Source organism: Bacteroides sp. AM23-12 (assembly GCF_003434395.1).
GTDB lineage: Bacteria > Bacteroidota > Bacteroidia > Bacteroidales > Bacteroidaceae > Bacteroides > Bacteroides thetaiotaomicron.
The window spans coordinates 109,603-167,273 of sequence record NZ_QTLF01000002.1; the positions used below are offsets into that span (position 1 = coordinate 109,603).

Genomic DNA, 57,671 nt, shown 5'->3' on the forward strand with positions numbered 1-57,671 from the left:
AATCAATACATCAATCGATTTCCATTCTTCCGGCAACGCTTCCAGTGCGGCGGCAGCCTGTTTCCGGTCGCGAACATCAAAAGGCAACACACAGACCTGTATTCCATACTCTTTTTCCAGTTCAGCCTTCAGTTCTTCCAGCTTCGACACTGTACGGGCATTCAAAATCAGGTTCCATCCTTCCTTAGCAAATTTACGGGCGCATCCTTCGCCGATTCCGCTGCTCGCTCCGGTTATAAAAACAATCTTCGCTTTCATTATGTTTTGAATTACAATATTGAATGACAAAAGTACGCCTTAAGTCTCATTTGTTAGTCCAAAAGTCTAGTTAAATAAGATTAAACCATAAAAGAAATCAAGAATGATAAAAAGGAAGTACTTTTTTTCTGTTTTTGCGAACAACCTTTGGAGAAAAATGTTATATTTGTTGTATCATAATCATTTTAAACAGTATAAATTATGAAAGGATTAAATGTATTAGCAGCTTTTCTGGGTGGTGCAGCCGTAGGTGCAGCCCTTGGTATTTTGTTTGCTCCTGAAAAGGGAGAAGATACCCGTAATAAGATCGCAGAAATTCTTCGTAAAAAAGGAATCAAGCTGAACCGCAACGAAATGGAAAATCTCGTTGACGAAATCGCAGCTGAAATTAAAGGAGAAATAGGAGAATAAGTAAGTAAAGGACTAAAACAGAGCGACCATGTTTGCAGACGATAAAAGTATTGAGAACTTTCAACAGTTGTTTTTTGAGTTCAAAAAGTATCTGGAACTTCAAAAAGAATACACCAAGTTAGAGTTGACGGAGAAGCTGACCATACTTCTTTCAACGTTAATCATGATTGTAATACTTATCATCCTTGGCATGGTAGCCCTGTTTTATCTGTTATTTGCCTTGGCTTATGTATTGGAACCTCTGGTAGGCGGACTTATGGCAAGCTTCGCTATCATTGCCGGCATCAATATACTGATTATGGCTTTAGTCATTATTTTCCGCAAACAGCTTATCATCTCCCCGATGGTAAACTTCCTCGCTAACTTGTTTTTAACCGATTCAAAATAAATGAAGTTATGAGTGCGCAAACACCTGCCAAAATTACATTAGAAGAGATCACCCAACGCAAAAAGAAGCTCTTGAATGAAATTCAGGCTCAAAAACGAGCTATGACGGCCACCACCCGCGAAATATTCTCGCCTCTTGCACCCGCCGCCAACAAAGCGGATTCGCTCATGCGTTCGTTCAATACCGGCATGGCCATCTTTGACGGAGTAGTTTTGGGTATCAAGATCATGAAAAAAATGCGGACGTACTTTAGAAGACTAAGATAGCAATCCGGGTATGACAAGAAGGATCAGACCCCTACCCCGTCCCATCTCATCACTACCACCCATTCTGCCGGCTGTCCGTTTCCGTAAAGCCGATGTGGAATCGTACCGATCACCAAATCACAATGGGTTGCAAATACATTCTTCAACTCCTTCAGCAGTGCATTCAACAGAATTTCCAGATGTATCTCATCCATGATACAGCTGATGACACGCACGTACTGATAAACGTGTAAATCCTTCCCCTGCCGCATGGCACTCACATCCCTTCTGGAGATATGCAACTCATCTTCCAGAAAAGAATACGAAATCGATTTGTCGATATTCATCAGGTTCACTACCATACTTCCCAAAAATTCATAAGGTCCATGATTTTCTTTTGTCATGTTTACTCTTTGTTTAAAATTTAATAAAAAATAGATATATATTTGGTTATTCAATCTGTTTCAACCTATGAAACAAGTTCTAACTCCCCCTCCTTTACCTTTGCACCCGCTACCCCGATAGTGGGATAGAGAATCATAAAACATCAAAATCAAATGCAAGTACTCGAAGAAATTAAAGTTTCCGTTTACGAAAATGTGTATTCCAAAAAGCCTAAAATCATGTCTTTCCTCGAAGTCATCTTTATGTGTATTCATCCGGTTTATGCTTCCATCATCCAATCCATCCGGCGGTACCATCAGGAAGGCGACCATGAAGCCGCCCAAAAACTAAAAAGTCAGCTCCCCTGCTTCACTCCTGCCGGCACCTTCGACGGAGCGCATGCCATCCGAAATTTCCGGTTGCCCAGTCACATTATCGGACTCGACTACGACCACGTTCCCAATCGGCTGGAGATCATCCGTCTTTGCGCTGCCGACCCTCATACCGTAGCTGCTCTGGAAAGCCCTACGGACGGCGTGAAAATCTTCGCCTATGTGGAAGGCATCGAAGGCCGTCACCGGGAAGGGCAGCTACTGGTCAGCCGTTACTACGACCAGCTGACCGGGCTCACCAGCGATCCCGCCTGTAAAGACGAAAGCCGCCTGTGCTATTTCACCTATTCACCGGACGGATACGTAGCCAGTCTCTATCAGTCATTCGTTCTGGAAGCAGCTGTGGAAACACAACCGTTCCAGCCGACAGCAGAAAACCTCCCCTCTCCTCCGCTACCTGCAAAAGCAAACGAAACCTCCGAGAACTTCTCGGAAGAGGAAGTCAACTTGTTCCTTTCGTCCTACATTTTCTTAAATCCATTGACCGCCGGGCAACGACACACCAATCTGTTTAAACTCGCCTGCGAAGCTTGCCGGAGAAGATATTCGCAAGAAAGCATATTACGCGGGATTACGGTTTATTTTGAGCACTCCGACTTTCCCGCACAGGAAATCAGGAGCATCCTACAATCTGGTTACCAAAAAGTTACCTCTACTCCATCCGTCTCCGCCTCTCCGCTTTGCTCTTCTCTTCATAAGGACAAAATGACAAAAGTGACATATAGCCCATCCGAAAACGTCTATGAAGCAGATGAAGCGTATTGGCAAGGCGAAGAATTCAGAAAAGAAACGCCCTGTTTTCCCAAAAGCGTGTACAAATATCTGCCCGATCTGCTGAACGAATGTATCCTCGAAGAGGAAGGTGATCGTGAACAGGATCTTTCCTTTCTCTCCAACCTCACCGCATTGAGTTCCGTACTGCCTGGCACATTCGGCATCTATAATCACAAAAAGTATTCTCCCCATTTCTACAGTTTCGGCATTGCCCCCGCCGGGAGCAACAAGAGCATTGCGCAAACAGGACGTTATCTGCTGGAAGAGGTCCACGACTGGATACTTTCCAATAGCGAACTTCAGCAGAAAATTTATAACCATAAGTACACCCAATGGAAGCTGGACTGTACTTATAAGAAAAAGGCACATGAAGAGTGTCCCGAAGAACCGGAAAAACCAGCTTACAAAATGCTTTTTCTCCCTGCCACTACCAGCTACAGCCGTATGCAGATCCAAATGCGGGACAACGGTCCGCAAGGAAGCATCATATTCGATACCGAGGCGCAGACGCTGGCTACAGCCAATCATCTGGATTGCGGTAACTTTGACGATATGCTCCGCAAGGCATTCGAGCATGAGAATATCGATTCCGCTTTCAAGATCAATGGTTTAACCCCCATTTATATCCGTTTTCCCATGCTTGCCATGTTCCTCACCGGCACCCCGAGTCAGATGGCTTCACTGATAGAGACTTCGGAAAAAGGACTTCCGAGCCGTATCATGCTCTACACTTTCCGCAGCATTCCGAAGTGGAAGCCCATGGGAGATGACAGTATCTCGCTTGAAGAGTCTTTCAAGCCGCTGGCACATCGTGTCTTCGAGCTTTATCATTTCTGCAAGAATCATCCTGTATTGTTTCACTTCAGCCGTTCTCAATGGGATTATCTGAATCATACGTTTTCTAAGCTGCTTGCCGAAGTGGTTCTGGAAGGTAACGATGACCTTCAGGCCGTTGTCAAACGGTATGCCTGTCTTGTGATGCGCATCAGCATGATCCAAGCACGCATCCGCCAGTTCGAGGCGAATGATGGCGCACCGGATATCTATTGTGAGGATGTAGATTTCGAGCGTTCTCTCCAGATCGTTCTCTGCTGTTATGAGCATAGCAGGCTATTATTGTCTTCCATGCCGTCTTCCCAGCTCCATCCGTTGAAAGATCCGAACAGTACACGGAAGTTCATCGGCGAGTTGCCAGAAACATTCACTACCGAAGATGCAATGCAGATCGGCGTAAAATACGATTTCAGCCACCGCAAGATCAGCAGGCTGATAAAATCGTTCATTGGCGTCAAAATCAATAAGATATCTCATGGAAAGTATCAGAAGATCTCATAAAATAGTCCTATCTGTCATTTTTGTCCTTTTGTCCTTTTGAAGACTCTCTGAAAACATTGGGAAGTTTGAAAAAACCTTCTCAATGATCGGATGCAAACATTGGGAAGATTCAATACAATCTTCTCAATGTTTTTTCCTTTTATCAGTGCGTCTGTGTGCGTCACTGCACATCACGGGCACTTGCCCATGTAGTATCTTTGTTGTGTAATCGGTTACAGGTAATAAGTATTAAGTAATAAGTATTAAGTAATAAGTATTAAGTATTAAAAATTATGGCACAGAATTATGTTGTTATGGCTCGCAAGAACCTGTTGAAACCTAGTGAAGCTCCCAAGTATTATGCAGTGGCACGTAGCGGACGGAAAGTGACCGTCAAGGAGGTCTGCAAACGTATTACCGAACGTTCGTCTTATTCAAAAGGCGAGTTGGAAGGTTGTATCGGAGAGTTTCTACTCGAAATCGTCAATGTACTGAATGAAGGGAATATCGTTCAGATGGGCGATCTGGGGAATTTCCGCATGAGTCTTAAGACGGCAACGGCTACCGCAACGGAGAAGGAATTCAAGGCATCGTGTATCGAGAAAGGTAAAGTGCTTTTCTATCCGGGAAGTGATCTCCGCAAGTTGTGTAAAACGCTGGACTTTGCACTGTATAAGAGTGACGGTAAGCCCGATTCGGGAGACGAACCGTTGCCGGACGATGGTAAGGGCGATCAGCCCGGCGGTGGTTCAGGTGACGATGGCGATGAAGCTCCGGACCCGACTGTTTAATCAATCATTATTTACTATTAAAGATTAAAATTGTATGAAAAAGCAAGTTTGGAAGAATATTCTTCAGTTCATTGTGACAATTGCAACGTCTATCATTTCTGCTATCGGGGTAACGTCCTGTACGGCTCATCTGTAATACATCCGCATGGAAAGTTCTAAAGATGAGTATCTCCCGAGAGAGATTAAGTTGTTGGTGATTCATTGCAGCGCTACGCGCTGCAATGTTTCCTTCCCTGTAGAACGGCTTCGAGAATGTCATTTGCAACGGGGTTTTCGTGATATTGGCTATCATTTTTATATCACCCGGGACGGAGTTCTTCATCATTGTCGTCCCGTCTCCGAAATCGGTGCCCATGTGCGTGGATTTAACAGGCATAGTATCGGGATTTGTTATGAAGGCGGGCTGGATGAAAATGGCAGACCGGCGGATACGAGAACTACGGCACAACGCTTTGCTCTGCTCGATCTGTTGACGATTCTCAAGCATCAGTATCCGGAGGCGCAGATAGCGGGACATTATCAGCTGAGTGCTACGATTCACAAGGCATGTCCTTGCTACGATCCGAGAAAAGAATATTCAGGATTATAAAAAAACTACGGGAGATGGCGAAAGTGCTGCCTCCCGTAGTTTTTTTGTTGAATGAATAAAAAAGATTTGAGGTTACAAATCTCCCGGCTTACCCAAATAGTAGGTGATTAACCTTACTTCCCGCACAGAAAAAGCTTTCGTTTTCGGATGAAAATCCGTAGAAAGTATCTCATCCATTAATGGTTGACATCTACGCATCCAGCGACGAAGTTTATTTACTGAAGCGCGAACAGTTATATCAGGGAAATACATTTGGGCTAAGTCTTGTTTATTGTAGCATTTCACTACAAAATCCGGTTGATTCATTGTCTCTTTATGCTTGGTTTATAAGCAATAAAGATACAAAATAATTCACCCATTTCCTACGTTTTTTTCATATTTTATTTCAAATTTACTAGTCTTTTCTTTCACTTTTGGTCTGACCATATCCATAGCCGTAACCATAACGTTTGCCATAACCATAATGCTTGCCATACTTGCCGTAGCCATAGTAATAACCATATTTTCTCTTCTTCAGGTCTACACCGTTAATGACGGTACAAAGATTAGGCAGCTTCTTCTCAAAAGACAGTTCATTGATCAATGTATATTCCGCCTTATGAGTATAATCAGCACGGCATACGTAAACTGACAAGTCTGCTACACGACCTATTAATAAGGTATCCGTTACCATGCCGATAGGAGCAGTATCAAGGATGACATAATCAAAGTTCTTCTTCAAGGTTTCTATTGCTCTGTCCAGACCGTTACGAGCTAACAGTTCTGTCGGATTAGGAGGAACAGTACCACCCGGAAGAATAAACAGATTCTTATTCACATCAGAAGGTTGAACAAGTTCCATCAGGTCCGTTTCAGGATTGGAAAGATATTGAGTAATACCTTTCTCCTTATTGGAGAGATGGAATACTTTATTCAGTCCCGGCTTACGAATATCGAGTCCGACAATTACCACTTTCTTTCCCAAAAGAGAAAGACTGATTGCCAAATTCGACGAAACGAATGATTTACCTTCACCACTGACAGTTGAGGTCACAAGGATAACCTTCTGATCATTATCGAGCATAAACTGAAGATTGGTACGAATATTACGGAAGGTTTCACTCATCAGATTATTCTTGTTCTCGAAGACAGCAATAGAACCATTCTTATCATTCTTCTCATCAGTCAATGGAATATCACCGACAACAGGAACACTTGTTAGTTTCTCCACATCGGCACGTCCTTCAATCTTGAATTTCGTCAGTTCAATCAAGTAGATGATACCCACCGGAATCCCAACACCAAGTACCAATGCGATCAAATAGATCATAGGACGTTTGGGAGATACCGGAATATCGTCAGCTATCGCTTCATCGATAATCTTCGCATTATTCGCAGTAGCAGCAAGAGCAATAGCATTCTCTTCACGCTTCTGTAACAACATCAGATACAACCCGGCTTTGATCTCCTGCTGACGGGCAATACTGACATAAGCACGTTCCTGTCCCGGAGCGTTGCTGATACGACGGGAATAACGACTCGCTTCACGGTCAAGGCTCTCTTTAGTAATCATCAACCCCTGCAAGGTTCCTTCAAGAGTAGCCTGTACATTGGCTTTCATGGCACGGATACTTGTATCTAGATTCACAATCGTAGGGTTATTCTCTGTTGATGTACGCAGCAGGCGTTTACGCTCAACAAGCATCTCGTTGTAGCGTTCAATAGCTCCGATCAAGGCAGCATCCTGCAAACCTACATTACTTGGTAATACTTCATATTCATTACCTCTCAAGTATTTACGCAAGTCATTTACCAAGCTGATTTGAGTACGGTTCTCCACACTTTTCTTTTCATACTCAGCATTACCGGCCAAAGCTATCTGAGCTTCACTCGTCAAATCCGTGATACCGGCATCACGCTTGAAAGTCTCCAAATTAGCTTCTGTACTACCCAATTCTTTTGAGATAATGCCAATACGTTCATCGATAAATTCTGCCGTCTTCTGAGCGATCTCGTTTTTATCATTGTTCGTATTGCGATTATACATCTCAAGTAACTGGTTGATAAAGTCCTGTCCACGCTGCAGACTGGAGTTCTTCAAGGAAATCACAGCGACAGAAGTCGTTTTAGAAGTAGGAGCAATAGACAGACTGTTACAATAGCTTTTTGCCACTCTCATCGGTTTGTTTATTGTCGCAGTTATATGGCGTACGTCCTTCTCTATCCGAGGAACTTTCGTTCCATCTTGCAAAGTTACCGAATCAACAGCCTGAAAGAAAGCCAATGTACCTTCATCAGTCGGAAAAATAGCAGGCAGCTTCTCAAAATGCTTCTGATAACCCTTCTCACCTACAGTCACATTCACATCCATACTACCTTCAGGCTGCAAAGTCATTTCCACCATCATCGGTGCATTCAATTTTTCAGCCTCTTGAGGTGTCAAGCTTACCTGCACCGGAGATGTCTTATATAAACCTTTAGCAGGAAACTCATCCTCATCTTTATAAGTTATATATAGCCCCAACTGATTAACCACCTCTTTTACAAGTGTTTTCGAACGCAGCACCTCCAGCTCGTTATCAATGTTTTTAGAAGATGTCATCAGACCACTTAACCCCATATCCTCCAGTTCCGAAGAAAGTCCTGCACCTCCACCCTTCTTCTCGTCTTTTATCAGAACTGTAGCGGAAATATTATAAATGGGTGTAGCCCAGTGCAAATAAAACCATGCACCAACAAAACATAGCAACACAGCACCCACAAACCAGGGCCAGTGAATAATATATTTAAAAAGCAGTGCCCGGAAATCAATCTGTTCCTCAGTTATTTCACGTCCCTTCACGTTTTGATTTTCTTCTTTCATGCCTCTTTCTTTTTATTTCAAGATGTTAAACAACAAACTGGCAATAGAAACAAGGATCGAAGTAGCAGAGAACCACAAGCTTGTACTAGTTCCGATATCCGAATTTCGTGCTTTTGCCTTATTGGGAGTTACGTAAATAATATCATTCTGCTGCAGATAATAGTAAGGAGAAAGAATAGTCTCCGCCTTATTCAGATCCAAAGGAATAATTTCCTGCTTACCATTGGCATTCTCACGTATCAGCTTAACATCATCACGCAGACCATATACAGTCATATCACCTGCCATAGCCAAAGCTTCCAAGATATTCACTTTTTCATTGGAAATAGTAAATGTACCGGGACGGGCAACTTCACCAATCACGGAAATCTTATAATTCACCATTCGTACCGTTACAATAGGAGTTTCCGTAATATAAGGTTTCAGTTTTTCTACAATCATCTGTTCAGTTGCCTTCTTTGTCAATCCACCCACATGAAGTTCGCCCAATACCGGAAAGTTGATATTACCTTCATTATCCACCAAATATTGCTGCAGAACCGGTTGGGTAGTTGTATAACTCAAAGCAGCATTATTCTGCGTAGCCACCGTCAAATTGAAAGGCGCTGCCAATTCAGGACTGGTACATGACACTACAATCGTCAGCAAGTCTTTGGGCATGATCTTTGCATCATACAACTGTTCGTTCTGGTTACTATACAGTACCACTTCCGCATCCTGCAGGTAAGGTACTTTCTTATAAGACTGGCAAGCTGTTAACAGAAAAGCTGCCAATACGCAATAGCCTAATTGTTTTATTCTTTTCATATATTTATTTAATTGTTCTTATGTTATTTTACTAAATTCTCCAGGATCAGGTTATCTTAACTAATCATCAAATATTTCTTTATAGAACCGTTTTTGTCAACCTTTAAATACTGTACGATTCGTCGGTCAAGACTATTTTGCATCTCTATTAGTGAGACTTCTAATTTTTCAAAAACAGCTTCTTGCTCCTCTTTCATCTTTTGTATTTTTTTAGATTCAAACCATGAATCCTTTGCTGATAATTCAAGATAAGTGATAACATCATATTTCAACCTCATAAATTGATCTTGATAATTTTTCCAGTAGTCAAATTTCAATCTCTTCATAAAAATTTCAGCATCTTCTGTAGCATTCATACTTTTTGCGATTTTCAAAGAGACCACATTCGCAATATAAGATAACACTTCAGATTGCATAGCCATTTCCAAATAGTCCAAATAGTGGGAACCCTTCAAACGTGCGATTTTACTTTTAGCCTCTTCTATATCTTTATACTTAGATTCTATATTTAAATTCTTTATGTCATTCAGAAGACTTCTGTATTTAACTTTAGCTTTTTCTACAGATTTAGAAAAGTCTGATACAATATTTTTATCTGCAATATCAAATGACGTTTTCGAATTAAGCTCTAATAAACGGTCGTATGCAATACGTAGTTCAGCTTTATCATCAACTGAAAGGAAGTTGAAAATTTCATCCAGCTTTTGGTCTATCGCACATAATCTCTCCGTTATCACCTGCAAATAATACTGGGAGGTTATTACCGCCATACACTGATAAATCATTAATGGTGCAACAGAAGCACTCCCAGCTTTTTCAAATTTAGCCTGCTTTGAAACTTTTCCGTATTCAATAGAATATCCTCTCATTAAAGAAGGATTGTCTTTAACTCTGCACAACTCTGACACAGAAAGATCACATTTTAGCAAACCATCAAAAGAATAAGCTGTCAATCTACCCCGTATGGTTTCACCTCCCAATAAAGAAAATAAAGATTTCCATTCCATTTCTTCTGTTTCACTCAAAGGAATAGTTGTATATTTATCTGACGGAAATTCCATATCAGATTCAACATCCAACTCCAGATATTTTCTTTCAACCGGGCTATTGCATTGAGCCTTTCTCAACCAGCCATCATCTACTTTTTGCTGACGTTTTTTCTGAATATAATTTCTTAAATGCCGACGTCCTGTTTCTACAGTAATAATTGCTATTACTGATATTATAGTCATCACAGCATTAATCGCCAGACCAATAGGTTCGTTTTTTTTATTATCAGTACTCATACTTTCGCCTTTAAATCATTGAATGTTATAATAATATCATTCTACAATAGCTTCTTTAATTGATTCTACAATATAACGTACATCATCATCCGTTACATAAGGTCCTGCAGGCAAACAGAAACCTATCTTAAAGATAGCCTCCTCCACGCCATTGGTATAAAATGGCGCATCCGTATACACAGGTTGCTTGTGCATAGGCTTCCAGACAGGACGTACCTCAATCTTCTTCGAGAGCATAAACACACGCAAGGCTTCTACGTTCTCATTCGGCTGGCAGTCGGTCACAGCACTATCCACAGCCTTAATCACACCGGCTGCACCTCCTACAGCAGTCTTTATAATTTCCTTGTAAGCATTTTCTTGTCCCACAATTTTGACCGAAGGATCTATGGTCGCAGTACACAGCCAAAAATTAGAGTCGTAACGTTCATCCACAGGTTGTTTATGGATAGACACGCCTTTCACCTCCTTGAACAACTCCTCATACAATGCTTGTACATGCTTATGATGATCAATGTGTGCCTGCGCCACAGTCATTTGACCACGACCTATACCGGCACAGATATTCGACATACGGTAGTTATAACCAATAGCAGTATGCTGATAGTAAGGATAAGCATCGCGTGCCTGCGTAGCATACCACATGATAGTATTTTTATCTTCTGCATTTTGGCATATCAACGCACCACCACCCGAAGTCGTAATCATTTTATTTCCATTGAAACTCAGTACACCGAAACGGCCGAAAGTACCCAGTACCTTACCAGCAAACTTCGAGCCAAAACCCTCAGCAGCATCCTCTATCACGGGGATCTCGTAACGGTTAGCAATCTCCATAATTCGTTCGCAATCATAAGGCATTCCATAGAGTGCCACAGGAACAATCGCTTTCGGTTTCTTACCGGTCTTTGCAATGCGATCCTTGATCGCTTCTTCAAGAAGAATGGGATCCATATTCCATGTTTCGGATTCAGATCCTAGAAACACAGGTTTGGCACCAAGATAAGTGATAGGATGCGATGATGCGCAAAAGGTGAAACTTTGCACCAATACCTCGTCACCCGGTTTCACACCGCAAGCGATAAGGGCAAGATGCACAGCAGCCGTACCGGCACTCAGTGCCACTACTTCACTCTGTCCCCCCACAAACTCCTTCAGATCCGCTTCCAATCCGTTTACATTAGGGCCCAAAGGCACCACCCAGTTGGTATCAAAAGCCTCTTTTACATATTTTTGCTCAATACCACCCTCACTCATATGCGCAAGGCAAAGGTATATTATCTTTTCTGGAACGTAACTCATTTTGATTTTCTATTTAAATTAGTTCACCATTAAATTTTACTTTGAATCCAAGTACTGTAGCAAAAATCATTTCTATGTCCTTTATAAATGAATAATGCTCGTAGTAATACTTATTAAGCCTTACTTTATCTGGATAAATCACATTATCGTTGTACCATACAGCTAACTCTTGATCAGACAGCTGTTGATAGGATGAAGGCAATACCATGTCTTGAGAAACCAATCCTTTGCGTACATTATCCACAAAAGAGGCTATCATTTCATCTTCCAATCGATACTTCAAGGTAGCAGGACCTGTTATACCTGGACGGAGTTTGAGAACTACACGGTCATCACCCTGCAGTTGGTCAGCATATCCAGGTACGTCAGGACGAGGACCAACGAAGCTCATGGTTCCGATGAGAACATCCCACAACTCTGGGAGTTCATCAATCTTGTAATGACGCAGTTTGGCGCCAAACGGAGTGATGCGACTGTCGCCTGCCACCGATACCGAAGAACCGCTGTGCTTCACTGTCATCGAGCGGAACTTGTGGCAAGTAAAGAGCTTACCATCCTTTCCCACACGTTTCTGGCAAAAGAATGCAGAACCACCTGGCATTTTTACTTTTATCAACAAAACGACAATAGGATAAACCCACCATATTAACAACAAGCCAAACAAACTTGCAAATATATCAAATAGTCTTTTTTTTAACATATTGATAATTAATCATGTTTTCAAAAAAAATGAGCTCTACATATAATAACATAAATGAACATAAACTTATGTTTATTAGTTTTTCTATGAATCTGAAACTAAAGAACAAGAAAATAGACCGCAAGCTACACTTTTCTCCTAATAAATGGCAATTTTAATAAAGCCACTAAAGATCCACACCCATATGATACGTGCAGAACAGCGAATGTGCAAAGGAGAAAGAAAAAGTTTAACTTTTTAGCAACAACTAATTTAACACTCACAATGCCTAATGTTATTAAATACAATAATAACACTAATACGGTCATCGCAACTGCTGGACGCCAAAAAATTCCAACAATCAGTGGAATGAATAAACCTATAATAAAACCTAATGGCACAAAATGCCGAAGAGAGAGAGAGCGAATCTCGCCTGTATAGAAAACCGTCAAAATATTCCACTTACCATTACCAAAGTTATTCTGCGCTAACTTTGAAAACGTTTCACGAGCCAGATAGGTGCTGTAAGTATCTGGGATTATCACAATCTTACCACCACCATGGATTATACGCTTATTCAACTCTATATCCTGATTACGAACAAGACGCACATCATAATAGCCATACTTCTTGAACACCACACGCCTCCAACATCCGAATGGAACGGTCTCCACCTCCTGCACACCGTCAATGCCGGTGCGGAATGTAGAGTTGCCTACACCAAACTTGTTACTCAACACCTCACGAATGGCAAGTGCCTTAGGCGTCTTATTCAACACGTCCGTCTTACATACAGCACCAATATTATCAGCACCATACTTGCTAAGTCCATAAGCCAAGGATGAGAAATAATTGTTCTGATAGGTTGCATGAGCATCCAGTCGCATTATAACATCACCCTTTGCCTCCTTGATGCCGATGTTCATCGCCCAAGGTGCAATACGGTTAGGATTGTCAATCAAACGGATAAACGGATACTTTGCCGTATAGGTGGAAACTATCTCACGCGTCTTATCCTTACTCATACCGTCCACAAGGATTATCTCCAAGTCATCCTTTGGATAATCCTGCTCCAGCATTGAATTAATACACTTTGCTATGTACTTCTCTTCATTGTAAATAGGTACTATTACTGATAACATATTATTATCTACATTTTTAATTTCGACATTGCGTATTCTGGCATAAACTCGTATGCCTTGCGCAAGCAATTCTCTTTTAAGTTATTCAACATTTCAGGAGTGTCCTTCGCTTCATTCAAGACATTATAAAGATCGTCTACATTTTCAAACTCGTAGCCAATGCCGGTAACGCCATCATCCACAACATCAGCAAAACTCTCCCATTTGGCAGATACCACAGGTACACCAGCTGCATACGCATCAATGATAGTCCCGGGAATGCCTTCGGTGAAGAATTTTGTGGGGAACAGCAATGCGAAATATGATTTGATTATCTCGACACTATCCTGAGGATTAGCAACACCCCTATATTTTATGTATTCAGGTAGAGATGCTTTTATTTCATCAAACCATTCCGTTTCGTTAGGATCTACCGAACCATAAATATCAAGGTGGTATATAGCTTGACTACACTCATTGTTAATGCGTCTGACTACATTTATCGCATCCTCAATTCCTTTCTTCTTCATGACTCGGGAAAACGTAATCAGCTTAAGAGGTTTCGCTTCTGATATAATAAGATCAGACTTTTCAAGAACATGAAGATTCTTAAAGTTTGGCATCACAGTGATATTAGTAAAGCCCAATGCCTCAAGCTTTGTCTTCATGGTATTCGTTTCCACTAATATCAAATTAAACGACATCAGTTTACTTTTGAGACCTTCTGCTGTTTCAAGCATGCTTGGGAGCCATCCACCAATAACTGAATACATAAGGTTACGTTTAGCTACCTTATTAAAAAAATAAAGCAGTGGCGTGAACACCTTCAAACCATTCTGCGCAGGTAACATGATGATTGAGTCACACCTGAAATATAAAGCTATGACCTGTAGCATAACCTTTAGTTTGCCTGCTTGAGTGTCGATACTGATTACATTGTCAGTTCCCATTTTTTTTTGCAGTTCAGCAGAAAGGTTTCGAGTCTTTACAGACTGCCCATCAGATGTATTAACGCCATTCGTAAAGGCGCCTACGATACAGAGTTTATTCATTATTTTCTATACTTGAGGATTCTAGCAGGTACTCCACCTACAACGGCATAGTCTGGGACATCCTTTGTAATCACAGCACCAGCACCAATTATACAGCCGTTGCCAATTGTAACACCAGCCATTATGATTACACGAGCTCCTATCCACACGTCATTCCCAATCCTAACAGGCTTTTTCTCAACATCCCCTTGTTTGCACATTGGAACGTCTGTTGATGATGTATTGTGGGCACTCGTGAATATTATAACGTCAGGCCCCATCATGACATAATCTCCTACGGACAAAGGTCCTCGTACTTTGCAGTTAATACCAAATCCGGAATCATTACCTATTGTGAAACTTTCTCCAGAACCAAAATCGGCACCTTTCTCAATATTGGCATTTTTACCACATGAATCAAACAGGTGTGATGCTACTCCAGAACGGAACTTTCGTATCCATCTGCTGTAAAGCCTTCCATCTGTTGCAGGTAAGTGAGCACAAAATATCTTATAAATGAACAGCCAAAAATATCTCATATAATTGCTTTGTTATAATAAATTTATGAGTCCACTAAAAAAATCATAAGCCTTTCAATTTAGAAGTAGATATGTAGTTTTCTCCCATTTTTTTTATGGTAATGCTTGCAATTTTCATCTTATAAACAAAGATTCTACAGTGCATGTTTTATAGATTGAAATCAAAATTTATTAATCGAAATTTTAGAGAGACTTTTTGGAGCGGACTCATTTATTAATTCAATATACTTTTCAACAAAAGCATCTTCAGTATTATTTCGAAGAATCTTTGCCCTGTTTGTTTTGCTCATATCAGCAAGCTCAATCTCGCTGGTATTTAGCAGACGAGCGATTGCATCTGCTATACTCTCCGGATTGTATGGATCAAACAAGTAACCATTCTCAGCATCCTTTACAATACGAGGCAGTTCTACAACATTACTACAGATAACAGGAAGCCCGCAACTCATCGCCTCACATAGTACATTCGGATACCCTTCATATATTGAGGGCAGACATAGTGCATCCGCATTATGGTATTCCTTGACAATTTGCGAAGATGGAGCATGTACGGTCACATAATCCTCAATACATAACTCTTTTATCTTAGCAAGCAATGACTCAAAATATCCCGTATGATAATTGTTACCAAACCAGTTACAATGGAATTTGTATCCTTTGCTCTTAGCTATCGCTATACCTTCAGCATAGTTAAGATAATTCTTTTGAGTAGTATATCTTGCGACCGTTACAATATTGAATACATCATTCGAGGATTTCTCAAAAGCAGGTTGGAATTTCTCTACATCCACAAAGTTCACAATGGGATAAACTTTCTTTGCGAGTCCTGGATAATGCTTTGTAATAAACTCGCCTTGTGAGAAAGAGTTTGGAACAATAGCGTTAGCTAAACGATAAATATTGAATCTAATTCTATCAGTTCGTTCAAGAGTGAGATTGGTATTTCGTTCTCCAACAATGAGCTTATACCCGCACAATAATTTTGCAGCACATGCCGTTAAATTTGGAGAGGGCAAGAATGAGATCATAACATCAGGATTGAATGCTTTTGCAATCTTTGAGAAACGCCATATACGAGTCTTTGAAGGAGTTAACTCAATATGTAGCTCATAATCAACTCCTGCATTACGTAAAAATGGCTCATAAAATTGTGTAAAGTCTGCCTTAAAATATGTTACAACCTTCACGCAATATCCCCGTTGGTGAAGAAGAATTGCCAAACCACATAGTTGGCGTTCTGCTCCACCTGGGCCGAGGTTTTCTGTAAATAAGAGTATCTTTTTCATTATAGTTCATTGTTATAATACAGAATTGTAAAGATCAACATGCGCTTTTACTACAGTTCCTATATCAAAGTCTTCTATACTATGATTCTTAGTTCTATCAGTATTGTTATCAAGGATAACTTTTGCCCAATCCTTAGCGCTATCAGATAAAGATAGAGCAAACGTGTTAGGATTCCGAAGGACTTCTGAAGGTATGGCATCCGATGCCACTACTCTTATGTTAAACACTTGAGCCTCCACAGCGACCAGTGAAAAAGACTCTGAACGAGACGGAACCAGACACACATTAGAAACACTTAATATAGCGGTTGCATCTTTTCTTAATCCCAGGATTTTGACTTTGTCTATCGGGATGTTATATTTTAAAATTCGCTCGTCTATTATTTTTCTAACACTCTTTTCTTCTTGGCCAACATATAAAAGATAAGCATTCGACTTGTTTTTTAAAACCTCATCAAGAACATCTATTGCCCACTCTTGGTTTTTTACCGGATGGAAACGTCCTACCATGGTGATTATAAAAGAATCCTCTGGCAGGCCTATAGAGGATACGAATTCTTCCTTTACATACCTTTTCGAACGAATATCTCCTATAGATAACCCATTGGGAATTCTATGGATTTTGCTGTTTTGAAAGAGTTCTTGTGCATCTTGATACATTGTTTCATTGAGGACAATAGTAGTCAACCCTAATCCTACGCTTTGTCTATATACTAATCTTTCTTCTTCTGTAAAGAGTTTCCATATTCGCTTAAAATCTGCGTGAAAAGTAAAGAACTGTTGGCCTAACGGGAGTGTTATGAATTTGTTATAACAGATGGTTGTATGCCAATGTATTATCTCAGGTTTTTTGCGTCCTACTATCTTGGAAAGTCTTTTGTCAAAATAAGAAGAATACTTATTCAGTTTTTGAAGAAATATTCTAATGAATAATGAAACATCATTATTAATGACATAAGGGGTCAAATGGTAGATTGGGATATTCTGCTTCTCTAGTTGCTCCGACAAGTAAAATTTTCTTGCATCAATTGAAATAGCAAGAACATCATGACCCTGTCTCTTTAATTCACAAAGATAATTGGCTACAATGTTTTCTGCGCCACCCATCTGGAATCCATGTACTATATAACAAATCTTCATTTTATTATAATATGATATATCTTTGATACGATTGGCTTAATCCCGTACTGCCAAAACAAGTAAGCTTGCTCGTCTATTTTCTGAAAGAACGGCGATCCTGATTCGATGCTCGAAAACACGTCAAATGACACTATGTCATTCGAATAATTAATCAGCAACTTCACAAACTCCTTAAGGCAATACTTTTTATCTTCTCTTTCCCACTCGTGGGCATGAAAAACAGCCGTATATATCCCTTCTTTTGACACATTAGGACAACCGCTCGCTCTACACGGTAACAATTTTAAACCATCAATTTCATAGGGTCGAGAACTTTTCGCATCCGACATATACTTGAAGCCATTCGCTGCAAGTGCCTTTATTGTGTTTTCGTCATAAGAATGTGCTGGTGCAAAAAAGACATCAGTATATATACCATGTTCATTTAAAATTTTTTTGCCCTTCTTTATCTTCTCTATCTGAATTTCTAATGAGTGCCCCGCAAACTCTGAACCATATCTATTATTTACAATACCCTTGTTATGAGAGTCAAATACATGCTGATAACCATGCATAGCAATGGTGTAGCCCTTCTCCTGCAAAGTCTTAATATTATTCCAAAAGTCAAGATGCTCAGCCTCTATCTGTAAATCAGGATCCTTACAATCTGGTATAACCCCTATCAGTGGTTTTATGTTATATTTATCCAATAAATCGACAGCATATTTCCATTGAACGTAATTCATTGTTGGACATATATCATCGAAACGCACCAAAATTCTTCTCATAGTTTATCTGCAATTCTATTAATTATGTACTATTTTCTTCAAATGATTCTCAGATATACGAATTAAATCATCAACTTTTGGCGAGACTACACCGTAATCTATCCGTTCAAGTTTAGTCGGTTTTATATCGTCTTTACAGAATCTATCAGTCAAGCAAAATTCATTGAGTACTTCTGAAATACGGTCGTTGTCATTATTAACCTCGTTATCTGACAATTTTGTAAAGACATAGAATGGTTTCTGCAGTTTTACAGATAACATTATGCCATGAAACGAATCAGTAACAAGACACTCACAGTTATCGATTAGGCTTATAAACTCTTGTGGCCCAACATCCATAATACAATTTTTCTTGGAAGCATAATATGGGTGTGTTAGAATATAGTGTACAGGAAGACCCGTTTTTGACCCCAGCATTTCTGCATATGCCGACACGCAAGGTTTTGTTCCTAATATGTAACAAAGAATATACTTACCTATTGGATGATTATTGTCGCGCCTAGATACCTCTCTCCACTGTTCTGCAGTTAATAGCATTGTAGGATCTAGTACAAATTCAACTTCACGCTTCAACTTTTTTGCAAGCAATTCTGAATTTGATCTCTCCCGACATGAAATCAAATTGAATTCATTAACTCGAGGAACAAATGCTTCCAAAAACTCTATTGAGAGGTGTGTAGTTCCAAAGCTAGGAGCATAGGAGTATTTCTTACGATAATCTGTAACAAAGTCTAACAAACGCATAGGATCTCCTCCTCGCAATATTGCATCCGGAAACCACATTTGGTCGCTACCTACGATAAACTTATCATATACATTATTTGCAGAGTTTAGGGTAGAAGGAATAAAAATTTTCCTTCTTATCTCTCGCAAGCGGAAATCTTCTGTACGCTTTGCCGTCCCTTTAAACATGCGAGTTTCCCAGTGATTTGTATTGAGGTCGGCTAATTTAAGCGCACGAAGTAAACTTAAAAATGACTGCTTTATTGCCGATGCAATAATACGACTTTCTGATCTTGGTATTGTATAGTCGATATATTCATTATCGTAGCCAAGGTCAAGCAGTTTTTTATGTAGTGCATAAGCTTGTAGTGCTGTTCCAAGGTTATTCCAATGTAGTTGTGATATAAGCGCAATCATAAACTATTTCTTGCGTATTGGTTTTAAAATCCATCTTATTACATCCTTCATCGTTCTGATAGGGTGCTTTATCCATTCTCTATAGATGTGCTTTCTGCGTTGTCTCAAAAGAACAGCCAACATATCGTCAAATGAGATATTGGGATCAGTAACTGCACAATGGATTACATCATCATGCAATTTGATTTTTGGTGATTTTCTGTGTTGCCCCTCTGCTGCTATCTTGAAAGGATATTCTTTAAGCTCACAGTTAGTTTGTTTCACCAACTCAAGACCCTTCTCTGTGAATGTGATAATGCAGTTAACACCATCTTTATTCTCACGATACTCCTCACCCCACATATCGCCAATACGAATATCTGCAGACGAATTATCATATCGGTACTTACAATGAGTATAACAAGCCTTTCCCAAACAATCTTCGGCCATAAAGAATTTAAAGAAAGGATTGCCTTGAGAATGTCTTTTCTGGTACTTACCATTCTCGCCTCTAGCAATTATGTTGTACGAGTCATGCCAACCAGTATATACCTCGTTGGCTTTTTCGTCATAATCGTTTTCTGCAAAACCATCTTTCCAGACTACTTTATTTCTCCATGAGGCATAATATACTTTCCCTATATGTTGCTCAAGGCAGGATACATATTTCTGCCAGATAAACATCGATGCTACACCATGACAATATACGTCAACTAATATGAAATTATCTCCAATGCGCTTTAGTCTTATAAATCTTCTAAAAGAATCGATTTGACATGGTGTACCGACAACAAGATATTTATCATTTTTATTAATACTTCTGAATCCGTCAACAGTATAGCTTTGAATATATTTGCTGCCTTTAGATTGAAGCAGTTCTTCTAAACTTGACGCAACATAATGCTCTGCAACATTACGTTCTCCATTATACCTCACTCCACATACTTTATAGCCCAAAGTGAGTGCAGTTTTAGCCAACTCATATGCCGCACCGCCTGAGGTGCATTCTTTCCTAGTTTGAGTATCATTACTCCATGCTGCAAATGACTTCAAAACTGGGGCTTCTAACGCTCTTTTTGCGAAGTTGTATGCACATGTTTTTGAACAAAGCCCACAATCAACACATTTTTTTTCGTCCAAATGAGGCTCATAAAATCCATTGGGACTTAATTCTATTTTGATTGCATCTTTATTACAGATAACGGCACATAAGCCACATCCATAGCAATCTTCATTATCCTTGACTGTCATTTATCTATGAAGAATTTTCTTTAATAATCTCACAGGTAGCAACCATCTTACCGACATATAGCAAGTGGATATGATATGATTCTTTCTGTTTTGCTTCAACTCTGTCTGTAGACATGTTTTAGCAGCCTTCCCAAAATTTTTCTGCACCTTGTAGTTTTCCAAGAACAGCTTTCGATTAGGATGTCCTTTCGCTGGAGCTTTGAGTTGTCGCTGTGGCTTTACAGCTTCTTCCAGCGATCGCTCTTCTAAAAAGAGTTTGTCTGATACTGCAGAAAGATACTTGTCTCCCTTTTCTGTATTTACCAAGCATAATGAAACTTGTCGGTTCCAATGGTTAAATGGCTTTGATTTCCCAAGTCCATCAAAATCACCAAATGTCAAATCAGAGACTCTTTCGGTCCTTGCATAATGGCATTGATAACAATTCTCTCTGTATTGGAGTTCATGCATATACCCGATATAGTAGAGATTCTTGTCATAATGATTTTGGTTATAGAATGGTTTGCTTTCACTATTTGACTTTAGAGTGAACTTGAATGTCTCGGTACCCAAAACCGGATCTCGGAAAGAAATATGATCGCCTTTCTTGCCGTATCTTTTTTCTATATCATTCAAATATTGAAAGAAATAATCCTCGTTGACTACACCATGACATAGTATATCAGCCGTGAGTAGATTATCTGAATCTGCTATTTTCCCCAAGTATGTTTTCAGAGCTGCGACATGACAGGGTAAGCCAACAAAGAAAACAAATTTATTATCTTTTAATGCTAATCTAATTTTTTTGAATATATCATCCATATGTGCATAGAGATACTTCGAGTTCTTTACTCTCTGAATATCTTCGCATGATTTGAGTTCAATAAAACGGGCTCCTCTTTCACGTGTAAGTTCAACACCAGCCGTGAATCCCCCGTTCTCTATGGTATACTGATAGAATACAGATGTGATTCCTCCCGAGGCTGAAGTTCTACGGTCTTCTTTATCAAAGCTCCAGGCTGCGTAAGTCTTAATAGGCGTATTGAACTGCAGATTCTTTGAGTTGTTATGGCAAGCTCTTACACATGCATTGCATTGAACACAGATACTGTCATCTACCTGAGGAAGTAGCGTATCATACTCATCCTTATACCACGATATGCAACCTTTGGGACAAGTATTTATACATGCTCCACAAGCAGTACATTCTTTCAGATCACAAATTGTCATATTACGAGTTTATGGCATTTGCTAATTGATTAATAGAATAATCTCGGTAAGCCTTAAGATTCTGGTCAACAAGAGTGTAGTCTATATCCTTCATATTGAAAATATCGACCTTTGTTGCATCTCTTTCTTCTACGCCTAATCTATTAGCAGCAGTAAGCATTCTACTTTCGGGATGTCTTAAATAATAGTAGAGTTCTTTGTGGAAATAGAGAGAGAACAACATTCCATGGTATGACGCTGTGAAAACTGCTTCTGCATGATATATGAGAGATAAAAAAATTTCAATAGAATACGCAGGAAGACATTTGTATCCATCTTTTGCTATCTCAATGCCAATCATGTAAACCTTGCATTTATTCGTTTGAGCGTAAAGTTTTGCATCTTCAATAGTTTTGTTATCCTTGCTATTGAAGTACACAACCACATATTTTTCTTTTATCTGACGTGGAGCGACAAAGGGCATCCATTCTTTGCTGGTAAGAAGCATAGTCGGATCACTCACAACATCTGGTCTTTTGCCTATCATACGTTCAAGTTGATCTGCTGTTTCAGTTTCACGAACAGACAAATACTCAAAATCTTCTAGTAGATTAGCGATTTTCTTCCTCTCATCCTCAGTCCAATCTTTTCCGATAGAAGAACCATACGTCAGTTTCTTTGTAGTTTTTTGAACAAAATCCAGAAAATATGTATAGTCATGGTCAGTCACATCAAGCCCCCATACCATATCACTTCCCACTATGTAAGCATCAAAGTTTTCCGAAATTGATTTTATCGAATCAATATCGTATTGCTTCGTTTTATTTGTTACATATTTGTCTTGGAACTCAAGTAACTTTTTATATTTCTTTCTTTTCTGAGACCCATAAATTACGTCAATAATGAAGTTCTTTAGGTTCCATGTAAACTTAAGGGGATGAGGAGCACCAACTCTAAACACACGCTCGCAGCGATAATTGAGAAGGTGACAATCATAGCCTATATCATTGAGCTTTCGGTACAGACCATACATCTGCAGGTGTGCGCCAAAATTATTGTTCTCATGGAATGTGATTATTGCTATTCTTTTCATTCTTATTTTTATTGTTTTTTGAAGACTATCCTTAAAACATATGATTTTATGAAGTCACAATCATACTTACTGAGAACAATATAGTAGTACGCTATGGAAGTTAATAGCACTGCAACCATTGAGGATGTTATAAATATAGTAAGTTGGTTTTCAAATAATGTTGAGACAAAATTCGATAAACAATATGAACTCACCGTTACAACGATTATCTTTATCAATAACAAAAGATGTGTACTGCTGTTAAACAATGGGATGATTTCTTTCAAAAGATAAAGCCTAATGAATACAAGAGCAAGAGAAATCACGATTGATACAATCACGGTTGTCTCAGGGGTTGCACCCATTCGCAATGCCAAATATGCAATAGGAATATTCATAGCTATCATAACGGATGATATAATCTGGCATTTTTTTATTTTACCAGTAGCAGCAACGGAGACAATTACTCCATTACTCATACTATCCACAAATCCATTAATCAAAGCGAGAACCATAAAAAGTTCTGTGTGTACAGGAACCTCTTTCAACCATAGCCCTAAAATGTAACCACCGTTCAGTATTAATGGTAACATGATCACAGCAAGCATATAGGTACACATAATAGTGCTCCTATCAATTAGACGGAACAATGGCTCAATCTCCTTATTTGAGTAAGCTTTGTAAAGTTGAGGTCTTACTGCACTAAAAAAGTTCTCTGAAAAACGAATAGAAGTGCTTTCTACCTGATATGCAATGGCTCTTGCCGCATTAACAGCAGGATTAAAGAATGCGTTTATTAATAGGTTTATACCTTGACCTCTTAATACAACTGCAAACTGCCCCATGAAGTTCCATCCTGTATAACTGAGAATTTCTTTAAACTTCGACTTTTCCCACACAAACTTATAGTGGCTCTCCCTGAAATTGACTCTACAATATGAATAATAGAAGACCAATAAGAGTATATCAGTAATTGTCATTAAGATTGCATACAGAATAAATTTGTCTATAGGACTATTCTTGATGGCAAATGCAAGAAATAATTTCAGTACAACTTCAGCAATACCTATGTACGCATAGATATTCATGCGTTCATGTGCAATTATCATTGCATTATAAGAAACGGTCAAGAGTTGAGCAATAAAACTCAATAATGAAAGTTGAAATACGATTTGTACAGCTATGGCGCGCGCTGGAGGATAGTTCAGCTTGTTTATCACATACCATAAACCAAGGGTTTCTGCTATAACAAGAATAACAAGCGCAATAATCACATAAATATTGAGACTTATACTAAAGGTCTTTCGTAAATCCTCAATATTCTTGTTAACCATCTCTACGGAGAAGAAACGGTTAGATGCAGAAACCATTGTACCTCTAAGAAATGCCAACATTGCGACAACGCTACCCACAACATTATAAATACCATAATCTTCAATTCCTAAAGCATCCAGTATTACCCTAACCGTATATAAGCTAACTATCATTATCAACATCATACGGATGTATAGGTATATTGTATTTACTGCAATCTTCTTATTATTAATTACACTATCTGCCATTATTCAATTATTATAGAGTAACAATTATTTTGAGAACACTTGCTTGCACACTTTATCTGTTTGTTTCTTATAACATGATGTGCCAAATATTAACTGTTCAATACGCATGTCTGGATTAGGGTTAAATTCAATTATTATTACATTACCTACACTATCGACACCTATATCCCATCCGCATAGATCAAACATCGGCAGGTTCATATGAGCTTTGATAGCCGTTTCCTTAATCTTTTTGAAATCTTCAATAATATAACCATCCAAAAATACATCCGAATCAGTTTTATCATAAATGCGATAAGGGTAGCATGATATACCCTTTTGAAGAGAACCATCAGCGAACACTTCAACACCCATACCCCCTTGAGCCATATTATCTCTAATTGAGCCTTTTTTGCCTATTCTCATGTACGAAGATAGGAATTCTACTTGATTCTCTTTTCTGTTCCTCCAAGTATGTACACGCATAGTATTGCAAGAATCAGAATTTAGTTTTGCCAAATTCTCACATTCGAATATTCTATCTTCAACTAAAAAATTTGGATAATAGGAATCGAATATTTTTTCGATCGAATCCCCGGTTCTATTATCTACTCCATTTTTTAATTCCAGCAATCTTACCCCATTTCCACCATCAGTACCGATTGATGGTTTGATTACGCAGGGGCCTAAGTTTTGAATTAACTTGCAACATTCATGCCGACTCGATGATACAGCTACTCCGTCAAGAATTCGACTCCATACACCATTTGAGCACTCAAGATACCTTTTTGAAATAACAAAGTCCTTCAAAAGATATCTGTACAAATTCTTGTCGTCAAAATATGACATTGTTTTGCTCGGGGAAAGAGTTTCTTGAATATCTCTACAGATTTCAAATGGCATCCATTCTTTTTGATATACTCCGGTAAGAGCGTAGAATAGTTGATGCCACTTGGTTGATACCTTCTTCCCCGTTAATTCAAACCAATATGATTTGATTTCCTCATTTTGCTCTGCAGTTAGTGGGGTTATTATTAATCCTTTAGAAAACTTCTTCCAGAGTTTATTCATTTTTGCTCGGTAAAAGTATTCTTTGTATTGTCCAAGAAAAAAGTTGTAAGTTTCTATTATCATGTCATTTAAAATATTTATTAGTAAGCATCCAATTTTGACGCATTCCCCTTTGAAAAGGCTCATTTTCAGAGCCTTTCTAAATTTGGGTACTAAAATAAGACTTATTTTTAAATTCATTTAACTCAGCCCGGCAACGCTGGAGTTAGATTCTCGTAATCGTTTCTACCTGAAGCGACTGCGGATAGTAGTTTGTGGTAGTACTTCTTTATCGACTTCCCCTGCAGTTTAAGTCTCCCGTTGATCGGGTGGAACGCGCATGAGTTCATGGCTCCTTTCTCACTTCCAAACGCAACTTTGTTCTTGCGTTCTACGGTCATTGGTCGGATTGCTCGCTCTGCAATCGAGTTGTCTATTTCGTATCTACCATCATTTCTGTATGCTATTATCTGAGTCCAGTAGCTGTTCAGATAATTCAAGTTTTTTTGGAACACTTCGCTCTTTTCAATACCATCACTAAGAAGTTGTGTTACCCTCTGCCTAATATCCGAGATTATCTCTATTGTCACTGCAGAGTTCCGACCTTCCTTGATTAACTCTGGTGTAAATCCGTGTTCTTTGTAGGTCCTTTCAAGATTATTATAAAGTGCCTCTATCTTAGCGAGGAAGAACTTTGCTTCTTCACACTTGCCCTGTATCCAAGCTTGATAGGACTTAGCTCTTGCATGTTCCAAACAGCACAAGTGCTCTATTCCACACTCCTTATCATCAAGATAATAGTAGGCATTGTATGCGTCAGATTTTAGTGCCTTGATATTAGCATCACCCAAGAATTCCGTAAGGACCTTTCGACCTCGGCTACCTTCATCGAAGAAGAAGATAACAATCTTAGCAGCCTTATTAATCAGACACCAGATGTAGCCTTTCCTCTGTTTCTTGTTATTCAAACGAACTCTACACCAAGTCTCATCACAGTTCACTATGGCATCCTTTACTAGAGCTTAAGTGAAGAAGAACATTTTTCAAATAATCCCCGACCTTGCTCATCCAATTAATCAGAGTCTGGCGACTTGTCTTGAAGCCATCTTCCATGTAAGCTACCATCTTGCGATAGAACGGGAATGACATCGTTGAACTATTGTAGATGATATCCACGAGCAATGGGATTGATGCATGGTTTCCTTGCCAGCTTTCAGAAACTCTTGTCAGTTCCTCCCAGTCTAGCATTGTCCCCTTCAGTGACTCGACATCGGCATACTCACCTTCGATTGGTATGTATTCCTTGTGTTGCAAACGTCTTTGTATAGAAGTTAAACGAGTTCCTTTCGTAGTATACCATTCGTACCTTTCGGTGATCTTTCGACATGTAGAAGAATACATCTCCTTCGTTAGTTTTTCTTCCGAATCTTGTTTTTACTATCTCCATGATTCTGTGGTAGCCACATCTCATGTCGTTCATTCCTAGCAGGAAGTAGAAGTTCTTGAGGCCGGTGATCGTCAACATAGTACCTCCATCTTCTCTACCAACTTTTTCAGTTCCGGGTAGCTTAGGTTTACCTTAGTCAGCTTTGTTCCATTTTGAAATTCAATAGAGAACTCTTTAACTTGAGGCGTCGTCGGTTCTTCTTTCGCAGCTGCCGCTTTTACAGTTTCTGACTGCGCTTCCGGCTCCGGCCGTCCTACGATCATCACTGGCTCTATACGTCGCTCTCGCTTTCTTAACCATTTTATAAACACCTTGGGGTTGACATCATAGCTCTTACTGAAATCTCCAAGGGTGATGTTCTTCGGTGCCCCTTCCATCTTGTAGAGAAACCATAGCTTCTCCAAATCTGAGTTTGTTAGCATGTCGTTTACATTTTAAATTTCGACATGCAAAGGAAGATTTTGTTCTTGTCGTGGGCAAGACGTCTAAATTGGACGCTTACTGTTTATTAATAACTATTGTTGCTCCTTCTCTTTATAAACACAGAACAACGGCATTGTAAAAAATATCAGGCAATTAAAGAAAGTGGTAATATTCTGTCTTTGATAGAAAGATAGCCAAAACACAACGAAGAATGCGATTACAATATTCTTATTCTTCAACACTACTGACTTAAGATTATTAAAGAATATGATAGTATAGGATATAACCATGGCTGCAACTCCTAGTATGCCATATTGGTAGATAGAAACTTGAACGCCAGCATTTCCACCGTACTCTTGTATGGCATCAAATTCCTGATTACCCTTGCCAAACCATAGGGATCCATCTTCCCATGCTTGATTAAATTTTATCTGCATATAATCATTTATACGGTTATTGCCATGTCCTTCGGCATTAAATCGATCCAGAATAAGGACATTGAACATGTCTGCAAAATAACTATAAAGAAGCACAACTATTATAGCACCTACAATGAGATATTTCAAATTCTTCTTGCTAAATTGAACTGCAAACGACAATGCAGCCATTACATAAAAGGCATAGGAGAATGATAATATTCCTGAAATCCAAAATATAATATACTCGTACTTATAACTTTTGGAGTTTGCTGTAGCAAAGAGCATAAAAGCACTAACAGTTCCTACTGCTCCTGGTTCACTTGCTATTGACTGAAAACGTCCAATCATGAATATATCAACCCATATTTTTTCTGAACTGATAGGTATAAAGTTAAATAGCGTCTGCATATATGTAATCTTATACCTGGACACTTCCGCAATAGCGACATGAAAGCCAGTCAGTCTCCATACAAGCCATTCTATCGCAGAGAGAAAGAAGATGATAGCAAGCACACGAATAAAAACATCTACCACTCTAACTTTTAAGTCGTTTCTTATGGTAAAAAAAGCTGCTACAATTATTGCATCGAGAAATAAACCAATATCTTGCAAGCCATAACCTGACATAATAGGGATCATACCCATAAAAAACAATGCAAAAATAATAGACAATGATGATTTAGAAGTCATCATTGTAGAGGCATACACCTTTGGTCTTGAACTGTGGTAATAGAGCAATACGCAGAAAAGGAACAAAATTACAGGAATTGAACCATGGAGCATCTGGATGACATCCATCAGACCTCCTTTGAACCCCATAAATCCTCCTGCAAATGCCCATATCGCGTAGAATACAAAAGTGTAAACCAGCAAGTTCTCGCCTTTATCAATTTCTCGTACTATAGATTTCATTATTATTGTACAAACAGGATTAAACTTAGTAGTTGTTGCCAACTAAGCACCAGCCATTTTTATTATTTGTAGCTACCAAGGGAATCGAACCATTGGCAGCTTAGTTTAAATCTTCTCCTCAAATCCACGGAAGTGAACATTTAATTCGTGGAGAGGTTCAAGAAGGCGTCCGAGAGGAGTGCCCTTTGTCATCATAGTGAATGCATTCACATCCTTAGGGAAGCACTTGCCACCATAACCGAACTTACCGTCAGGACCAGGAACGTAAGTGTGAGTGTCGTTGATGTAGCCAGAGAGGAGCATACCGGTGTGAACATTACGCCAGTCGCCACCCATCTGCTCACAGTACTCCTTGCAAGCATTGAAGTAGGTTACTTTGTATGCACCGAATACGTTGTGCATGTACTTGGTGAGCTCTGCTTCGAGTGGAGTCATGACGGTGAATTTCTTACCGACGAAGATCTTGGTAAGGAGCTCGTGAGCACCTGTGAAGACCATGGTCTGCTTCTTGAAATCCTCGATGTGAGTACGCTCGGTGAGGAACTCTGGCATGTAGCATACCTGATGACCAGTCTCCTTAGAGAGCATGTCACTGGTGCCAGGTAGGATGGTGGTACGAACGAATACAGATACGTCAGGAAGCTTAGAGATAAGCTCCTTCATGAGAGTGAGATCCTGTGTGCCATCGTCATCAGTAGGTACGTGGATCTGCAGGAATGCGATGTCGATGTTACTGAGGTCATCATTGTAGCCCTTGTAAGGGTCACTGATGAACAGTTTACACTCGGAGTTGTTGTGCTCCAACCAGTCTTTGAGGGCTCCACCTACGAAGCCACATCCGATAATTCCAACGTTGATCATTTCTTTTGAAATTAAATATTGAGTCCACTAAAAAGGTTATAAGCCTTTCAATTTATAAGTAGATATGTAGTTTTCTCCCATTTTTTATGGTAATATTTGTAATTTTCATCTTAAAAAGATTCTACAGGGCTTGTCTTATAGATTGAAATCAAAATTTGTTAATCGAAATTTTAGAGAGACTTTTTTGAGCGGACTCAATGTTTATTTATACTTGTTTATGTAGTAGCGATAGTACCATTCTGTAAAGGCTCTCAGACCGTCTCTCAACAAAGTTGAGGAACGGAAGCCGAAATCTTCCTCCAGTGGTGTTGTGTCTGCAAATATAATTGGAACATCTCCACGTTGTGAAAAACATTACAAATATGGTTTGTTTAGAAATTTATCATCTGAAAGTGATTCTAAAAGCCTTCTCTTCTCGATTTGTGATAAACTTTTAGTACCTACATCCCATTTAAGATTCTTTTCTATATAACCATCTATATGACCTATTATTTTTGCTGGGTTACCTGCAACAATGCATCCTGCCTTTATTGACTTAGTAACAATACTACCCGCAGCAACTAAAACATGATCTTCTATTGTAACACCTGGCATAATTTGTGAACCAGTTCCAATATATACCCAATCGCCAATAGTTACTTTCCCAAACATGTCAAAATTCGGATAAACATGTCTAATAATATTTCCACCACCATGTGTATGAATTTTACAATCGGTCAATTGGCAATTTGAACCTATTGATATTAAATAAGGTTCTGATGACCAGTGATTTTTACCCATAAGATTATTTTTTCCACATTTCACGCCAATTCTTCTTGCATATTCTTCTGGAGTAGACACCTTTTTAATAATGGCACTACATAATGTTTTTGCTATTTTGTTAAATCTCATTTCGTAACTGTCCGAAATTTTGGTCACTAAGTTTTTACTACCTGAGTTACAGGTAGCAAAGAGATAGAACTAAATTTCGATTATTTGTATTTTTAATATTATTTATGTTAGCGTCCAATTTTGACGTGTATCCAAGGAAAGTCGCCACAAGGCGGTTCCCTCATAAATAACGTCAAAAAGATACTGATTTTTAATATTTGTTATTGATCCAGTCCAATTGTCAAGGGTAATAAATGTTCATAATCCCTATGTCCTTTAACAATTTTGCTGAAAAATCTCTTGAAATAATCCAGCACTGACACACCCTGCATCTTACAAGTGGAGATGATGGTATGATATACCGCTGAGACGCGGACCATCTTGTCTCTTCCGAAGAATAACGAGTTCTTCCGCTCACCCGTCAATGGACGAATAAAACATTGTCGAGTAGACCAAGGGAATTTCACCCTCAGCCGCCGAGTAAGCAAGGGGAGTTTCACCCCGAGCTTCTCAATAAACCGTGCGTGAAACTCTCGCTTCACACGGCTTTACTTATTTAACCATTATCAATTGGGAACTCACCTTTTCTTTATTGGTAAATCTTGGCAGAGCGCCACATTTCCAATGATAAAAGATAAGCCCCTCTTTCTCTGCAATACGGGCAAGCCATTCTTGAGCAGGATAGAAACGATGTCTATAACGCTCGAACTTACACATTACCCAACGGGCTAGACGTCCGTTCAACGTCTGCATAAACCACTTCAAACGGGTAGGATAAAACTTACCATAATAAGTCATCCAACCTCGTACGATAGGATTTATATCAGACGCAAGGTGTTCCAATGTGAGATTTGAGTGCCTGTTTAGGTGCCAACTGCGCATCGTCTCATTGATTCGTTTCATTGATTTTCGGCTGATAGCCGGCAGGAAACCCGTAAAACGGTTGCCATACTTATCTACCGATTCCCGGGGTTGAAACGTAAATCCAAGAAAGTCAAAAGTCACATTGGGATAGCACTCCTTTTGACGGCTACTTTTGCAATAGACGATTTTCGTTTTCTCTTCATTGAGCCGCAACCTGCAGCACTCAAACCGTTGTTGAATCATCGCTTGCATATACTCAGCCTGTTTAAGACTATGGCAGTGACAAATTGTATCATCAGCATATCTCTCAAATGGAACACGGGGAAAGTTCTTTTCCATCCACTTGTCAAAGGTATAATGAAGAAACAGATTCGCAAGAACCGGACCTATGACACTGCCTTGGGGTACACCGAGAGCCCTGTCAACCTGACTTCCATCCGATTTCTCATAAGGAACTTTCAGCCAACGTTCTATATACATCAATACCCATTTTTCTTGCGTATGCCGTTTCAAGGCTTTCAGCAGTAGTTCATGGTCTATGGTGTCAAAGAATTTACTGATGTCCATGTCCAGAACCCACGCATACTTCCAACAACGCTCACGAGCTTTGCCAACAGCATCATGCGCCGAGCGATGGGGACGGTAGGCATAAGAATCCTCATGAAAACAAGGTTCGATAGAAGGGGTTATCAGCATTACTACAGCCATTTGAGCTACACGATCAGATACCGTCGGGATACCCAATGGACGTTTACCACCAGTACTCTTCGGTATTTCTACCAGCTTCACCGATGGAGGAAAGTAACTGCCGGAACTCATGCGATTCCATAGTTTATAAAGGTTACCTCGCAGATTCTTTTCATAATCTTCAAGAGTGACCTTATCAATCCCTGCACTTCCACGGTTTGCTTTCACACGCAGAAATGCATCATAAACCAATTGCTTCGATATTGATATTGGTTTTGCGTTGTCGTTTTGCATCTTCCTAATTGTTTATCAGTTGTACTAACTTTTACGCTAAATAAGCTGACCCCTTCGCTCCATACCCATTACAGGCACTTCTACACTACTACGAGTCAGTCCGCCCCTACTATAAGCATCCGTACTTTCTTCCTTGAAGGTTCTGCCCCTTGGAATTTTCCGTTAACATCTTATAGCAGGTTCCCACGTTCCACATAAGAGCCTCTTAACAGGTCATGCCATCTGTACACCGGATGCCATAACGACAATAAACAGGTAATCTCGTTACTTATCCCAAAAGAGTGAGAAACTCTTGGTTTTGACATCATCTACGGTTATTTTCGATGCTTCATCAATGGTTCCCTTGCGGTCATCTCCTATTAAGCTACCTGACAATTTATACATTGCCTTTTCATATATCGTTCACTACCCTGACCATGGAGAAAGAGCAGCATATACGGGTTTGCAACCCACTCCTGCAAGTTGATTGCGAGGGACCTACCCTCATCTCCTACATAGTTGCGAAGCATTTAGCACATGCTTCTCGTGGCACAATCTCACGGAACCGTACGTGAAAGTCTCCCTTCATACGGCTCTTTATATTCAAATCATTTCTTTGGATGTGCATATGGTATATATCCGACTTGCCAATGATAAAACAAATTGGGTTCTTTCTGAGCAATATGAACTAACCAATAATGGGCAGATATGACACCACAGCTACGGAATCGTTTATATTTCTTCTTTGCCCAATAGGCAATAGAACGATTTAGGTGAGACATAACTTTCCAGAATTCAGTTTTCCAAAATTTTTCATAATAGTTTATCCAACCTCTTACTACATTGTTAATATATGCCGCCAGAAAACGTAAACTGCGATTATGAAGATGATACAGTTTCCATGACTTTAGCCTTTCTAATCATGTTATAGAGTCCTCGTGACACACCGGCAATGGAATTGTCGATGGAATAAGAGCCGTCATTCAAGTAGGCGAACAGCTGAGTCCAAAAGTTATTTATATAATTTATGGTCTTTTCCATCAGCTCTCCGCAGGGTGGATGATCATCGCTGAGCAAGACCTCAAGCTTACTACGTAACTTTATGATTATTTCTTTTGTTTTTAAACTATTCCGGCAAAGCCTTATCTGTTCGGGGGACAACTTGCCCTCTTCATACTCACGCTCCAGTTTTTAAAGCTCACCTATCTGCTCCAATATGAATGTGGCATCCTTATCATCGCCCTGCTCTAACGCATACTTGAACTTCGCACGAGCATGAGCCATGCAACAAAGATGTTCTATATCGACCATATGATCATCCAAATACATATAGACATTGTAGCCGTCCGACTGAAGGGCTTTCACGTCCTCGTCCTGCGCATGAGCCTCACCTGGCTGCGACAAGGAAGATCCGAGGGATTTGGGAGTGCCGTCGAAATCATCCTTGTCACGTGTATGGTCCTCTTCGATCTCCCGCTTCTTTTTATGGATTCCTTTCTGGCTCTTACCACCATAAAGGTTTTTATTACGGACTTTAAGACGCTCTTCCAAGACTGTTATTTTAGACAGCAAATTGCTGTTCAGCTGTTTATAATCATCCAGCTGTTTTTCAGCTGCCATGGCGGCTCTCTGCAAAGACAACAGTTCATCAACCTTGGACAACAGTTCATCTATCCGAGCCTCGTCCCGTTGGATGCGTTCAGCGTCCCGATCACGGGCAGCCATCAGCTCTATTATCATTTTTGATTTTTCGTCAGGGGCATAGCTGAATATGAATGCCTTCCAATTTATAGCGTACAAATAGACGCTCAAAATCATTGTAACTATACATAAACTTTACTTTTGATTTAAAGAAAGGAAAGTTCTGACTTTTATATCGTTTCTCTTATACGTCATTTTTGGAAGCTAACTCATCATTTCATTGAGCACACATAAGGATATCCATAGTCTTGAAAAGCTTCCATCGAAGCTCTCTCTGCTATGCCTTTCTTTAGTTGTGCATAATAATCATCATTCATCTGGCCTTCGTTATAGGCTTTGATAAATTTCTCAAAAGTATATTGCAACGTGTAGTCCGGATTATACATGTCATCGAAGTAGTCATAATGACAATCATCGACAAAATGGATAGAGACAGACTTCAATATCTGAAGATAGTATTGTATTGTTGCTTCGAAAGCACCAGCAGCAATACTCTCATCGACATAATCAGTCAGAGTTGAGATTACTTCGTCGAAAGAAACACAGTCTGCATCAAGAGGCGCGGGCTTAATACTCTTTTCTATTTCTTGTTTTATTGTAATCAACATATCTTATATATTTAATGAGAAACTGTGAGTCTTTTTGAGACTCTTGCAGCTATAGCATGTAGAACATTTTATACCACTCGGCAAACCTTCTCAATCCTGCCCTCAAAGAGGTTGAAGGTTTAAAATCAAAATCCTGCTCCAAAGGTGTTGTGTCTGCGTAAGTCACAGGTACATCACCGGGCTGCATCGGCACAAGTTCCTTATGAGATTCGAAATCGTAATCAGCTGGCAATACATTGGCACGAATGAGCTCTTCTTGGAGTATCTGAACAAAGTCGAGTAGGTTTTCGGGTTGGTTATTACCGATGTTATACACCTTGTAGGGAGGAATAGGCAGACCATCTTCACCTATCTGACGTTCCGGAGCCTTTGCCATAATACGGATCACACCCTCCACAATATCATCTATATAAGTAAAATCTCGTTTGCAGTTTCCGTAGTTGAAAATCTTGATTGTTTCACCTTTTAGCAGCTTATCAGTAAAACCGAAGTATGCCATATCAGGACGACCAGCCGGTCCGTAGACAGTGAAGAAGCGGAGTCCCGTACTCGGAATATTGTAGAGTTTACTGTAAGCATGAGCCATCAACTCATTGCTCTTTTTAGTAGCAGCATAGAGTGATACAGGATTGTCAACCTTATCATCGGTACTATACGGCACTTTCTTATTACTACCATATACTGATGAGGAGGAAGCATATACCAAGTGCTCCACTTCGTGATGACGACAAGCCTCAAGAATATTGTAGAAACCAATGAGGTTGCTCTGTATGTAAGCATCCGGATTAGTGATGGAATAACGCACTCCAGCCTGTGCTGCCAGATTCACAACAACTGAAATTTTATTTTCAGTGAAGGTTTTCTCAACTACATTTTTGTCGGCAATAGAGGCATGAACAAAAGTCCAATCACGATTTAGAGTCTCTATTTCTTTCAGACGATCGTACTTGATATTGACATCGTAATAATCGGTAATGCTATCCATTCCGATGACTTTAATGTCTTTTATTTCATGGAAGAGTCGCTTAACAAGATTGCTACCTATAAATCCCGCTGCACCTGTAACGAGAACAGTTTTACCTTCCAAAGACACATTATAATTTACCATCATCAATCTCTCTGAAAAATATCACGAGTGTAGACTTTTTCCATCACATCGTCCAAGCAACTATCATAACGATTGGCGATGATAGCATGGCTCATCTCTTTGAATTTAGCCAAATCATTCACCACTTGACTACCGAAGAAAGTATCACCGTCTTGCATGGCAGGTTCGTAAATAATAATAAATGCTCCTTTCGCCTTGATGCGTTTCATAATGCCTTGGATGGCACTTTGGCGGAAATTATCGGAGTTAGACTTCATAGTCAAACGGTATACACCAATCACTATCTTTTGTTCTTTGTGGGCATCCCATTGACTGGATGCAGTGTAATATCCGGCTTTAGACAGGACTTGGTCAGCTATAAAGTCTTTTCGAGTATGGTTACTCTCTACGATAGCTGTCATCATATTCTGAGGTACATCCTGATAATTGGCCAATAGTTGTTTCGTGTCTTTAGGCAAACAATAACCACCATAGCCAAAACTAGGGTTATTATAGTGCGTACCAATACGAGGATCAAGACCAACACCTTGTATGATTGACTGAGAATCCAGACCTTTCATCTCTGCATAAGTATCCAATTCATTAAAATAACTAACGCGCAAAGCAAGATAGGTATTAGCAAACAATTTAACAGCCTCTGCCTCCTTGATACCCATAAAAAGGGTAGGAATATCTTTCTTGATTGCACCTTCCTGAAGCAATGCGGCAAAAGTATGCGCAGCCTTCTCTAGGATAGGAAGATCCGCAACAGACTTAATCGCTTCGTTTTCCTCATCAAACAGCTCGCCATCAATCAGCTTCGGATAACCGACAATGATACGACTTGGATATAAGTTATCATAAAGGGCCATGCTCTCACGAAGAAACTCCGGAGAAAAAAGCAAATTAAGCTTCCTGACTCCCTTTCGGGCATACTTCAAATAAAGTCCACGACAATATCCTACTGGAATAGTAGACTTGATTACCATCACAGCATCAGGATTGACACTTAAAACCATGTCTATGACATCCTCTATATGATGGGTATCAAAATAATGCTTCACCGGATCATAGTTAGTAGGAGCTGCTATAACCACAAAATCAGCATCACTGTAGGCCTTGGCACCGTCAAGCGTAGCGGTTAGGTTCAATGCTTTTTCGGACAAATATTTCTCTATATACTCATCCTGAATAGGCGATTGTTTACGATTAAGCATATCTACTTTCTCAGGAATCACATCGACTGCCGTCACCTGATGATGTTGCGACAAAAGCGTTGCTATGCTAAGACCAACATAGCCGGTACCCGCAACAGCAATCTTCAAATCTTTTGTATCCATTGTTGATTTATGTTAGTGTTCAGAATCATTCTAGTTATCTATCCAAGACCTCAAATCTCGGTGAGTTCTTGGATTTAAACTCAGGTACCACTCTCTTCATTAGTTTCACTGTGTCCATGATCTTTACCGTACGGGATAAATTCTCAAATTCTCCATAAGTTTCAAGAATATCAGTATATTCATAATGACGTACCTTCGCTATCATTATCTTCTTATTCTCGGTAGGAATCGTATTCTCCTTATCACTCAAGACTTCTTCATAAAGCTTCTCACCCGGACGCAAGCCCGTAAACTCTATCTCAATATCTTCACCCGGACGATAACCGGCAAGTTCAATCATACGGGTGGCCAGATCAACAATCTTCACAGCCTTGCCCATCTCAAAGACAAAAATCTCATTGCCTTCACCCATCGTAGCAGCTTCCATTACCAAGCGACAAGCTTCGGGAATAGTCATAAAGAAACGAATGATATCGGGGTGAGTCACTGTGACAGGACCGCCATTCTCAATCTGTTCCTTAAAACGGGGAATTACAGAACCGTTACTACCCAAGACGTTACCAAAGCGGGTAGTGATAAATTTGGTATGGCCTTTTACTTTTCCCTCACGGATAGCACATCCCAGACTCTGTACATAGATTTCGGCCAAGCGTTTCGAGCATCCCATGACATTGGTAGGATTCACCGCCTTATCGGTAGAAACCATGATCATCTTCTCAGCTCCGTATTCCACAGCCATATCGGCAACCTGGCGAGAGCCGACAACATTGACCAGTACAGCTTCACAGGGATTCTCTTCCATTAATGGAACATGCTTATAGGCAGCGGCATGAAAGATGATCTGAGGCTGATAAGTTTCGAAGACCATACGGAGACGTTCTTTCACGCGGACATCTCCAATGACAGGAACAAAATCAAGACCGGGATAATTCTTCTCAAATTCCAGACGGACATTATGCAAAGGTGACTCGGCGGAATCAAACATGATCAGCTTCTTGATGTTCATCTGAGCCAGTTGCCGGCAAAGTTCGCTGCCAATACTACCGGCAGCTCCTGTCACCAGCACAACCTTGCCACAAAACTCAGTCATCACCTCCTCCATATTGATATGAATTTCTGAACGACCCAGCAAGTCTTCAATTTTGATAGGGCGTACCCATTGGTGGAAACTTCCGTTTTCGTCAGCCTCACTGATACTCGGAGCAATCAACGTTTTCAATCCACTCCTTTTACAATACTGAAGCAGGCGGTCTTCCTCTTCACGGGTATTCTCGTAACGGGCAAACAGGATACCGCCGATACACTTCTTATGAATAAGTTTATTAAAGCACTCTTCATCCTTAAATGAATAAACGGGAAGATCAGCCACGCGTCGGATGGAGTCGCCTGTTCCGTAGATGCAGAAGCCTACCACTTTATAGTGGGAGCTGTTCATTAGCCGGACTTTCAATGCCACACTCTTATCATCAATACCATAGATCAGAATATGCATATTCTTCTTATTCAGCATATTCAGCAGGAGTTCATAAACCAGAATCAACTGAATACGGAAGCCTACCATGGCAATAAAAGTCAGCATACCATCAAACAGTACAAAGACTATTTTCTGACTATTATGCAGTCCCGTCTGAGGCAGGAAAAGCCAGATAGCCATTGCGATACAGACAGCCTTTATCAGTGCACTTCCGGCAATTCTCCATAATTCCTTCAACTGGGAAAAACGGATCGTATTACGGTAGGTATGAAATAAAAAGGAACCTAAGACACTGGAGATCACAGAAATCGCCAAAATATGAAAGAGAGAAGTGATTTCTTTAGAAGTCTCCGTTATATAATGAATGCCGATAAATGACACCCAGGTACAAATCAAAGCTATGAACGTATCAATTCCTAATACAATCCAATAACTAAAATAGTTTTTCTGCAAATATTGAACAAAACGGTCAAATGCGTGTTTCATAATTTAAATACCCCAATAAATTATAAAGTCTGTTTTTAAAAAAAGTAGATTTACTATGACAATAGTTTATCGTAGATTGTGTGTAACTGAATTTTCAATGGTGAAGGCAATTGGTTTTTCAGAATCTTTTGCGAACGCCTCAGAACAGTTTCTTTCTTTGCCTCATCCTCCGAATTGGCATACATAGACACACTATATCCCATCAGAAGAGACAGACACAAAGCAGCTTCCTGCTCGGCTGTCTTACCGTGACAAGGATACAGATCATTGATCTGTTCATGGATCTCTTTATTAAGTAGTGAAAGATCGTCGACACATATACAGTCCATATTCTCACCCATATGAAGCAATGTATCAACTGTTTTTTGTAGTTTTTCTATTTTCCCCTGTATGCTACTATTGAAGGTCCCCATCACCTACTTAGTTTCTTTCGCCAATTTGCTCTACATATCCGATAGGCATATCGACACAGGCACAGCCCAACATATCCAGCCGGACAGCAATCTTACTTTTACCATCTAACGCAACTAGTTCTCCAACCAGTCCCGTCAAAGGACCTTTGATAACACGAACTTTCTTTCCACGAGCTAATGGAGAATAATTCATACAGATTGCCTCTTCCGAATAATCGAGCATAAAACGGAAACGCGCCATCTGATCATCAGGAATCACAGCAGGCTTTCCCTCACCACGCAACACCATGTAACGGCTTACCGTGGCAAGAGTTAAAGCAGCCATCCGTTCCTTCGGATCGGCATGAACAAACACCATCATCGGAAGAAGAACTGTTTCAACTAATTTACGGCGATCACTCCATTGATGGATTTCTTGCTGGACAGGAACAAAAGTCTCAATTCCCATTTTCCCCAAATATTCGGCTACTTTTTTTTCGTGATGTATGCGAACATGTGCCACATACCAGCGTTTTAAGCACGCTACGCCCTCCCCTGTCCCATTTTTGGTCCCGAGGATGGCTGATTTCTCTTTTGTTAGAATCATGTTTTTTTACCCCATATGTTTCCGTTACTTCTTAGGTAACGGAAGTGTATACAGCATAAACGAACAATGAAAAAAGGTTGAAAAGCAGCAGCAAATATGTTGTCAAGAGAGTTACACCCTAAGTAGAAGGGTATATACCAATGGAAATTAGGTATATAAGGAGTGGGGCATGAAAATAAGTATTTTTCATGTCTAAAGATGTTTTTACCCTATATTTTAGATAAAACTAAAAAAAGTGGGCTTTAATTTGTTTCTTATTTGTGTTTTTGTCTATCTTTGCATCAAATTTACTTCCGTTACCTAAGAAGTAACAGAAACAGATCCATGCTGACTATCAACTTATTAAATATTTTACACCCGTCCTATCCGACAGTTCTTCACGTAAGATAAATTCATTCGATTCACTTCTGTACGTTCCTGCAGACCAAAACCTTTCAGATAAATCTGAGTAGTCTTAATAGACTTATGCCCCAGCGACTCACTGATCATCTCAATAGGAACACCACGATACTTAGCGGTAGTAGCCCAGGAATGACGGATAGTATAGGAAGTGACGGGAGAAGTCAGCCGAAGAGCCTTTGCAAGTCTCTTCAGACGATTATTGAACCTGCGGAGAGCGGACTGATATTCCCGGTATGCACTTTCATCTTCTCTCTTCTTGTCGCCAAGAAGGATACTGAACAGATAGTCGGGACAATCCGGATGAGAAGGCTGACAGTTGCGAAGCCGACTGATTATATCCTGTGCAGTATCCAGTACTTCCACACTCATCGGAGTTTTCGTCTTGATACGATTATACCGGATGATATTCCGTTCCAGCGAAGATTTCTCCAGATGAGCAAGGTCAGCGAAAGACATTCCGCAGAATTGAAACATCAGGGCAGCGATAGCCTGTGTACGACGCAAACGTTCCGATTTGGGATCTTCATAGAGGAGGCGATTAAGTTCTCCGACAGGCAACGCTTTCTTCTGGCAAATATCCACTCCCGTATAAACATCATGAAACAGACGATGCACATACGGAGCTCTGCCCGACTCCACTCCTCTATTATAGATGCTACGAAGCATACGCATATACGTTGATACCGTATTCGGCTTCAGACCGGAACTATAAAGATACTGCCCGTAACAGCGCAAGCGTTCACGGGTGACTTGCCGGAAAGCAACATGGGTAGTGCCACAAAACTTGGTAAAAGAAAAAAGAGCATTCGTATAAACATGGGCCGTAGAATGACGCCCCTCTTTTCGTAAACGACCGATGTACGACTCCGCACAACGGCTAAATCCATTTTTATTCATATATATCACTAGTAAATTTATACAATGATAAGACGAAAAAAATGATTTAGCAACAGAAGTTTAAAACCTTTCCAAAAAAATTATATAAAACTGAATGGGGATAGAATTGATGCTACTCCACTATCCACTTCTCAATATTGCGTGTTTCTGAGCTAAAATTGACACCTATCTTGAAAAGTCGGCGTCCGTCTGCCTCAAAAGGAAGTGCATAATGCTTTTCATTAATCTGTTTGATAGCTTCTTCAGCAGTACCATCCAACTTAAATTCCATCACATATATGAATTTGTCAGTCTGTAAGACAAAATCGATACGCCTTTCTTTCTACAACGCAAAGCAGGCGAGAAAGTTTTTCTCGCCTGCCCGGTCTATACTTTTATCAATAATATTGTCTATTATTTACACGTATGTTTCCAGCAATTTTACGTTTCCAGCTTCCGGAGTAATTGTTACATCCTGTGTTGTAGCAGGAAGCAGAATAGATTCTCCGGCACCTACTTTCAGTTCATTACCTTCATTGTCTTTTATCTTGCATGCACCTTCCATACAAATGAAGATCACGAATGAATCGAGTTCTGAATAATCACAGCTGATTTCTTCGGTCATATCATACACGGAAGTAGTGAAGTACGGACAAGCTACAAGTTCTACCGGCTCATCTTTCACCGCTTCGTATTTGGTACGATAATCATCCAACACTTCGTAATTGATGGCTTCACGCGCCAGGTCAGTATGCAATTCACGAGTCTTTCCGTTTGCATCCTTACGGTTGAAGTCATAGATACGATAAGTAATATCCGAAGTCTGCTGGATTTCGGCAATAAACGCACCGGCGCCAATACTGTGCACACGTCCGGCAGGAAGGAAGAATACATCTCCCGGCTTGATCTCATACTCCTGCAATACGTCAGTGATCGTATTGTTCAGCACGCGCTCTTTATATTCTTTCGGGGTGATTTGCTCGGAAAATCCAGAACGCAGTTTCGCTCCTTTATCAGCATCCACTACATACCACATTTCGGTTTTACCCATTGAGTTGTGCCTTTTCTTTGCCAAATCATCTGCCGGATGCACCTGAATGGATAAATCCTGCTTTGCATCGATGAATTTGATAAGCAGTGGGAATTTATTGCCAAAACGAGCATAATTCGCTTCGCCAACCAGTTCCTCGCGATACTTTCTCACCATATCAGCCAGAGTTAAACCTTTGTCCGGGCCATTAGCCACAACAGATTCATTGTCCTCTACGCCGGAAATCTCCCAGCTTTCTCCTACTCCTTTCAAGTCTGAATTCAAATGCTTGAACGGAATAATTTTGTCGCCCCCCCAAAGCGTCTGCTTCAGAATAGGTTCGAATTTTAATGGATACATTTTTGTTTTTCTTGTTAATAAACTTAGATTAAATTCTCCCGGATTATAATAATCCGGGAACAAACATACGAAAAATTGTTCACTTTAAAAGAAAAGAAGGATGAAAAATACAGAAACCTAAGTGAGAACGCTAAACTTTCCTAAACTACCCACCATATTTAGCCGGAATAATTTGTGAGTAACAAAGAATTTACCTTTATTTGCAAGAAAATTTTAAGAATACCAGACATGAATAACACATTCCCAACGGAAGGGAATCTATCAGGGCTCAGCCGGAAAGATTTCCAAAAGGAGATAAATAATAAAGAAACTGATTTATTTATCCTCAAAAATAAAAAGGGAATGGAAGTCGCCGTAACTAATTACGGATGCGCCATTCTCGCTATCATGGTACCGGATAAAGATGGAAAATATGCAAACGTTGTCCTCGGACACGACAGCATAGACCACGTTGTCAACAGCCCGGAACCCTTCCTCAGCACTACTATCGGACGCTATGGCAACCGCATCGCCAAAGGAAAATTCACATTGTACGGAGAAGAGCACGAGCTCACCATCAACAACGGACCCAACTCCCTGCACGGAGGACCTACCGGTTTTCACGCCCGCGTTTGGGATGCCGACCAACTGGCTGAAAATATAATCCAGTTCAATTATGTTTCAGCCGACGGCGAAGAAGGTTTCCCCGGCAATCTGGAGGTTGAAATGGTTTATCGCCTGGAAGAAGAAGAAAATGCACTGGTAATCGAATATCGTGCCACAACTGACAAAGCTACTGTAGTCAACCTGACCAATCACGGTTTCTTCAATCTGGCTGGTATCAGCAATCCTACTCCTACTATCGAAAACAATATTGTTACTATCAACGCTAATTTCTACACGCCTATCGATGAAGTTTCTATCCCAACCGGAGAAGTTGCCAAAGTAGAAGGTACTCCAATGGACTTCACCACTCCGCATACCGTAGGCGAACGTATCAACGATAAATTCCAACAACTGATTAACGGTGCCGGATACGACCACTGCTACGTACTGAACAAGATTGAAACAGGTTCACTGGATTTGGCAGCTACTTGTTTCGAACCGAATAGCGGTCGTACCATGGAAGTATACACAACTGAAGCAGGTGTACAACTTTACACCGGTAACTGGCTGAATGGTTTCGAAGGTGCTCACGGTGCTACATTCCCTGCAAGAAGCGCTATCTGCTTCGAGGCACAATGTTTCCCCGACACTCCGAACAAACCTCATTTCCCCTCGGCTACTTTATTGCCGGGCGATGAATACCAGCAGGTGACTATCTACAAATTCGGTGTGGAAAAATAAAAGATAAAAAATAACTAACCTAATTTTATAAACTAACATTTTTAATAGAACCATGACACAAGAAAAAAAGAATGGAAAAATCATTGCCATTATCACGATGATTTTCCTTTTCGGTATGATTTCATTCGTTACTAACCTCGCAGCTCCTATGGGTATTGTGCTGAAGAACCAATTCGACGTATCCAATGCTTTGGGTATGCTGGGAAACTTCGGTAACTTTATAGCTTATGCAGTAATGGGTATCCCCAGCGGTATCTTGTTGCAACGTGTGGGATATAAGAAAACAGCACTTATCGCAGTAGCTATCGGTTTTATCGGCGTAGGTATCCAGTTCCTGTCCGGTCATTCAAGCCCTGAGATGGCTTTTGCCGTTTATTTGATTGGTGCATTCGTAGCAGGTTTCTCTATGTGTTTGCTTAACACTGTAGTAAACCCGATGTTGAACAAACTGGGTGGTGAAGGTAACAAAGGTAACCAGCTTATCCAGGTGGGCGGCTCTTTCAACTCTGTAATGGCTACCATCACTCCGATGTTCGTTGGTATCCTGATCGCCGGATCTATCGAAAAAGCTACTATCTCTCAGATTTTCCCTGTAATGTACACCGCAATGGCTGTATTCGCTTTCGCATTCTTCGTACTCCTGTTTGTACGCATTCCGGAACCGAACGCTGCTGCTACAACTGAACCAATCAGCACACTGATGAAAGGTGCTTTGAAGTTCCGTCACTTTGTATTGGGCGCTATCGCTATCTTTGTATATGTAGGTATTGAAGTAGGTGTACCGGGTACTCTGAACCTGTTCCTTACTGACCCTGTAGAAAAAGGCGGTGCCGGTATCGCTTCTACAATCTCCGGTTTCGTAGTAGGAACTTACTGGTTCCTGATGTTGATCGGTCGTCTGGCCGGTGCTTCACTCGGTGCAAAAGTTTCCAGTAAAGCGATGCTTACATTTACATCCGCTCTGGGATTGATTTTAGTATTCCTTGCTATCTTCTCTTCTACAGGAACATTGGTGAATCTGCCTGTACTACAACAAAGCGCAACTGGCGGTTTGTCATTCGGTTTTGCAGAAGTGCCCATTAACGCTATGTATTTGGTATTAGTTGGTCTCTGTACTTCTATCATGTGGGGTGGTATCTTCAACCTTGCTGTAGAAGGACTGGGTAAATATCTGGCTGCTGCTTCCGGTCTGTTTATGGTACTGGTATGCGGTGGAGGTATCCTGCCTGTAATTCAAGGATGGGTAGCTGACGTAGCCGGTTTCATGGCTAGCTATTGGGTAATTATCGCTGCTCTGGCTTACTTGCTGTACTACGGTCTGGTAGGTTGCAAGAACGTAAATAAAGACATTCCAGTAGAATAAAAAATCTGAATTTAATTTATTCACCTTATAAAATTGATTTATCATGGATATAGAACACGTAAGAAGTCGCTTCATTAAGCATTTTGATGGAACTACAGGATTTATATATGCCTCTCCGGGTCGTATCAACCTGATTGGCGAACATACTGACTACAACGGTGGATTCGTATTCCCCGGAGCTGTAGACAAAGGTATGCTTGCTGAAATCAAACCGAACGGCACTGACAAAGTAAGAGCTTATTCTATCGACCTGAAAGATTATGTAGAATTTGGTCTGAACGAAGAGGATGCTCCCCGTGCAAGCTGGGCAAGATACATTTTCGGTGTATGCCGTGAAATGATCAAACGTGGCGTAGACGTGAAAGGATTCAATACCGCTTTCTCCGGCGATGTGCCTCTGGGTGCAGGTATGTCTTCTTCTGCTGCTCTGGAAAGTACATATGCTTTCGCATTGAATGAACTGTTCGGTGAAGGTAAAATCGACAAATTTGAATTGGCTAAAGTAGGTCAGGCTACTGAACACAACTACTGCGGTGTAAACTGCGGTATCATGGACCAGTTCGCTTCTGTATTCGGTAAAGCTGGCAGCTTGATCCGTCTGGACTGCCGTTCACTGGAATATCAATATTTCCCATTCCATCCGGAAGGTTATCGTCTGGTATTGATGGATTCAGTAGTGAAACACGAACTGGCTTCTTCTGCTTACAACAAGCGTCGTCAGAGCTGTGAGGCTGCTGTTGCTGCTATCCAGAAAAAACATCCGCATGTAGAATTCCTGCGTGACTGTACAATGGATATGCTGGAAGAAGCGAAAGCTGATATCAGCGCTGAAGATTATATGCGTGCCGAATATGTAATCGAAGAAATCCAACGCGTACTTGATGTTTGCGATGCGCTGGAAAAAGACGATTACGAAACAGTAGGTCAGAAGATGTACGAAACTCACCACGGTATGAGCAAATTGTACGAAGTGAGCTGCGAAGAACTTGACTTCCTGAACGATTGCGCTAAAGAATATGGTGTAACCGGTTCACGCGTAATGGGTGGCGGCTTCGGTGGTTGTACTATCAACCTTGTCAAGAACGAACTGTATGACAACTTCGTTGAAAAGACAAAAGAAGCTTTCAAAGCTAAATTCGGCAGAAGCCCGAAAGTATATGATGTAGTAATCGGTGACGGTTCACGCAAAGTAGAATAAGTTATTATTCATCAGAATTAAATAAGCAGGGCGTCTTTCCGGAATGGAAGGACGCCCTTACTTTTCAATTAACAAAAATCTAAAAACCTATTATCTAACCTAACCCTATAATTTCCTGTTTATTGTACGCCTTCCGTTGTCATCTGAATGCGTTTCATGGTACCGTCCTCGTTATAATACAAACGATCGATGCAGACGGAACGGCGGAAACTGCCTCCGGCTGTATTGATGCTTCCATTATGATAAATGAAATACCAGTCGCCCTTGAACTCGATAATAGCCTGATGATTGGTATTGGAATTGCCGGCTATCTCATTAAGGATGCCTTTGTATTCCCAAGGTCCGGTAATGCTACGGCTCATGGCGTAGCATATCTTTTCCGGAAATTCAGAAGCATATGAAAGGTAATACCAGTCTCCACACTTATGTATCCACGGAGCTTCCGTATATCGGGGCAGATGAACCGGTACGATAGGACCATCCAGCTCGATCATATTCTTTTTCAGTTTGACATAGTAGCATTGGGTATTCCCCCAATAAAGATATGCCTGTCCGTCGTCGTCAATAAAAACAGTCGGATCGATATCTTCCCAAGAGATCTTGGTAAATTCGGTCGTCATATCATTGGTGATCAGTGCGGAACCACGGGCATCCACAAAAGGACCGACAGGCGAATCAGATACGGCTACACCGATGGATTTTCCGTGAATAGTGCCGTGTTCCACCGTCACATACCAATAGAACTTCCCGTCACGTTCTATCACCTGACTAGCCCATGCTTCCCCTTTTGCCCAACTGAAATCTTTGGCTTTCAAAGGTACAGGATGCTCCGTCCATGTTTTCATATCGGGAGACGAGAATACACACCATTCATTCAACTGGTAATGTTCTTTGGGAGGAGGACATTCATCATGTCCGGCATAAATGTACACCTTACCGTCATGCACCATAGCACCCGGATCGGCTGTATATTTATATTTTATGATGGGATTGCCATTGGCTACAAAAGTAGTGTCATTCTGCGCAGACAGCCCGGAAAAGGCTGCCAATACGCATGAAATCATAACTAGTTTAACGCTATTCATTTTATTTCTTCGTGAATTTATAAACTGCAAACGTGTTCGGTCCGAGTTCGGTGGTTAACGCATGACCATTGATCGTTACCGGTGTCTCCTGCGGAGTGATGGCAAACGGTTGTTCAAGCGTATTATCTTTGTCCTGATCGAGTGAGCTAAGAGTGATGCAACGTCCTTCGGACAATACATCCTGCTTTTTCAGACCTTCGAAAGTCAAGGATACAGGCTGTGTCTTATCGGAAGTATTAGCTACTTTGACAATCAGTTCGTTCTTATCCTTATCATAGACTGCACTGGCAAAAAGTCCGTTTTGTCCTTCCGCCCCTGTTACCGGTTTCTTGTTCATAGTGAGAGGAAGTACATTCGTTCCTTTGTTCTGTGCGTACAGCTGCTGCACATAATAACTTACGGTACGCACCGAGTTAAGATTATCAAACCAAATCATGTCCGGACGCCATTGCCATCCCTCCACATGAGCGAAAAGCGGCGCATAAGTAGCCATATGTACGATATCGGCATTACGTTCCAATCCGGTCATGAAGGCTGCTTCGAGCAAGGCAGCATGGAAGTGGTTCCATTTCTTTCCTTTTCCGTGACAAGCATATTCGCCGGCAAATACTTTCGGTCCTTTGCGGTCATAGTTATCATAGCGTGCTCCCTGACTGAGGAACCAGCTTTCGGGACGGTAGAAGTGTTCGTCTACCAGATCAGCTTTCAGACGCTTCATCTCAGGCCACAGGTAATCAAATTCTTTTCCTTCGGAATTCGGGCCGGAACTGCCTACAATCATGATTTCCGGATGCGCCTTGCGAAGAGCCTTGATAAACGGTTCGAGACGTTCGGGATACTCTTTTCCCCACTGTTCATTACCGATGCCCAGATATTTCAAATTAAAAGGTGCCGGATGTCCCATATCGGCACGTACTTTCCCCCAAGTCGTGTTCACGTCTCCATTGGCAAATTCGATCAGATCGAGTGCATCCTGAATATAGCTGTCCAGGTCGCAAACTGCTACGTGAGCTTTTTCTTCATTGTTCTGATACTGACAGGCAAGTCCGCAGTTCAGGATCGGAAGCGGTGCCGCTCCCATTTCTTCAGAAAGAAGAAAATATTCATAGAATCCCAGTCCGTAGCTTTGATAATAATCCGGATAGAAACGATGGGTAAAGGTATATTGCCAGCGATTTTCGTTCAATGGACGGTTTTCTACCGGCCCCACGGATTTCTTCCAGTCATAACGGGTTTCGAGATCCGTACCTTCAACGATGCAACCACCGGGGAAACGGAAGACTCCCGGATGAATATCCGCCAAAGCCTGCGCAAGGTCTTTGCGAAGACCGTTCTCATGTCCCTTCCAAGTATCGACAGGGAAAAGGGAAATATGCTCCAAGTCTACCGTACCCTGGGAAGCAAGGAAAATACGAAGCGTTGCTTTGGGATTGGTAACACCCGCTTTTAAGATTACCTGATACTTCTTCCAGTCTTTGGAATCAATGGTCAGTGTCTGAGAGGCAAAAGCCTGATGTTCGCCCATAGATTTGGTATCTACAAGTTCCACACGTATCTTTTCACCTGTACCTCCGTGCGGCAGACGTGCCCACACAGAGAAGCGGTATTCTTCACCTTGCTTAACCCCGATGCCGAAGAAGCCTTCATTATCCAGTCCGGTATGCTTGTGGGCATGTCCCGGATTATCAAGACGCACATAATGCGGATTGCGTTCAAAAGGACCGTCATCCTGCAAAGTCACCTTTCCATAAGTCTTCCATCCCATCAGACGCTGAGGGAATTCGAATGAACGGTTCTTTACCAGTTCGGCATAAAGTCCGCCATCGGCAGCATAATTGATGTCTTCAAAAAAGAGTCCGTACATTGTCGGCTGGATTTCAGCACCCAACTTCTTAGTCTGGATCACCATTTCATTGGTTTGCGCATGAAGCGCCATGCCGGTAGATAAGGCTAATGCAGCCAGTAATTCTGTGTATCTTCTCATGGTTTTCAATAAAAATTATATATAGTTATTTGATTCTTTTTCCCCAGACAGAACGTCCCCGGCTATCGAGTCCGGTAAAGAGAATTGTTTCGGTTTCGTTCTCCCAATCGTGTCCTGCAAAGATAACCAGATTCTCAATCTTCTCCGAGTTCAAATCTACCATTAATAGATGTTTTTCGGTCAAAAAGGACCATTTTCCATTCATTTGAACTATATTCCATTCGTTATCGGTCATCTGCCCTTTGCACGTGCCGTCTTTTACCAAAGTCACTCGGGTGGACAAGTTCCATTCCTTCTCTTTCAGTTCTCCCTCTCCCCATAAGATCTGTCCGGCTTCCAGCTGACGTTCGTATGCCGGTTCCTGCACTCGTATGATTTCCCATTCACCGACCAGATCTTCTTTGCTGAATTGACGCGAAGCAGTCCCTGCATATCTCTCGGGAGAAGCGACCGGCCAGCCTTCGGGAGTGAAGAACAACTGCCGTATATGTAACACCATTAACTGATTTTGCGGTGACAGACGTCCCTGATGTGCCATAAAATAGTTTCCTTCACCGTCAGAAAAGACGGCACAATGCGCTGTACCCGCCCATCCGGTATGGTTCTCAAAACGATATGGTGCAGTCAGTATCGGGAAGTTGTTGGTCGTATCTTTCACAGCCTTGCCAAAGTAGTCCGTAAACGGACCTTCGGCAGCATCCGAACGGCTGACACGTACATTATAAGTCGTCATCAGCGGATCATAGGAAGTGAAAAGATAATATTGTTTCAGCTCCGGATGATAGATTATTTCCGGTGCTTCGAGATTGTCCTTCCGATAGTTGGCACGCCGTGCTACAAGGTGCCCCAAATCGCCTTCGTTTAAGGCTAATCCGGTTTCAGGATTCAGTTCGACGCAATACAGACCACCGAAGAAGGAGCCGTAATGCATCCACCATTTACCAGTATTTTCATCTGCTATGACGCTCGGATCGATAGCATTCATCGCGGTAGAATCATCTGTTTTAACGATACAGCCTTTCTGCGTCCATGGCCCTTCGGGAGAAGTTGATTCGGCAAGTCCTATATAGGATGTTTTACGTCCGAATGCGGATACGCAATAGTAGAGGCGGTATTTATCTTTATAAGGGATGATATACGGTGCCCAGATATTGGTCGCCCCCTGCCCTCCTGCATGAGACTGTACCCATTGAACCGCTTCTTCCGGTATTTCAGGAAATGCCCATCCCAGAAATTCCCAATGTACCAAATCCTTAGAACGGCGCATCTGGATAAATCCCAACGGCACGCCTTTCTCTCTCGCTTCTTTCCGGTTCTCACCGAAAATCGCATCTGTAGAATACATATAATAATAGTCGCCCAGCTTCCGGCAGGACGGATCGTGTACATTGTATGTTCCCCATTGACGGTAATCTTCCATTTTGGCTACTGATAAATAATTATCATCCCAAGAATTAGCAGAAGGAGTCGGAGTAAACACGGAAGAAGTGCAACTTACAAAGAAGCTGCCTGCTACTAAAAGAACTGGCAAAAACAAGTTTTTCATAATATCTGTGTATTCGTTCATCAATTATGCTACAAAAATACGCCCCGTTTCCCCTATGAAAGGTGGACATACGAACACGATTGGTGGACAATCCGATAATCTGCTGAAAAGAAGCTCTTCCCATTTTTGTGATTGAAGAGATTCTTCTAACTTTGCCCTTATTAATACGTACATATATGAAAAAACACCTACTTATATACCTTATAATATATAGTATCTGTTCACTGGCCGGACAGGTTCGGGCACAGGAACGGTTTGCCGACCGCTATAATATTACGTATGTGACCATGAACGAGGGGCTTCCACATAATTTTATCGACGATTTGTACAAAGACAGCCGGGGGTTTATGTGGATTTCGACTGCCGGAGGCGGGCTTTCCCGTTATGATGGCTATGAGTTTGTAAACTACACTCCCAATAATCACCAATGCAAACTAAAAAGCAACTTTATACGCAATGTCTGTGAAGACGCCTTCCAACGCCTTTGGATCGTCTCCGAAGGGGGAACGGATATTATTGACTTATCTACTTTAAAACCGATTATCCCCCATGACCCGAAAGGGATACTTCCAAAGATACTGGAACTACCGGCTACCCGTATCATGAAAGATACGCAAGGCTGTATCTGGCTTCATTGCGACAACGCCCTTCACCGTATCGAATTCAATGACAAAGGGGAAGTGCAAATCCTGTCTACACTCAGCCCTGTCTATCTGAATGGTCCGGACATTGCTCTGAAAGACATTGACGAGGATGGGAAAATATGGATGGGAAACAATGGAGAAATACGAAAAGTGGCATTAAGTCCGCAAAAGAGACTGGTAACCACTCCCATAGCCGACTGCCTGAAGTTCGAAGCGGGAACTTATATTTCGGATTTCCTCAGCAAAGAGAATGAAGTCTGGATCTCCAGTGACCGCGGACTATTCCGCTATAATAAAACTGGAAATGTGATAAAACGATATGAGCATGATTCCGGCAATCCCTATTCCCTGTCGCAAAATTATCTGACAAATTTAGCTATCACCGATGACAAACAATTAATCGTCGCGACACTACGTGGTATTAATATCTATAACCCGATGACGGATAATTTTGAACGTATAGCCTGTGACCTTCCAAATGGCGGCACCAATCTGCTGAACAGTAACTTTATTAATTGCATATTGACTGATGGAGAACATATCTGGTTCGGTACGGAAACCGGAGGTATCAATCTGTTGAATCCACGGCAACTATCGATACGGAGCTACCGGCATGACAAGGAAAATCCGTCAAGTTTATCCTATAATCCTGTTAATGCAATTTATGAAGATGTATACGGAACCTTATGGGTAGGGACAGTAGAAGGCGGACTGAACAGAAAAGAACGGAACAGCGAAGATTTCACCCATTATACACGTGAACACGGAGGACTGAGTCACAACTCCGTCAGTGCCCTGACTGCCGATACCGACAATCACTTATGGATAGGTACATGGGGAGGAGGTCTCAATCTGCTTGATCTGAAAGCTCCCCGACAGATACTGGAGGTAATTTCCTCACAGACCGGCGGAGGCTTTCCGATTAACTTTATCGGAGTATTGAATTATGACCCTATTAATGAAGGTATATGGATAGGCGCCAATCAAGGACTCTATTTTTATGATCCGGTAAAAAAGGAAATAACTGCTCCGTTACCGGATAAGGCTGCTGAAAATATTCATGGCTGTATCGGTTCCATTATCGATAAGGAGGGTAAACTTTGGGTCGGTTGTCTGGAAGGGGTTTATATCATCGATCTGCATTCCCGTTCCTCTAAAGGAGAATTCCAGTACAGGCACCTGAACTACAAACTGGACGATCCGTCCTCCCGCCTGATTGAGAAAATAACCTGCTTTTATCAAGGTAAGGACGGTACTTTATGGCTGGGCAGTAACGGATATGGCATTTATCAACGAAAAATCGATGCTCAAGGAAAAGAACAGTTTATCTCTTATAGCACAGCGCAAGGACTACCGAACAATAGTATTCGGGGAATACTGGAAGATAACAACGGTAACTTATGGATCAGTACCAATAATGGACTCTCCTGTTATCACCAGGCAGAGAATCGTTTCATTAACTATACCATACAGGATGGTCTGATTGACACACAGTTTTATTGGAACGCCTCATGTGGTTCTTCTCATGACTTACTCTATTTCGGCAGTGTAGGCGGATTGGTTGCAATCGAAAGTAATCGTCCGGCGATGTCTCTTCCAGCTGCCAAAGTACGTTTCACCCGTCTACGGATAGGTAATGAAGAAATATTGCCGGGCAGCGAATACCTGTCGGAAGATATTGCCATAACGACGGAACTGAAACTGCATGAAAAAGAGAAATCTTTCTCACTCGAATTTGCAGCGCTCAACTTTGAGTCAAACAATACAGCCATATACAGTTATCGTCTGGTCGGTTTTGACGATAAATGGGTACAGGTTCCGGGCAACCGTCGTTTCGCCAGTTATACGAATTTACCTCCCGGTTCATATACTCTACAGGTCAGATACACTCCTGATGGTGAGAACGAGGGAGAAAACATAACGGAACTGAAGATTACGATTGTACCTTATTTCTATAAGACTGTATGGTTTATTCTATTCATCATCGTATTGTTATCTGTCAGTGTATGGCAATTCTATCAATGGCGCATCCGTAATCTGAAACGGCAGAAAGAATATCTGCACCGCACGGTAGAAGAACGTACTCATGAACTGGAACAGCAAAAGCATCTGTTAGAAAATCAAACGGATGAGCTGTCACGCCAAAACCAGATGCTGATTCAGCAGAATGAGAAAATCACGAGGCAGAAGGCACAACTGATTCGTATGTCCCGTAAAGTACAGGAATTGACGCTTGACAAGATTTCATTCTTTACGAATATTACCCACGAATTCCGCACACCGATTACCCTCATTATCGGTCCTATCGAACGTGCGTTGAAATTAAGCTACAATCCGCAAGTCATTGAGCAATTGAACTTCGTGGAACGCAATTCCAAATATCTATTGTCTCTCGTCAATCAGTTGATGGATTTCCGGAAGGTAGAGTCCGGCAAACTGGAGATTGTGAAGACTCGGGGAAATTTTCTGAAATTTATCGATTCACTGATCACTCCGTTTGAAGTATTCGCCCAAGAGCGGAACATTGTGCTCAAACGCTATTACCGGATGGAAATGCCGGAGATCTTGTACGATGAGGAAGCAATGCGTAAGGTGGTCACCAATCTGTTGAGTAACGCTATCAAGTTTACTCCTAACGGGGGAACTGTGTCTCTCTACCTATCTGCTCTTTTCGCCAAAGACAGTGAAAAAGAGACTCTGTATATTTGCGTCAAGGACAGTGGTTCGGGCATCCCTGAGGAAGACCTCAATCGGATTTTCAACCGCTTCTACCAGTCGCAGAATCAAGTGAAATATCCGGTATACGGACAAGCAGGAACAGGCATCGGTTTATACCTCTGCAAACGGATTGTTCAAATGCACGGCGGAGAGATCAAAGCATTCAATAACCGTCATGCGGGATGCTCTTTCCGCATCCTCCTCCCCTTGCAACGAAATGAAAGGAAAGACGAAAAGACAATCATTATTGATCACAACGATTCGTCCGCAACTCCTGTTCAGGATTCCGGCTCTCCAAAAGAGAAAGAGGCTTTAAGTATACTGGTTGTGGAGGATAATGCTGATATGCGGGGATATATCCGGTCTATTCTTCGTGAACAGTATCATGTACTGGAAGCTGCAAATGGCGAAGAAGCACTACATATACTTAATAGTAATCCAATAGACTTTATTATCAGTGATTTGATGATGCCTGTCATGGACGGAATCGAACTGTCCCGAAAGGTAAAGGAAACATTTGCCATTTCGCATATTCCTTTCCTGATGCTGACTGCCAAAACCTCACAAGAAGCCCGACTGGAAAGCTATCGTATGGGAGTGGACGAATATCTGCTGAAACCTTTTGATGAGACATTATTATTGACCCGTATTCAGAATATTCTGGAGAACCGGAAACGATATCAACGTAAATTTACGCTTGATATGGACGTGGACGTACTTAATATGGAAGAAGAATCCGGTGATAAGAAGTTCCTCAATCAAGTAATGGAAGTTATCAAAGAGAACTACAAGAACTCCTATTTTGAAGTCAGCGATTTTTGTGAAGCCGTCGGAGTAAGCAAAAGCCTGCTGAACAAAAAACTGCAAAACTTAATCGGTCAGTCCGCCGGACAGTTCATCCGGAATTACAGACTGAACATCGCACGGGAATTGATTCTGAAGAATCGGGAAACGAAGAATATGAATATAGCGGAAGTTGCCTACGAAGTAGGATTCAATGATCCCAAATATTTTACAAGATGCTTCACGAAACATTTCAATGTGACACCAAGCGCACTGCTGAATAACGAAGAATAACTGATATAAGGGTTGCTATTATGAAACAATGATAGCAGCCCTTCGTCTTAAAATGAGCTCATTTTAAGAGACATCCGTCCAAGATTATACTCAAAGTGTAAAAAAGACACTTATATAACCGTTTATCCACCTCGAAAATTCATTTGTCCACCTTTAATATACTCATCAGTTGTATTTTTGCGACACTACAACGAGTAGAATTATTGTTGAACCATTAATATCAATATCTATGAAGACAAGGAAATGGCCGTTACTACTTATGGCAATTCTTACCGTTCTCAGCATGAGTTCTTGTCAGGATTGGGGAGAAGCTGATCCACCGGCAGGAAATCAAAAACTTCCGGCAAAGCCGGATACCTCCGCTAAATTAATAGCTGAATTTACATTTGACGAAGATTTCAACTCTACTGCCACCGAAGGCGAAACACCTGTATCGGGGGAAGTTTTTGCATACAGTGCAGATCAGGAGATTCCGGAAATCGTACAGGATGATGAAAGAGAAAGTGGAGTTATGCACGCCAACGGCGGATACCTCCGCATTCCCAACCCTCTTATCGGTGCAGATATCCAGACAGGAGTCTCATTTAGTTTCTTCGTAAAATCTACTAAAACAGACCATACAGGCGCACTGATCTCATTCAGTGACGGAACGAACAAACTGTATTTCACTGCAAATGCTTTTTTGAGCTATACCGGCACAGGAGGCTATCTGGACGTAAATGATCCGGAAGTCAGTGTAACGAACGCAATGCCTTACGGGACATGGCATTATGTTGCCTTGACTTTCACAGAGAAAGGATACGCCATTTATATCGATGGCACCAAGAAATACGATACCAACAACCATGCCAGCATCAGTTCCGGAAAGACAAGGGCTGTGAGCGTAGGTGACTTCGATTATTCCAATATGATCGATTTATTGTCATCTGCGACCTATATATATTTAGGCTATGGTTCGGATACGGAAACAGCCGAAGCCTATTATGATGATCTGAAGATCTGGACAAATACTTTCTCGGACAGCGATGCTCAGGGACCGAATATCGGTGGCGGAATACATGTGCCCGATCCTGTTTATAAAGCTACTTTCGAAACGACTACCGAACTACAGATCATTGGCGGTGGCAGCTTTGTTACAGATGATAATAGCGCCTTCGGAACCGTATTCAAGAATATCCCCGGAGGAATGCGTCAGAATTACTTGTTGCTTCCGGAAGATGTAATGTCACATTCTGCCGAAACGAAAGAAATGTCTATCGGTATGTGGGTGAATGCGAAGGATGCCGGAATCTCATCCACTTATATGTGGTCACCATTATTCAGTGCTCACGGGCAGGCACCGGGCATAGCAGGTACTGCCAATACAGACAACTGGCCTATGTTTGCATTGTATGTAAGAGGAACATTACAACTGAATAATGCCGGATGGTGCAACTTTGATGATGCACAGAATGTAAATGGTACCAATGCTCTATATCATGACGCCACTGACTGGTTAGCCGATCACGGGTGGCATTACTATACAGTAACTCTCACCGCTACTTCCGCCAAAGTATATATGGATGGCGAACTGAAGAACGAATGGCAGGTGGCAGGTACCGGAGATAATAATACAATTGAAGGTGCATTCATTTATGGTGCCAACTACAAATACATCACTTTAGGCGGAAATCAGGCGTTCGACTGGGGCGATCCCGATCCGGGATTCATGTTTGACGACTTCGCAGTCTATAACAAAGAATTGTCTCCGGAACAGATCAAACAGATTATGGAAGACAAGACATTGGCTCTGCCTACTCCTGTCTACATCAATACCTTTGAAGAAGGAACCGGAGATGCAAAAATCGTAGGTTCGGGCAAAATAGTTTCAGTGGAAGACAAAGGGTTCGGACAAATATTCCAGAATGTAGCCGGTTCTAAAGACACTAATTATCTGATGTTGCCTCAGGATGCTCTTTCCCACTCCGTAGAATCTCAGGAAGTGAGTATTAGTGTATGGGTGAATGCCAAGAATGCAGGAGCATCGGACGATTATCGCTATTCT

52 protein-coding genes and 3 pseudogenes (2 of these 55 only partly in view) are annotated in these 57,671 nt (G+C 41.1%); 12 read left to right on the top strand and 43 right to left on the bottom strand.

The genetic code is table 11. From position 1 onward, the window contains the following. Positions 1 to 258 carry the start of an SDR family NAD(P)-dependent oxidoreductase gene (locus tag DW640_RS02665; protein ID WP_008760689.1) on the bottom strand. Its footprint begins 513 nt before the window's first position, so the window shows 258 of its 771 coding nt (coding positions 1-258); it begins with the start codon at positions 256 to 258; its stop codon lies beyond the left edge, outside the window. 201 nt (positions 259 to 459) lie between these two features. Here DW640_RS02665 and DW640_RS02670 point away from each other — a divergent pair, with 201 nt between their 5' ends. The 3 genes from DW640_RS02670 to DW640_RS02680 are packed head-to-tail and all read left to right on the top strand — an operon-like array spanning position 460 to position 1,323. Continuing rightward, the gene (locus tag DW640_RS02670; RefSeq protein WP_008760688.1) at positions 460 to 669 is read left to right on the top strand and encodes a YtxH domain-containing protein; all 210 of its coding nucleotides are present in this window, start codon (positions 460 to 462) and stop codon (positions 667 to 669) included. A 28-nt stretch (positions 670 to 697) separates the two neighbouring features. Next, positions 698 to 1,057, top strand: coding sequence for a phage holin family protein (locus tag DW640_RS02675; RefSeq protein WP_008760687.1), 360 nt, complete (start codon positions 698 to 700; stop codon positions 1,055 to 1,057). Positions 1,058 to 1,065: 8 nt separating this feature from the next. Then, positions 1,066 to 1,323, top strand: coding sequence for a hypothetical protein (locus DW640_RS02680; protein ID WP_008760686.1), 258 nt, complete (start codon positions 1,066 to 1,068; stop codon positions 1,321 to 1,323). 23 nt (positions 1,324 to 1,346) lie between these two features. Here the strand turns inward: DW640_RS02680 and DW640_RS02685 are convergent, their stop codons facing one another. Continuing rightward, the gene (locus tag DW640_RS02685; RefSeq protein WP_055230312.1) at positions 1,347 to 1,706 is read right to left on the bottom strand and encodes a hypothetical protein; all 360 of its coding nucleotides are present in this window, start codon (positions 1,704 to 1,706) and stop codon (positions 1,347 to 1,349) included. 153 nt (positions 1,707 to 1,859) lie between these two features. Here DW640_RS02685 and DW640_RS02690 point away from each other — a divergent pair, with 153 nt between their 5' ends. The 4 genes from DW640_RS02690 (at position 1,860) to DW640_RS02700 (ending at position 5,546) form a co-directional block, all read left to right on the top strand. Then, positions 1,860 to 4,187 (top strand): DUF3987 domain-containing protein, encoded by a 2,328-nt coding sequence (locus DW640_RS02690; protein ID WP_117577230.1) that lies wholly within the window; start codon positions 1,860 to 1,862, stop codon positions 4,185 to 4,187. Positions 4,188 to 4,459: 272 nt separating this feature from the next. Further along, positions 4,460 to 4,957, top strand: coding sequence for an HU family DNA-binding protein (locus DW640_RS02695; RefSeq protein WP_008760684.1), 498 nt, complete (start codon positions 4,460 to 4,462; stop codon positions 4,955 to 4,957). 34 nt (positions 4,958 to 4,991) lie between these two features. Next, positions 4,992 to 5,093 carry a smalltalk protein gene (locus DW640_RS23515; RefSeq protein WP_008766084.1) on the top strand — a complete coding sequence of 34 codons (102 nt, stop codon included), beginning with the start codon at positions 4,992 to 4,994 and terminating at the stop codon, positions 5,091 to 5,093. Between the two features lie 9 nt (positions 5,094 to 5,102). Then, on the top strand, positions 5,103 to 5,546 hold the full coding sequence (locus tag DW640_RS02700) for an N-acetylmuramoyl-L-alanine amidase (protein ID WP_008760683.1): 444 nt from the start codon (positions 5,103 to 5,105) through the stop codon (positions 5,544 to 5,546). A gap of 72 nt (positions 5,547 to 5,618) precedes the next feature. Here the strand turns inward: DW640_RS02700 and DW640_RS02705 are convergent, their stop codons facing one another. The 38 genes and pseudogenes from DW640_RS02705 to DW640_RS02900 all read right to left on the bottom strand — a co-directional run bounded on the left by DW640_RS02705 (position 5,619) and on the right by DW640_RS02900 (position 42,686). Next, the gene (locus tag DW640_RS02705; RefSeq protein ID WP_008760682.1) at positions 5,619 to 5,852 is read right to left on the bottom strand and encodes a DUF4248 domain-containing protein; all 234 of its coding nucleotides are present in this window, start codon (positions 5,850 to 5,852) and stop codon (positions 5,619 to 5,621) included. 88 nt (positions 5,853 to 5,940) lie between these two features. Continuing rightward, the gene (locus DW640_RS02710; RefSeq protein WP_117577232.1) at positions 5,941 to 8,388 is read right to left on the bottom strand and encodes a tyrosine-protein kinase; all 2,448 of its coding nucleotides are present in this window, start codon (positions 8,386 to 8,388) and stop codon (positions 5,941 to 5,943) included. Between the two features lie 12 nt (positions 8,389 to 8,400). Then, on the bottom strand, positions 8,401 to 9,195 hold the full coding sequence (locus DW640_RS02715; protein WP_117577234.1) for a polysaccharide biosynthesis/export family protein: 795 nt from the start codon (positions 9,193 to 9,195) through the stop codon (positions 8,401 to 8,403). 56 nt (positions 9,196 to 9,251) lie between these two features. Further along, positions 9,252 to 10,481 (bottom strand): hypothetical protein, encoded by a 1,230-nt coding sequence (locus DW640_RS02720; protein ID WP_117577236.1) that lies wholly within the window; start codon positions 10,479 to 10,481, stop codon positions 9,252 to 9,254. Between the two features lie 36 nt (positions 10,482 to 10,517). Beyond that, positions 10,518 to 11,783 (bottom strand): DegT/DnrJ/EryC1/StrS aminotransferase family protein, encoded by a 1,266-nt coding sequence (locus DW640_RS02725; protein ID WP_117577238.1) that lies wholly within the window; start codon positions 11,781 to 11,783, stop codon positions 10,518 to 10,520. A 13-nt stretch (positions 11,784 to 11,796) separates the two neighbouring features. Continuing rightward, a complete protein-coding gene (locus DW640_RS02730) occupies positions 11,797 to 12,483 on the bottom strand; it encodes a sugar transferase (RefSeq protein WP_117577240.1) in 687 nt (228 codons plus the stop codon). Between the two features lie 125 nt (positions 12,484 to 12,608). Next, positions 12,609 to 13,604, bottom strand: a complete 996-nt coding sequence (locus tag DW640_RS02735) for a glycosyltransferase family 2 protein (protein WP_117577241.1) — start codon at positions 13,602 to 13,604, stop codon at positions 12,609 to 12,611. An 8-nt stretch (positions 13,605 to 13,612) separates the two neighbouring features. Then, the gene (locus tag DW640_RS02740; protein WP_117577243.1) at positions 13,613 to 14,635 is read right to left on the bottom strand and encodes a glycosyltransferase family 4 protein; all 1,023 of its coding nucleotides are present in this window, start codon (positions 14,633 to 14,635) and stop codon (positions 13,613 to 13,615) included. Next, the gene (locus DW640_RS02745; protein WP_117577245.1) at positions 14,635 to 15,153 is read right to left on the bottom strand and encodes a DapH/DapD/GlmU-related protein; all 519 of its coding nucleotides are present in this window, start codon (positions 15,151 to 15,153) and stop codon (positions 14,635 to 14,637) included. Before DW640_RS02745 ends, DW640_RS02740 begins: the two co-directional genes overlap by 1 nt. A gap of 161 nt (positions 15,154 to 15,314) precedes the next feature. Next, positions 15,315 to 16,439 (bottom strand): glycosyltransferase family 4 protein, encoded by a 1,125-nt coding sequence (locus DW640_RS02750; RefSeq protein WP_117577247.1) that lies wholly within the window; start codon positions 16,437 to 16,439, stop codon positions 15,315 to 15,317. Positions 16,440 to 16,451: 12 nt separating this feature from the next. After that, entirely contained in the window at positions 16,452 to 17,546 is a 1,095-nt protein-coding gene (locus DW640_RS02755; protein WP_158562583.1) for a glycosyltransferase family 4 protein, read from the bottom strand. Between the two features lie 29 nt (positions 17,547 to 17,575). After that, positions 17,576 to 18,346, bottom strand: a complete 771-nt coding sequence (locus DW640_RS02760; RefSeq protein WP_117577251.1) for a DUF2334 domain-containing protein — start codon at positions 18,344 to 18,346, stop codon at positions 17,576 to 17,578. Between the two features lie 18 nt (positions 18,347 to 18,364). Beyond that, entirely contained in the window at positions 18,365 to 19,486 is a 1,122-nt protein-coding gene (locus tag DW640_RS02765; RefSeq protein WP_117577252.1) for a polysaccharide pyruvyl transferase family protein, read from the bottom strand. A 3-nt stretch (positions 19,487 to 19,489) separates the two neighbouring features. Continuing rightward, positions 19,490 to 20,716 carry a Coenzyme F420 hydrogenase/dehydrogenase, beta subunit C-terminal domain gene (locus tag DW640_RS02770; protein ID WP_117577254.1) on the bottom strand — a complete coding sequence of 409 codons (1,227 nt, stop codon included), beginning with the start codon at positions 20,714 to 20,716 and terminating at the stop codon, positions 19,490 to 19,492. After that, on the bottom strand, positions 20,717 to 21,925 hold the full coding sequence (locus DW640_RS02775; RefSeq protein ID WP_117577256.1) for a Coenzyme F420 hydrogenase/dehydrogenase, beta subunit C-terminal domain: 1,209 nt from the start codon (positions 21,923 to 21,925) through the stop codon (positions 20,717 to 20,719). Between the two features lies 1 nt (position 21,926). Further along, a complete protein-coding gene (locus tag DW640_RS02780; RefSeq protein WP_117577258.1) occupies positions 21,927 to 22,997 on the bottom strand; it encodes a polysaccharide pyruvyl transferase family protein in 1,071 nt (356 codons plus the stop codon). 8 nt (positions 22,998 to 23,005) lie between these two features. Then, positions 23,006 to 24,538, bottom strand: coding sequence for a lipopolysaccharide biosynthesis protein (locus tag DW640_RS02785; RefSeq protein WP_117577259.1), 1,533 nt, complete (start codon positions 24,536 to 24,538; stop codon positions 23,006 to 23,008). Between the two features lie 24 nt (positions 24,539 to 24,562). Beyond that, the gene (locus tag DW640_RS02790) at positions 24,563 to 25,768 is read right to left on the bottom strand and encodes a sugar-transfer associated ATP-grasp domain-containing protein (protein ID WP_117577261.1); all 1,206 of its coding nucleotides are present in this window, start codon (positions 25,766 to 25,768) and stop codon (positions 24,563 to 24,565) included. 5 nt (positions 25,769 to 25,773) lie between these two features. Beyond that, a complete protein-coding gene (locus DW640_RS02795; RefSeq protein ID WP_233525422.1) occupies positions 25,774 to 26,535 on the bottom strand; it encodes a transposase in 762 nt (253 codons plus the stop codon). Positions 26,536 to 26,557: 22 nt separating this feature from the next. Further along, positions 26,558 to 26,881, bottom strand: coding sequence for a transposase (locus DW640_RS02800; RefSeq protein ID WP_158562585.1), 324 nt, complete (start codon positions 26,879 to 26,881; stop codon positions 26,558 to 26,560). Further along, complete coding sequence (tnpB, locus tag DW640_RS24355) at positions 26,847 to 27,092, bottom strand: IS66 family insertion sequence element accessory protein TnpB (protein WP_117577266.1); 246 nt, start codon at positions 27,090 to 27,092, stop codon at positions 26,847 to 26,849. Before tnpB ends, DW640_RS02800 begins: the two co-directional genes overlap by 35 nt. Continuing rightward, on the bottom strand, positions 27,086 to 27,436 hold the full coding sequence (locus tag DW640_RS02810; protein WP_117577268.1) for a hypothetical protein: 351 nt from the start codon (positions 27,434 to 27,436) through the stop codon (positions 27,086 to 27,088). Before DW640_RS02810 ends, tnpB begins: the two co-directional genes overlap by 7 nt. A 93-nt stretch (positions 27,437 to 27,529) precedes the next feature. Then, the gene (locus DW640_RS02815) at positions 27,530 to 28,768 is read right to left on the bottom strand and encodes a hypothetical protein (RefSeq protein WP_117577270.1); all 1,239 of its coding nucleotides are present in this window, start codon (positions 28,766 to 28,768) and stop codon (positions 27,530 to 27,532) included. 105 nt (positions 28,769 to 28,873) lie between these two features. After that, positions 28,874 to 29,629, bottom strand: a complete 756-nt coding sequence (locus DW640_RS02820) for a UDP-glucose 6-dehydrogenase (protein ID WP_117577272.1) — start codon at positions 29,627 to 29,629, stop codon at positions 28,874 to 28,876. A gap of 201 nt (positions 29,630 to 29,830) precedes the next feature. Next, a pseudogene (locus tag DW640_RS23900) lies at positions 29,831 to 29,974 on the bottom strand (protein CapI); the annotation flags it as partial. Between the two features lie 9 nt (positions 29,975 to 29,983). Further along, positions 29,984 to 30,520: an acyltransferase gene (locus DW640_RS02830; RefSeq protein WP_117577274.1), complete on the bottom strand. Its 537-nt coding sequence runs from the start codon at positions 30,518 to 30,520 to the stop codon at positions 29,984 to 29,986. Positions 30,521 to 31,051: 531 nt separating this feature from the next. Then, positions 31,052 to 32,344, bottom strand: coding sequence for a group II intron reverse transcriptase/nicotine-degrading enzyme NicX (gene nicX / locus DW640_RS02840; protein WP_011108394.1), 1,293 nt, complete (start codon positions 32,342 to 32,344; stop codon positions 31,052 to 31,054). A gap of 587 nt (positions 32,345 to 32,931) precedes the next feature. Further along, on the bottom strand, positions 32,932 to 33,219 hold the full coding sequence (locus tag DW640_RS24360; RefSeq protein WP_117577278.1) for a group II intron maturase-specific domain-containing protein: 288 nt from the start codon (positions 33,217 to 33,219) through the stop codon (positions 32,932 to 32,934). Continuing rightward, positions 33,203 to 34,141 (bottom strand): annotated as a pseudogene (locus DW640_RS24290) (transposase). The gene DW640_RS24360 and the pseudogene DW640_RS24290 overlap by 17 nt, the downstream one beginning before the upstream one ends. A gap of 95 nt (positions 34,142 to 34,236) precedes the next feature. Then, positions 34,237 to 34,632 (bottom strand): hypothetical protein, encoded by a 396-nt coding sequence (locus DW640_RS02860; protein WP_117577280.1) that lies wholly within the window; start codon positions 34,630 to 34,632, stop codon positions 34,237 to 34,239. A 49-nt stretch (positions 34,633 to 34,681) separates the two neighbouring features. After that, positions 34,682 to 35,740 (bottom strand): NAD-dependent epimerase/dehydratase family protein, encoded by a 1,059-nt coding sequence (locus DW640_RS02865; RefSeq protein ID WP_117577398.1) that lies wholly within the window; start codon positions 35,738 to 35,740, stop codon positions 34,682 to 34,684. Between the two features lie 2 nt (positions 35,741 to 35,742). Then, the gene (locus tag DW640_RS02870) at positions 35,743 to 37,059 is read right to left on the bottom strand and encodes a nucleotide sugar dehydrogenase (protein WP_117577282.1); all 1,317 of its coding nucleotides are present in this window, start codon (positions 37,057 to 37,059) and stop codon (positions 35,743 to 35,745) included. Between the two features lie 34 nt (positions 37,060 to 37,093). Next, positions 37,094 to 39,019, bottom strand: coding sequence for a nucleoside-diphosphate sugar epimerase/dehydratase (locus tag DW640_RS02875; RefSeq protein ID WP_117577284.1), 1,926 nt, complete (start codon positions 39,017 to 39,019; stop codon positions 37,094 to 37,096). Positions 39,020 to 39,072: 53 nt separating this feature from the next. After that, positions 39,073 to 39,432: a UpxZ family transcription anti-terminator antagonist gene (locus tag DW640_RS02880; protein ID WP_117577285.1), complete on the bottom strand. Its 360-nt coding sequence runs from the start codon at positions 39,430 to 39,432 to the stop codon at positions 39,073 to 39,075. Between the two features lie 7 nt (positions 39,433 to 39,439). Beyond that, a complete protein-coding gene (locus tag DW640_RS02885; protein WP_008763896.1) occupies positions 39,440 to 40,018 on the bottom strand; it encodes a UpxY family transcription antiterminator in 579 nt (192 codons plus the stop codon). A gap of 351 nt (positions 40,019 to 40,369) precedes the next feature. Further along, positions 40,370 to 41,317 carry a tyrosine-type DNA invertase cluster 3b gene (locus tag DW640_RS02890; protein WP_008766108.1) on the bottom strand — a complete coding sequence of 316 codons (948 nt, stop codon included), beginning with the start codon at positions 41,315 to 41,317 and terminating at the stop codon, positions 40,370 to 40,372. Positions 41,318 to 41,429: 112 nt separating this feature from the next. Then, positions 41,430 to 41,636: pseudogene (locus DW640_RS02895) on the bottom strand (PD-(D/E)XK nuclease domain-containing protein); the annotation flags it as partial. A gap of 78 nt (positions 41,637 to 41,714) precedes the next feature. Then, complete coding sequence (locus DW640_RS02900) at positions 41,715 to 42,686, bottom strand: type I phosphomannose isomerase catalytic subunit (protein WP_008760658.1); 972 nt, start codon at positions 42,684 to 42,686, stop codon at positions 41,715 to 41,717. Positions 42,687 to 42,914: 228 nt separating this feature from the next. On the opposite strand from DW640_RS02900, the gene DW640_RS02905 reads away from it, so the two are divergent. From DW640_RS02905 to galK, 3 genes are read left to right on the top strand one after another with little or no spacing between them, the layout of a single operon-like run. Further along, positions 42,915 to 44,012 carry an aldose epimerase family protein gene (locus tag DW640_RS02905; protein ID WP_008766110.1) on the top strand — a complete coding sequence of 366 codons (1,098 nt, stop codon included), beginning with the start codon at positions 42,915 to 42,917 and terminating at the stop codon, positions 44,010 to 44,012. Positions 44,013 to 44,064: 52 nt separating this feature from the next. Further along, positions 44,065 to 45,375 carry a sugar MFS transporter gene (locus DW640_RS02910; protein ID WP_008760657.1) on the top strand — a complete coding sequence of 437 codons (1,311 nt, stop codon included), beginning with the start codon at positions 44,065 to 44,067 and terminating at the stop codon, positions 45,373 to 45,375. Positions 45,376 to 45,418: 43 nt separating this feature from the next. Beyond that, the gene (galK, locus tag DW640_RS02915; protein ID WP_074858529.1) at positions 45,419 to 46,573 is read left to right on the top strand and encodes a galactokinase; all 1,155 of its coding nucleotides are present in this window, start codon (positions 45,419 to 45,421) and stop codon (positions 46,571 to 46,573) included. 119 nt (positions 46,574 to 46,692) lie between these two features. Here the strand turns inward: galK and DW640_RS02920 are convergent, their stop codons facing one another. From DW640_RS02920 to DW640_RS02930, 3 genes are read right to left on the bottom strand one after another with little or no spacing between them, the layout of a single operon-like run. Then, entirely contained in the window at positions 46,693 to 47,658 is a 966-nt protein-coding gene (locus DW640_RS02920) for a glycoside hydrolase family 43 protein (protein WP_048696512.1), read from the bottom strand. A 1-nt stretch (position 47,659) separates the two neighbouring features. Next, positions 47,660 to 49,642: an alpha-L-arabinofuranosidase C-terminal domain-containing protein gene (locus tag DW640_RS02925; RefSeq protein ID WP_011107222.1), complete on the bottom strand. Its 1,983-nt coding sequence runs from the start codon at positions 49,640 to 49,642 to the stop codon at positions 47,660 to 47,662. A gap of 25 nt (positions 49,643 to 49,667) precedes the next feature. Further along, positions 49,668 to 51,209 carry an arabinan endo-1,5-alpha-L-arabinosidase gene (locus DW640_RS02930; RefSeq protein WP_011107221.1) on the bottom strand — a complete coding sequence of 514 codons (1,542 nt, stop codon included), beginning with the start codon at positions 51,207 to 51,209 and terminating at the stop codon, positions 49,668 to 49,670. A gap of 155 nt (positions 51,210 to 51,364) precedes the next feature. On the opposite strand from DW640_RS02930, the gene DW640_RS02935 reads away from it, so the two are divergent. Beyond that, positions 51,365 to 55,627, top strand: coding sequence for a two-component regulator propeller domain-containing protein (locus tag DW640_RS02935; protein WP_117577400.1), 4,263 nt, complete (start codon positions 51,365 to 51,367; stop codon positions 55,625 to 55,627). Between the two features lie 229 nt (positions 55,628 to 55,856). Further along, on the top strand, positions 55,857 to 57,671 hold the 5' portion of the coding sequence (locus DW640_RS02940) for a LamG domain-containing protein (protein WP_233525423.1). Its footprint extends 495 nt past the window's final position; the window shows 1,815 of its 2,310 coding nt (coding positions 1-1,815); it begins with the start codon at positions 55,857 to 55,859; its stop codon lies off the right edge, out of view.

Bases quoted from the DNA above. Each gene is read 5' to 3' on its own strand.
- DW640_RS02930 (WP_011107221.1), bottom strand. From the start codon at position 51,209: ATGAACGAATACACAGATATTATGAAAAACTTGTTTTTGCCAGTTCTT.
- tnpB (WP_117577266.1), bottom strand. From the start codon at position 27,092: ATGTTGACGATCACCGGCCTCAAGAACTTCTACTTCCTGCTAGGAATG.
- DW640_RS02790 (WP_117577261.1), bottom strand. From the start codon at position 25,768: ATGAATTTAAAAATAAGTCTTATTTTAGTACCCAAATTTAGAAAGGCT.
- DW640_RS02780 (WP_117577258.1), bottom strand. From the start codon at position 22,997: ATGAAAAGAATAGCAATAATCACATTCCATGAGAACAATAATTTTGGC.
- DW640_RS02875 (WP_117577284.1), bottom strand. From the start codon at position 39,019: ATGAAACACGCATTTGACCGTTTTGTTCAATATTTGCAGAAAAACTAT.
- DW640_RS02750 (WP_117577247.1), bottom strand. From the start codon at position 16,439: ATGAAAAAGATACTCTTATTTACAGAAAACCTCGGCCCAGGTGGAGCA.
- DW640_RS02680 (WP_008760686.1), top strand. From the start codon at position 1,066: ATGAGTGCGCAAACACCTGCCAAAATTACATTAGAAGAGATCACCCAA.
- DW640_RS23515 (WP_008766084.1), top strand. From the start codon at position 4,992: ATGAAAAAGCAAGTTTGGAAGAATATTCTTCAGTTCATTGTGACAATT.
- DW640_RS02695 (WP_008760684.1), top strand. From the start codon at position 4,460: ATGGCACAGAATTATGTTGTTATGGCTCGCAAGAACCTGTTGAAACCT.
- DW640_RS02740 (WP_117577243.1), bottom strand. From the start codon at position 14,635: ATGAATAAACTCTGTATCGTAGGCGCCTTTACGAATGGCGTTAATACA.
- DW640_RS02690 (WP_117577230.1), top strand. From the start codon at position 1,860: ATGCAAGTACTCGAAGAAATTAAAGTTTCCGTTTACGAAAATGTGTAT.
- DW640_RS02670 (WP_008760688.1), top strand. From the start codon at position 460: ATGAAAGGATTAAATGTATTAGCAGCTTTTCTGGGTGGTGCAGCCGTA.
- DW640_RS02860 (WP_117577280.1), bottom strand. From the start codon at position 34,632: ATGTTGATTACAATAAAACAAGAAATAGAAAAGAGTATTAAGCCCGCG.
- DW640_RS02675 (WP_008760687.1), top strand. From the start codon at position 698: ATGTTTGCAGACGATAAAAGTATTGAGAACTTTCAACAGTTGTTTTTT.
- DW640_RS02920 (WP_048696512.1), bottom strand. From the start codon at position 47,658: ATGAATAGCGTTAAACTAGTTATGATTTCATGCGTATTGGCAGCCTTT.
- DW640_RS02775 (WP_117577256.1), bottom strand. From the start codon at position 21,925: ATGACAATTTGTGATCTGAAAGAATGTACTGCTTGTGGAGCATGTATA.
- DW640_RS02810 (WP_117577268.1), bottom strand. From the start codon at position 27,436: ATGCTAACAAACTCAGATTTGGAGAAGCTATGGTTTCTCTACAAGATG.
- DW640_RS02870 (WP_117577282.1), bottom strand. From the start codon at position 37,059: ATGGATACAAAAGATTTGAAGATTGCTGTTGCGGGTACCGGCTATGTT.
- DW640_RS02925 (WP_011107222.1), bottom strand. From the start codon at position 49,642: ATGAGAAGATACACAGAATTACTGGCTGCATTAGCCTTATCTACCGGC.
- DW640_RS02880 (WP_117577285.1), bottom strand. From the start codon at position 39,432: ATGGGGACCTTCAATAGTAGCATACAGGGGAAAATAGAAAAACTACAA.
- DW640_RS02735 (WP_117577241.1), bottom strand. From the start codon at position 13,604: ATGTTATCAGTAATAGTACCTATTTACAATGAAGAGAAGTACATAGCA.
- DW640_RS02770 (WP_117577254.1), bottom strand. From the start codon at position 20,716: ATGACAGTCAAGGATAATGAAGATTGCTATGGATGTGGCTTATGTGCC.
- galK (WP_074858529.1), top strand. From the start codon at position 45,419: ATGGATATAGAACACGTAAGAAGTCGCTTCATTAAGCATTTTGATGGA.
- DW640_RS02720 (WP_117577236.1), bottom strand. From the start codon at position 10,481: ATGAGTACTGATAATAAAAAAAACGAACCTATTGGTCTGGCGATTAAT.
- DW640_RS02815 (WP_117577270.1), bottom strand. From the start codon at position 28,768: ATGAAATCTATAGTACGAGAAATTGATAAAGGCGAGAACTTGCTGGTT.
- DW640_RS02710 (WP_117577232.1), bottom strand. From the start codon at position 8,388: ATGAAAGAAGAAAATCAAAACGTGAAGGGACGTGAAATAACTGAGGAA.
- DW640_RS02755 (WP_158562583.1), bottom strand. From the start codon at position 17,546: ATGGGTGGCGCAGAAAACATTGTAGCCAATTATCTTTGTGAATTAAAG.
- DW640_RS02820 (WP_117577272.1), bottom strand. From the start codon at position 29,629: ATGATCAACGTTGGAATTATCGGATGTGGCTTCGTAGGTGGAGCCCTC.
- DW640_RS02885 (WP_008763896.1), bottom strand. From the start codon at position 40,018: ATGATTCTAACAAAAGAGAAATCAGCCATCCTCGGGACCAAAAATGGG.
- DW640_RS02725 (WP_117577238.1), bottom strand. From the start codon at position 11,783: ATGAGTTACGTTCCAGAAAAGATAATATACCTTTGCCTTGCGCATATG.
- DW640_RS02745 (WP_117577245.1), bottom strand. From the start codon at position 15,153: ATGAGATATTTTTGGCTGTTCATTTATAAGATATTTTGTGCTCACTTA.
- DW640_RS02685 (WP_055230312.1), bottom strand. From the start codon at position 1,706: ATGACAAAAGAAAATCATGGACCTTATGAATTTTTGGGAAGTATGGTA.
- DW640_RS02900 (WP_008760658.1), bottom strand. From the start codon at position 42,686: ATGTATCCATTAAAATTCGAACCTATTCTGAAGCAGACGCTTTGGGGG.
- DW640_RS02830 (WP_117577274.1), bottom strand. From the start codon at position 30,520: ATGAGATTTAACAAAATAGCAAAAACATTATGTAGTGCCATTATTAAA.
- nicX (WP_011108394.1), bottom strand. From the start codon at position 32,344: ATGCAAAACGACAACGCAAAACCAATATCAATATCGAAGCAATTGGTT.
- DW640_RS02865 (WP_117577398.1), bottom strand. From the start codon at position 35,740: ATGGTAAATTATAATGTGTCTTTGGAAGGTAAAACTGTTCTCGTTACA.
- DW640_RS02890 (WP_008766108.1), bottom strand. From the start codon at position 41,317: ATGAATAAAAATGGATTTAGCCGTTGTGCGGAGTCGTACATCGGTCGT.
- DW640_RS02935 (WP_117577400.1), top strand. From the start codon at position 51,365: ATGAAAAAACACCTACTTATATACCTTATAATATATAGTATCTGTTCA.
- DW640_RS02715 (WP_117577234.1), bottom strand. From the start codon at position 9,195: ATGAAAAGAATAAAACAATTAGGCTATTGCGTATTGGCAGCTTTTCTG.
- DW640_RS02705 (WP_008760682.1), bottom strand. From the start codon at position 5,852: ATGAATCAACCGGATTTTGTAGTGAAATGCTACAATAAACAAGACTTA.
- DW640_RS02765 (WP_117577252.1), bottom strand. From the start codon at position 19,486: ATGATTGCGCTTATATCACAACTACATTGGAATAACCTTGGAACAGCA.
- DW640_RS02700 (WP_008760683.1), top strand. From the start codon at position 5,103: ATGGAAAGTTCTAAAGATGAGTATCTCCCGAGAGAGATTAAGTTGTTG.
- DW640_RS02730 (WP_117577240.1), bottom strand. From the start codon at position 12,483: ATGTTAAAAAAAAGACTATTTGATATATTTGCAAGTTTGTTTGGCTTG.
- DW640_RS02910 (WP_008760657.1), top strand. From the start codon at position 44,065: ATGACACAAGAAAAAAAGAATGGAAAAATCATTGCCATTATCACGATG.
- DW640_RS02905 (WP_008766110.1), top strand. From the start codon at position 42,915: ATGAATAACACATTCCCAACGGAAGGGAATCTATCAGGGCTCAGCCGG.
- DW640_RS02785 (WP_117577259.1), bottom strand. From the start codon at position 24,538: ATGGCAGATAGTGTAATTAATAATAAGAAGATTGCAGTAAATACAATA.
- DW640_RS02760 (WP_117577251.1), bottom strand. From the start codon at position 18,346: ATGAGAAGAATTTTGGTGCGTTTCGATGATATATGTCCAACAATGAAT.